Annotated in this window: 60 protein-coding genes and 2 pseudogenes (2 of these 62 only partly in view); 32 read left to right on the top strand and 30 right to left on the bottom strand. The window is 62.4% G+C overall.

The features are described 5' to 3' along the window. The 3 genes from V4T21_RS04135 to V4T21_RS04125 form a co-directional block, all read left to right on the top strand. A protein-coding gene (locus V4T21_RS04135; protein WP_332713472.1) for an FtsK/SpoIIIE family DNA translocase crosses the window boundary here: on the top strand, positions 1-353 show its final stretch. The gene continues 2227 nt to the left of window position 1, outside the view; the window shows 353 of its 2580 coding nt (coding positions 2228-2580); its start codon lies beyond the left edge, outside the window; its stop codon occupies positions 351-353. Between the two features lie 273 nt (positions 354-626). Next, positions 627-1259, top strand: coding sequence for a LolA family protein (locus tag V4T21_RS04130; protein WP_332713470.1), 633 nt, complete (start codon positions 627-629; stop codon positions 1257-1259). A 79-nt stretch (positions 1260-1338) separates the two neighbouring features. Further along, entirely contained in the window at positions 1339-2145 is an 807-nt protein-coding gene (locus V4T21_RS04125; protein ID WP_332713467.1) for an exodeoxyribonuclease III, read from the top strand. Positions 2146-2247: 102 nt separating this feature from the next. Here V4T21_RS04125 and V4T21_RS04120 read toward each other — a convergent pair whose 3' ends face one another. From V4T21_RS04120 to V4T21_RS04110, 3 genes are all read right to left on the bottom strand, one after another. Next, on the bottom strand, positions 2248-2700 hold the full coding sequence (locus tag V4T21_RS04120) for a cyclic nucleotide-binding domain-containing protein (protein ID WP_332713464.1): 453 nt from the start codon (positions 2698-2700) through the stop codon (positions 2248-2250). 221 nt (positions 2701-2921) lie between these two features. Continuing rightward, positions 2922-3605 (bottom strand): response regulator transcription factor, encoded by a 684-nt coding sequence (locus V4T21_RS04115; RefSeq protein WP_332713461.1) that lies wholly within the window; start codon positions 3603-3605, stop codon positions 2922-2924. A gap of 106 nt (positions 3606-3711) precedes the next feature. After that, a complete protein-coding gene (locus tag V4T21_RS04110) occupies positions 3712-4386 on the bottom strand; it encodes a YggS family pyridoxal phosphate-dependent enzyme (protein ID WP_332713458.1) in 675 nt (224 codons plus the stop codon). A 94-nt stretch (positions 4387-4480) separates the two neighbouring features. Here V4T21_RS04110 and leuS point away from each other — a divergent pair, with 94 nt between their 5' ends. From leuS to holA, 3 genes are read left to right on the top strand one after another with little or no spacing between them, the layout of a single operon-like run. Beyond that, positions 4481-7102: a leucine--tRNA ligase gene (leuS, locus tag V4T21_RS04105; protein WP_332713455.1), complete on the top strand. Its 2622-nt coding sequence runs from the start codon at positions 4481-4483 to the stop codon at positions 7100-7102. Between the two features lie 40 nt (positions 7103-7142). After that, a complete protein-coding gene (locus V4T21_RS04100; RefSeq protein ID WP_332713452.1) occupies positions 7143-7658 on the top strand; it encodes a hypothetical protein in 516 nt (171 codons plus the stop codon). Beyond that, positions 7655-8677, top strand: coding sequence for a DNA polymerase III subunit delta (gene holA, locus V4T21_RS04095; RefSeq protein WP_332713450.1), 1023 nt, complete (start codon positions 7655-7657; stop codon positions 8675-8677). Before V4T21_RS04100 ends, holA begins: the two co-directional genes overlap by 4 nt. A 192-nt stretch (positions 8678-8869) precedes the next feature. On the opposite strand, the gene V4T21_RS04090 is transcribed toward holA, so the two are convergent. From V4T21_RS04090 to hemE, 8 genes and pseudogenes are all read right to left on the bottom strand, one after another. Further along, positions 8870-9754: a ParB/RepB/Spo0J family partition protein gene (locus tag V4T21_RS04090; protein ID WP_332713447.1), complete on the bottom strand. Its 885-nt coding sequence runs from the start codon at positions 9752-9754 to the stop codon at positions 8870-8872. An 11-nt stretch (positions 9755-9765) separates the two neighbouring features. After that, complete coding sequence (locus tag V4T21_RS04085; RefSeq protein ID WP_332713444.1) at positions 9766-10566, bottom strand: ParA family protein; 801 nt, start codon at positions 10564-10566, stop codon at positions 9766-9768. 91 nt (positions 10567-10657) lie between these two features. Continuing rightward, entirely contained in the window at positions 10658-11266 is a 609-nt protein-coding gene (gene rsmG / locus V4T21_RS04080; RefSeq protein ID WP_502256505.1) for a 16S rRNA (guanine(527)-N(7))-methyltransferase RsmG, read from the bottom strand. Then, positions 11255-13174, bottom strand: a pseudogene (gene mnmG / locus V4T21_RS04075) (tRNA uridine-5-carboxymethylaminomethyl(34) synthesis enzyme MnmG); the annotation flags it as partial. The pseudogene mnmG and the gene rsmG, both read right to left, overlap by 12 nt. 99 nt (positions 13175-13273) lie before the next feature. Continuing rightward, on the bottom strand, positions 13274-14584 hold the full coding sequence (gene mnmE, locus V4T21_RS04070; protein ID WP_332713441.1) for a tRNA uridine-5-carboxymethylaminomethyl(34) synthesis GTPase MnmE: 1311 nt from the start codon (positions 14582-14584) through the stop codon (positions 13274-13276). Between the two features lie 57 nt (positions 14585-14641). Further along, positions 14642-15907 carry a transcription termination factor Rho gene (gene rho / locus V4T21_RS04065; RefSeq protein WP_332713438.1) on the bottom strand — a complete coding sequence of 422 codons (1266 nt, stop codon included), beginning with the start codon at positions 15905-15907 and terminating at the stop codon, positions 14642-14644. A gap of 177 nt (positions 15908-16084) precedes the next feature. Then, a complete protein-coding gene (gene hemJ / locus V4T21_RS04060) occupies positions 16085-16519 on the bottom strand; it encodes a protoporphyrinogen oxidase HemJ (protein WP_332713435.1) in 435 nt (144 codons plus the stop codon). Then, the gene (hemE, locus tag V4T21_RS04055; RefSeq protein WP_440589621.1) at positions 16516-17565 is read right to left on the bottom strand and encodes a uroporphyrinogen decarboxylase; all 1050 of its coding nucleotides are present in this window, start codon (positions 17563-17565) and stop codon (positions 16516-16518) included. The genes hemJ and hemE overlap by 4 nt, the downstream gene beginning before the upstream one ends. Positions 17566-18008: 443 nt before the next feature. On the opposite strand from hemE, the gene V4T21_RS04050 reads away from it, so the two are divergent. From V4T21_RS04050 to dnaQ, 4 genes are read left to right on the top strand one after another with little or no spacing between them, the layout of a single operon-like run. Then, positions 18009-18611 (top strand): Maf family protein, encoded by a 603-nt coding sequence (locus tag V4T21_RS04050; RefSeq protein ID WP_332713432.1) that lies wholly within the window; start codon positions 18009-18011, stop codon positions 18609-18611. After that, positions 18608-19435, top strand: a complete 828-nt coding sequence (locus tag V4T21_RS04045) for a shikimate dehydrogenase (RefSeq protein ID WP_332713428.1) — start codon at positions 18608-18610, stop codon at positions 19433-19435. Before V4T21_RS04050 ends, V4T21_RS04045 begins: the two co-directional genes overlap by 4 nt. Positions 19436-19455: 20 nt before the next feature. After that, positions 19456-20049: a dephospho-CoA kinase gene (gene coaE / locus V4T21_RS04040; RefSeq protein ID WP_332713425.1), complete on the top strand. Its 594-nt coding sequence runs from the start codon at positions 19456-19458 to the stop codon at positions 20047-20049. Between the two features lie 5 nt (positions 20050-20054). Continuing rightward, on the top strand, positions 20055-20768 hold the full coding sequence (dnaQ, locus tag V4T21_RS04035) for a DNA polymerase III subunit epsilon (protein ID WP_332714013.1): 714 nt from the start codon (positions 20055-20057) through the stop codon (positions 20766-20768). Between the two features lie 135 nt (positions 20769-20903). On the opposite strand, the gene secB is transcribed toward dnaQ, so the two are convergent. Then, a complete protein-coding gene (gene secB, locus V4T21_RS04030) occupies positions 20904-21452 on the bottom strand; it encodes a protein-export chaperone SecB (protein ID WP_332713422.1) in 549 nt (182 codons plus the stop codon). Between the two features lie 129 nt (positions 21453-21581). Continuing rightward, a complete protein-coding gene (locus V4T21_RS04025) occupies positions 21582-22010 on the bottom strand; it encodes an FxsA family protein (protein WP_332713420.1) in 429 nt (142 codons plus the stop codon). Positions 22011-22206: 196 nt separating this feature from the next. On the opposite strand from V4T21_RS04025, the gene V4T21_RS04020 reads away from it, so the two are divergent. Genes V4T21_RS04020 through V4T21_RS04010 form a run of 3 tightly spaced genes read left to right on the top strand, consistent with a single transcriptional unit; the run spans position 22207 to position 23914 of the window. Further along, complete coding sequence (locus V4T21_RS04020; RefSeq protein ID WP_332713417.1) at positions 22207-22923, top strand: Tim44/TimA family putative adaptor protein; 717 nt, start codon at positions 22207-22209, stop codon at positions 22921-22923. A gap of 20 nt (positions 22924-22943) precedes the next feature. Next, complete coding sequence (locus tag V4T21_RS04015; protein WP_332713414.1) at positions 22944-23549, top strand: Smr/MutS family protein; 606 nt, start codon at positions 22944-22946, stop codon at positions 23547-23549. Beyond that, the gene (locus V4T21_RS04010) at positions 23546-23914 is read left to right on the top strand and encodes a helix-turn-helix domain-containing protein (protein ID WP_332713411.1); all 369 of its coding nucleotides are present in this window, start codon (positions 23546-23548) and stop codon (positions 23912-23914) included. The genes V4T21_RS04015 and V4T21_RS04010 overlap by 4 nt, the downstream gene beginning before the upstream one ends. A gap of 208 nt (positions 23915-24122) precedes the next feature. Here the strand turns inward: V4T21_RS04010 and hslU are convergent, their stop codons facing one another. The 3 genes from hslU to hslV are packed head-to-tail and all read right to left on the bottom strand — an operon-like array spanning position 24123 to position 26466. Next, positions 24123-25433: an ATP-dependent protease ATPase subunit HslU gene (gene hslU, locus V4T21_RS04005; protein ID WP_332713408.1), complete on the bottom strand. Its 1311-nt coding sequence runs from the start codon at positions 25431-25433 to the stop codon at positions 24123-24125. Next, entirely contained in the window at positions 25430-25942 is a 513-nt protein-coding gene (locus V4T21_RS04000; protein WP_332713405.1) for a GNAT family N-acetyltransferase, read from the bottom strand. The genes hslU and V4T21_RS04000 overlap by 4 nt, the downstream gene beginning before the upstream one ends. Then, the gene (gene hslV / locus V4T21_RS03995) at positions 25939-26466 is read right to left on the bottom strand and encodes an ATP-dependent protease subunit HslV (protein ID WP_332713402.1); all 528 of its coding nucleotides are present in this window, start codon (positions 26464-26466) and stop codon (positions 25939-25941) included. Before hslV ends, V4T21_RS04000 begins: the two co-directional genes overlap by 4 nt. A 153-nt stretch (positions 26467-26619) precedes the next feature. On the opposite strand from hslV, the gene hisB reads away from it, so the two are divergent. From hisB to coaA, 8 genes are all read left to right on the top strand, one after another. Further along, on the top strand, positions 26620-27207 hold the full coding sequence (gene hisB / locus V4T21_RS03990; RefSeq protein ID WP_332713399.1) for an imidazoleglycerol-phosphate dehydratase HisB: 588 nt from the start codon (positions 26620-26622) through the stop codon (positions 27205-27207). A 36-nt stretch (positions 27208-27243) separates the two neighbouring features. Then, complete coding sequence (locus tag V4T21_RS03985) at positions 27244-27612, top strand: DUF2628 domain-containing protein (RefSeq protein WP_332713396.1); 369 nt, start codon at positions 27244-27246, stop codon at positions 27610-27612. Next, positions 27609-28259: an imidazole glycerol phosphate synthase subunit HisH gene (gene hisH, locus V4T21_RS03980; RefSeq protein WP_332713393.1), complete on the top strand. Its 651-nt coding sequence runs from the start codon at positions 27609-27611 to the stop codon at positions 28257-28259. Before V4T21_RS03985 ends, hisH begins: the two co-directional genes overlap by 4 nt. Then, positions 28256-28987, top strand: coding sequence for a 1-(5-phosphoribosyl)-5-[(5-phosphoribosylamino)methylideneamino]imidazole-4-carboxamide isomerase (gene hisA, locus V4T21_RS03975; RefSeq protein WP_332713390.1), 732 nt, complete (start codon positions 28256-28258; stop codon positions 28985-28987). Before hisH ends, hisA begins: the two co-directional genes overlap by 4 nt. 35 nt (positions 28988-29022) lie before the next feature. Further along, the gene (locus V4T21_RS03970) at positions 29023-29325 is read left to right on the top strand and encodes a hypothetical protein (RefSeq protein WP_332713388.1); all 303 of its coding nucleotides are present in this window, start codon (positions 29023-29025) and stop codon (positions 29323-29325) included. Then, on the top strand, positions 29322-30086 hold the full coding sequence (gene hisF, locus V4T21_RS03965) for an imidazole glycerol phosphate synthase subunit HisF (protein ID WP_332713386.1): 765 nt from the start codon (positions 29322-29324) through the stop codon (positions 30084-30086). Before V4T21_RS03970 ends, hisF begins: the two co-directional genes overlap by 4 nt. 77 nt (positions 30087-30163) lie before the next feature. Beyond that, on the top strand, positions 30164-30484 hold the full coding sequence (locus V4T21_RS03960) for a phosphoribosyl-ATP diphosphatase (RefSeq protein WP_332713383.1): 321 nt from the start codon (positions 30164-30166) through the stop codon (positions 30482-30484). Between the two features lie 2 nt (positions 30485-30486). Next, positions 30487-31434: a type I pantothenate kinase gene (gene coaA, locus V4T21_RS03955; RefSeq protein ID WP_332713380.1), complete on the top strand. Its 948-nt coding sequence runs from the start codon at positions 30487-30489 to the stop codon at positions 31432-31434. Here the strand turns inward: coaA and V4T21_RS03950 are convergent. Next, positions 31431-32432 carry an adenosine kinase gene (locus V4T21_RS03950; protein WP_332713378.1) on the bottom strand — a complete coding sequence of 334 codons (1002 nt, stop codon included), beginning with the start codon at positions 32430-32432 and terminating at the stop codon, positions 31431-31433. The genes coaA and V4T21_RS03950 overlap by 4 nt on opposite strands. 43 nt (positions 32433-32475) lie before the next feature. Further along, complete coding sequence (gene nth, locus V4T21_RS03945) at positions 32476-33165, bottom strand: endonuclease III (RefSeq protein ID WP_332713376.1); 690 nt, start codon at positions 33163-33165, stop codon at positions 32476-32478. Between the two features lie 70 nt (positions 33166-33235). Between nth and V4T21_RS03940 the strand changes: the two genes are divergently transcribed. Further along, on the top strand, positions 33236-33703 hold the full coding sequence (locus V4T21_RS03940) for a DUF2244 domain-containing protein (RefSeq protein ID WP_332713373.1): 468 nt from the start codon (positions 33236-33238) through the stop codon (positions 33701-33703). Between the two features lie 51 nt (positions 33704-33754). Then, complete coding sequence (locus V4T21_RS03935) at positions 33755-34642, top strand: methylated-DNA--[protein]-cysteine S-methyltransferase (RefSeq protein WP_332713370.1); 888 nt, start codon at positions 33755-33757, stop codon at positions 34640-34642. Positions 34643-34804: 162 nt separating this feature from the next. Here V4T21_RS03935 and V4T21_RS03930 read toward each other — a convergent pair whose 3' ends face one another. From V4T21_RS03930 to hrcA, 8 genes are all read right to left on the bottom strand, one after another. Beyond that, positions 34805-35419, bottom strand: coding sequence for a 2,3-bisphosphoglycerate-dependent phosphoglycerate mutase (locus V4T21_RS03930; RefSeq protein ID WP_332713367.1), 615 nt, complete (start codon positions 35417-35419; stop codon positions 34805-34807). A 26-nt stretch (positions 35420-35445) separates the two neighbouring features. Continuing rightward, complete coding sequence (gene dapB, locus V4T21_RS03925; protein ID WP_332713365.1) at positions 35446-36252, bottom strand: 4-hydroxy-tetrahydrodipicolinate reductase; 807 nt, start codon at positions 36250-36252, stop codon at positions 35446-35448. 11 nt (positions 36253-36263) lie between these two features. Further along, positions 36264-36950, bottom strand: coding sequence for an orotidine-5'-phosphate decarboxylase (gene pyrF / locus V4T21_RS03920; RefSeq protein WP_332713362.1), 687 nt, complete (start codon positions 36948-36950; stop codon positions 36264-36266). Between the two features lie 695 nt (positions 36951-37645). Beyond that, positions 37646-38200, bottom strand: a complete 555-nt coding sequence (locus V4T21_RS03915; RefSeq protein ID WP_332713359.1) for an NADPH-dependent FMN reductase — start codon at positions 38198-38200, stop codon at positions 37646-37648. A gap of 127 nt (positions 38201-38327) precedes the next feature. Continuing rightward, positions 38328-39452 carry a molecular chaperone DnaJ gene (gene dnaJ / locus V4T21_RS03910; RefSeq protein ID WP_332713356.1) on the bottom strand — a complete coding sequence of 375 codons (1125 nt, stop codon included), beginning with the start codon at positions 39450-39452 and terminating at the stop codon, positions 38328-38330. A 284-nt stretch (positions 39453-39736) separates the two neighbouring features. Then, positions 39737-41647, bottom strand: a complete 1911-nt coding sequence (gene dnaK / locus V4T21_RS03905; protein ID WP_332713352.1) for a molecular chaperone DnaK — start codon at positions 41645-41647, stop codon at positions 39737-39739. Positions 41648-41853: 206 nt separating this feature from the next. After that, positions 41854-42483 (bottom strand): nucleotide exchange factor GrpE, encoded by a 630-nt coding sequence (grpE, locus tag V4T21_RS03900; RefSeq protein ID WP_440589620.1) that lies wholly within the window; start codon positions 42481-42483, stop codon positions 41854-41856. 314 nt (positions 42484-42797) lie between these two features. Further along, the gene (gene hrcA / locus V4T21_RS03895; protein ID WP_332713347.1) at positions 42798-43886 is read right to left on the bottom strand and encodes a heat-inducible transcriptional repressor HrcA; all 1089 of its coding nucleotides are present in this window, start codon (positions 43884-43886) and stop codon (positions 42798-42800) included. Positions 43887-44052: 166 nt separating this feature from the next. Here hrcA and rph point away from each other — a divergent pair, with 166 nt between their 5' ends. Genes rph through hemW form a run of 3 tightly spaced genes read left to right on the top strand, consistent with a single transcriptional unit; the run spans position 44053 to position 46555 of the window. Further along, entirely contained in the window at positions 44053-44775 is a 723-nt protein-coding gene (gene rph / locus V4T21_RS03890) for a ribonuclease PH (protein WP_332713344.1), read from the top strand. Next, positions 44772-45407 (top strand): RdgB/HAM1 family non-canonical purine NTP pyrophosphatase, encoded by a 636-nt coding sequence (gene rdgB, locus V4T21_RS03885; protein WP_332713341.1) that lies wholly within the window; start codon positions 44772-44774, stop codon positions 45405-45407. Before rph ends, rdgB begins: the two co-directional genes overlap by 4 nt. Then, complete coding sequence (gene hemW, locus V4T21_RS03880) at positions 45404-46555, top strand: radical SAM family heme chaperone HemW (protein ID WP_332713338.1); 1152 nt, start codon at positions 45404-45406, stop codon at positions 46553-46555. Before rdgB ends, hemW begins: the two co-directional genes overlap by 4 nt. Positions 46556-46652: 97 nt before the next feature. Here the strand turns inward: hemW and V4T21_RS03875 are convergent, their stop codons facing one another. Further along, positions 46653-47888 carry a penicillin-binding protein activator gene (locus tag V4T21_RS03875; protein WP_332713336.1) on the bottom strand — a complete coding sequence of 412 codons (1236 nt, stop codon included), beginning with the start codon at positions 47886-47888 and terminating at the stop codon, positions 46653-46655. An 85-nt stretch (positions 47889-47973) separates the two neighbouring features. On the opposite strand from V4T21_RS03875, the gene rsmI reads away from it, so the two are divergent. From rsmI to V4T21_RS03855, 4 genes are all read left to right on the top strand, one after another. Next, entirely contained in the window at positions 47974-48858 is an 885-nt protein-coding gene (rsmI, locus tag V4T21_RS03870) for a 16S rRNA (cytidine(1402)-2'-O)-methyltransferase (RefSeq protein WP_332713333.1), read from the top strand. After that, positions 48827-49210 (top strand): YraN family protein, encoded by a 384-nt coding sequence (locus tag V4T21_RS03865; RefSeq protein ID WP_332713330.1) that lies wholly within the window; start codon positions 48827-48829, stop codon positions 49208-49210. The genes rsmI and V4T21_RS03865 overlap by 32 nt, the downstream gene beginning before the upstream one ends. Before the next feature lie 121 nt (positions 49211-49331). Then, positions 49332-50273: a glutathione synthase gene (gshB, locus tag V4T21_RS03860; RefSeq protein ID WP_332713327.1), complete on the top strand. Its 942-nt coding sequence runs from the start codon at positions 49332-49334 to the stop codon at positions 50271-50273. 78 nt (positions 50274-50351) lie between these two features. Beyond that, positions 50352-50978 carry a MarC family protein gene (locus V4T21_RS03855; protein WP_332713325.1) on the top strand — a complete coding sequence of 209 codons (627 nt, stop codon included), beginning with the start codon at positions 50352-50354 and terminating at the stop codon, positions 50976-50978. A 4-nt stretch (positions 50979-50982) separates the two neighbouring features. On the opposite strand, the gene V4T21_RS03850 is transcribed toward V4T21_RS03855, so the two are convergent. From V4T21_RS03850 to V4T21_RS03840, 3 genes are all read right to left on the bottom strand, one after another. After that, on the bottom strand, positions 50983-51372 hold the full coding sequence (locus V4T21_RS03850; protein WP_332713323.1) for a barstar family protein: 390 nt from the start codon (positions 51370-51372) through the stop codon (positions 50983-50985). Between the two features lie 8 nt (positions 51373-51380). After that, positions 51381-52235, bottom strand: coding sequence for a glycoside hydrolase family 25 protein (locus V4T21_RS03845; protein ID WP_332713320.1), 855 nt, complete (start codon positions 52233-52235; stop codon positions 51381-51383). A 136-nt stretch (positions 52236-52371) separates the two neighbouring features. Beyond that, on the bottom strand, positions 52372-52737 hold the full coding sequence (locus V4T21_RS03840) for a response regulator (RefSeq protein WP_332713318.1): 366 nt from the start codon (positions 52735-52737) through the stop codon (positions 52372-52374). Between the two features lie 302 nt (positions 52738-53039). Here V4T21_RS03840 and V4T21_RS03835 point away from each other — a divergent pair. Beyond that, positions 53040-53687 (top strand): annotated as a pseudogene (locus tag V4T21_RS03835) (magnesium chelatase domain-containing protein); the annotation flags it as partial. 55 nt (positions 53688-53742) lie between these two features. Further along, positions 53743-54953: the 5' portion of a recombinase family protein gene (locus V4T21_RS03830; RefSeq protein WP_332713315.1), read on the top strand. Its footprint extends 604 nt past the window's final position; only the first 1211 of its 1815 coding nucleotides appear in the window; its start codon is at positions 53743-53745; its stop codon lies off the right edge, out of view.

Genomic DNA, 54953 nt, shown 5'->3' with positions numbered 1-54953 from the left:
ACGGCGCGTTCGTGGCCGATGGCGAGGTCGAGGATATCGTCAGTCACCTCAAGAGCCAGGGCACGCCCGAATACCTCGAATCGATCACCGCCGAGGACGAAGACGGCCAGATGGGGGGCTTTGACGACGATGGCGGCTTCGGCGGCTCGGGCGACGAGCTCTACGACAAGGCCGTCAACATCGTGCTCTCCGACAAGAAGGCCTCGACCTCCTACATCCAGCGCCGTCTTTCGGTCGGCTACAACAAGGCCGCGACGCTGATCGAGCGCATGGAGCAGGAGGGCATCATCTCCCCCGCCAACCACGCCGGCAAGCGCGAGGTCCTGGTCGGCGACAACGCGGACGGATATTGAGCGCTTCCAGCAAAAGTGGGCACCACTTTTGCGGTTCGGAAGCGCGATGACAAAAGACTAGAACTCGAAGAAAACGAAAACGCTCCGGTGCGGAACCACAAGGACACACGGGGAGTTTATCGCCGAACCCCTCCCCGGTTCCCGCTCTTGCCGCAATTGGGTCTTACCCCGGCGCTTTGAGCGCTTCCAGCAAAAGTGGAATCCACTTTTGCGGTTCGGAAGCGTGACAAAACAAGGGGCAGACAGCCTTAAATATCGATCGGAGTTTCCGCGATGCTTCGCCTAGCCGCCGCAATGCTTACCACCGTCCTCGCCGTCCTGATGCTTTCCGTGCCGGCTTCGGCCCAGACCCGCACCCTGACGCCGGACGAGGAATTCGCGCTCCAGGAGATTTCCCAGCACAACAGCGCCGTCCGCACCATGGCTGGCCGGTTCGTCCAGATCGACAGCCAGGGCGGCCGCATCGAGGGCACGTTCTGGCTCAAGCGCCCCAATATGGTGCGCTTCCGCTACGCCCCGCCCAGCCGCGAGGAAATCATCTCCCAGGGTTCGGGCTTTTACGTCATCAACCGCCAGGACCGCACCCAATACGCCTATGCCCAGGAACACGTGCCGCTGCGCCAGTTCCTCGGCGACCAGGTGAGCCTCATCAATTCCAATCTCTCCGACGTCATCTTATCGGAAACCCATGTTTCGGTGATGATCACCGATGACAGCCCCATCGGCACGGTGCAGGTTTCCCTGATCTTCGACCGGGCGACAAATGATCTTGTGCAGTGGAGCCTGATCGAACCCTCCGGGGTCGAAACCACCTTCTCGATCACCGAGACCCAGCAGGGCATGGACATTCCCAACAATTATTTCACGATCGATCCGACCTACCGGTCGGTCTCGGCCCCCAACTGATCGTCACCGGGCCGGGGCTTTACCGCACCGGCCCGGATGGCCATAAAGGCGGCGACCCTTTCCAGCTCCCGAGTCGCCCATGCCTTCGCTTGCCACCTGGAACATCAATTCGGTGCGGTTGCGGCTGCCCATCGTCCTCGATTTCCTGTCCCAATACGCCCCCGATGTCCTGTGCCTGCAGGAGATCAAATGCACCAACGACCAGTTTCCGGCCAACGCGCTGGCCGAGGCCGGTTACGCCCATCAGGCCGTTCACGGCCAAAAGGGCTATCACGGGGTCGCCATCGTCTCCAAACACCCGCTCGACGAGATCACAACGCGCGGCTTTTGCGACATTCCCGACAGCCGGCACGTCTCGGCCCGCGTCGATATGGGCCACGGTCCCCTCACCGTGCACAATTTCTATGTGCCCGCCGGCGGCGACGAGCCGGACCCCGACATCAACCCCAAATTCCGCCACAAGCTCGATTTCCTGGCTGAAATGCAGGATTGGTTCGACGATCTGGTGTTCGACGAACGCCAGCTGATCTGCGGCGATTTCAACGTCGCCCCGCATGAAAACGACGTCTGGAACCACAAGCAGCTTTTGAAGGTGGTTTCCCACACCCCGGTCGAAACCGAAGCGCTCAACCGCCTGCTCTCGCGCCGCAATTGGGTCGATCTGGTGCGCCAGCACATCCCCATCGAGGAAAAGATCTATTCCTGGTGGAGCTACCGCGCCCGCGATTGGGAGATTTCCGACCGGGGTCGGCGCCTCGATCACATCTGGGCCACGCACGACATCGCGGAACGCACCCGCGCCGCCCATATCCTGCGCCCGGCCCGCGGGTGGTCGGACAAGCCCTCCGATCACGTGCCGGTTCTTGTCGAATTCGAAGCGCTCTAGAGTGCGATCAGGAAAAGTTGCAGACTTTTCCGGTTCGATCGCACGACCAAACAAATACTTAGAGCCCCAGGCCGATTCAATCGGGCTGGATCAGGCTCTAGCTCAGCCGGTAAATCGGCCGCCGAGCTGGGCGATGGAATCGAGATAGCGCACAAGCTCGGCCCGCAGCGTCTGGGCCACGTCCTCGGCAAGCTCGGGATGATTGCGCAAAAGCTTGAGGAACGGCTCGCGGGGGACGAACAGCGCGACGCTCGAGCGCGTCGCCTTGATGGTCGAGGCGCGCGGCCGGGTGAGCATCAGCCCCAATTCACCCACCAGCGCCACCGGCTCGACGCGGAACCTTCCGCCGCCCTGAGCCTCGGGATCGCTGGCTTCGAGCGCGCCCGACGTCAGAACATAGGCCCCGTCGGCGGCGTCTCCCGCCGAATAGAGCGTATCCCCCGGCCGCAGCGCCACCTCTTCGGCAACGAAGGCCAGAAGGCGAAGCTGATCGTCCGAAAAGGCCGCAAAGATGTCGAGTTCACCGAACGCGGACACCGCCGCCGCTTCGTCCATACCTGCCCCCAAGCCAAGCTTCGAGCGTGTCCGGACACGCAACCCAACTGAACCGAGGCCCTATGATTGCCATATATTGCCGCCCACGCAAAGGCTTAGGCCATTTGGCGTAAAAAACCCGCCCGCCTTTGTGGCAATGGCGTCATCCCAAGCCCCACCCTGTCCTTTATTCCCGGAATCCAGCACAGCACCGGCAAGAAACACAAAATTATCGGGTTTCCTCACGGCACGAGGCGATAGCCCCCTTCCTCGGTGACTAGCAGCCGCGCATTGGACGGATCGCGCTCGATCTTCTGGCGCAGCCTGTAGATATGGGTTTCCAGCGTATGGGTGGTCACCCGGTTGTTGTACCCCCAGACCTCGGCCAGCAGAACGTCGCGTGAAATGGTTTTCGACCCCTGGCGGTAGAGGAATTTGAGGATCGATGTTTCCTTGTCGGTCAGCCGGATCTTGTTGCCGTCCCCGTTTTCGAGCAGCCTCGCCGCCGGCTGGAAGCTGTAGGGCCCGATGGAAAACACAACGTCCTCGCTCTGGTCGTGCTGGCGCAGGGCGGCGCGCATGCGGGCCAGCAGCACCGAAAAGCGGAAGGGCTTGGTGACATAGTCATTGGCCCCGCTTTCGAGCCCCAGCACCTCGTCGGCCTCGCTGTCCTGCCCGGTCAGCATGATCACCGGGGCGCGGAACCCCTCATTGCGCATGATCTTGAGCGCCTCGCGCCCATCCATGTCCGGAAGCCCCACATCGAGCAGCATGAGATCGAAATTGCCCGATTTGGTTTTCTGCCGCGCCGCGGCCACCGTATCGGCCTCGGTGATTTCGAATTCATCATAGCTCTCGAGCTGCCCGATCAGCGCGGCCCTCAAATCGGCATCGTCATCGACAACCAGCAAACGGCGCTTGATCATGGCAAATCTCCGATTCCTCTCGGCCGGTGGCCTATATGCCCCGACACTTTAAAATTCTCACGTTCCAATCTAGGTTTGGACCTTGGCGGCGCCAATCACATGCGCGTTATCGCGCACCGAACAGCGCCGAGCCGACCCGAACCTGGGTGGCACCCATGACGATCGCCGTCTCGAAATCCGCGCTCATGCCCATGGAGAGCTGATCGAGCCCGGCCTGGCTGGCAAGATTGGCCAGTTGCGCGAAATAGGGGCCCGGCGGCGCATCGAGAGGCGGGATGCACATCAATCCAACGATATCGAGCCCATATTGATCCTTGCAGCGGGCGACGAATTGGACGGTTTCTCCAATCTCGACACCAGCCTTCTGGGCTTCGCCCCCGATATTGACCTGCACGAAGCACGGCAGGCGGCGGCCCTGCTTTTCCATCTCGGCGGCAAGGATCTTGGCCAGTTTGTCGCGGTCGACGCTTTCGATGACGTCGAAAAGCGCCACCGCATCGGCCGCCTTGTTGGTCTGGAGCGGGCCGATCAGGTGCAGCACCAGGTCGGGCTGGGCCGCCTTGAGCGCCGGCCATTTGCCCTGCGCCTCCTGCACCCGGTTCTCCCCGAAGTGGCGCTGGCCCGCACCAATCAGCGGCACGACATCGTCTGCGGAAAACGTCTTGGACACGGCGACCAGCTCGACCGGCCCCGACCCGGCAATGCGCGCTGCGGCGCGGTCGATCCGCTTCCTGATCTCGGCAAGCCTCGAAATGGCGGTTTCCGGGACGTTCTGGCTCATGGCAAATGGTTGACCTTCCGGCGCTTTTCTGGTGATGGTCGCCTACCCAATTTCTCGTCTCTTCTCAAGTCTAGGGCCCCGACCGGTACTTTCTATGGCAAACGCTTCCGAGCGCTACAATCCGCGCGAACAAGAACCATTCTGGCAAAAAGTCTGGGCCGACAAGAACACCTTCGTCACCGACAATGACGATCCGCGTCCTCCCTATTATGTTCTTGAGATGTTCCCATATCCCTCGGGCCGCATCCACATGGGCCACGTGCGCAACTACACGATGGGCGACGTCGTCGCCCGTTTCCAGCGCGCCAAGGGCAGGAACGTGCTCCATCCCATGGGCTGGGACGCCTTCGGCATGCCCGCCGAAAACGCGGCGATGGCCAACAAGGTCCATCCGCGCGACTGGACCTATGACAACATCGCGTCCATGCGCAAGCAATTGCAATCCATGGGCTTTTCGCTCGACTGGAGCCGCGAGTTCGCAACCTGCGACGAAGAATATTACCACCGCCAGCAGATGCTGTTCATCGACATGCTCGACGCCGGGCTCGTTACGCGCAAGACCTCCAAGGTCAATTGGGACCCCGTCGACCAGACCGTCCTTGCCAACGAACAGGTGATCGACGGGCGCGGCTGGCGTTCCGGTGCGCTGGTCGAACAGCGCGAGCTGACCCAGTGGTTCTTCAAGATTTCCGATTTCGCCGAGGAACTGCTCGAAGCCATCGATACGCTGGACGACTGGCCCGACAAGGTGCGCACCATGCAGCGCAACTGGATCGGGCGCTCCGAAGGCCTGCGCGTGCTCTTCGAGATCAATGGTGCCGATGAGGACCACAAGACCGTCGAGATCTTCACCACCCGCCCCGACACCCTGTTCGGCGCCTCCTTCGTCGCTCTCTCGCCCGACCACCCGCTGACCGCCCATCTGGCCAAATCCGACCCGGCGCTGGCCGAGTTCGTCGCCGAATGCCGCCGCATGGGCACCTCGGTCGAAGCGATCGAAACCGCCGAAAAGAAGGGCTACTGCACCCCGCTCACCGTGAAACACCCGGTGATCGAAGGAGCGACGCTGCCCGTCTACGTCGCAAATTTCGTTTTGATGGATTACGGCACCGGCGCTATCTTCGGCTGCCCCGCCCACGACCAGCGCGACCTCGATTTCGCCCGCAAATACGATCTGCCCGTGATCCCCGTCGTCCTGCCGCCCCAGACCGAGGCCGCAGGCTTTGCCATCGGCACCGAGGCCTATACCGGCCCGGGCGTTGCGTTCAATTCGGACTTTCTCGACGGCCTCGATATCGACGCCGCCAAGGCGGCCATCGCCGAGCACCTGGAAAAAATCAAGATCGACGGTAAGCCCCAGGGCGTGCGCCAGGTCAATTACCGCCTGCGCGACTGGGGCATTTCCCGCCAGCGCTATTGGGGCTGCCCCATCCCGGTGATCCATTGCGACAATTGCGGCATCGTGGCCGTGCCCAGGGACCAGCTGCCCGTCCGCCTGCCCGAGGACGTCGAGTTCGACACCCCCGGCAACCCGCTCGACCGGCACCCAACCTTCAAGCACGTCGATTGCCCCAATTGCGGCGCCAAGGGCCGGCGTGAAACCGATACCATGGATACCTTCGTCGATTCCTCCTGGTATTACGCCCGCTTCACCGCCCCCCGCGCCGAAACGCCGACCATCCCCGAAATGGCCGACAAATGGCTGCCCGTCGACCAGTATATCGGCGGCATCGAGCACGCCATCCTGCACCTGCTCTATTCGCGGTTCTTCACCCGCGCCATGAGCAAGACCGGTCATATGGACGTCACCGAGCCCTTCAAGGGCCTCTTCACCCAGGGCATGGTCACCCACGAGACCTATAAGGACGCCGCCGGCCAGTGGGTGCCCCCGTCCGATGTCGCGATCGAGACCCATGACGGCGAGCGCGTCGCTCGCTCGACCGCCGATGGCGCCAAAATCACCATCGGCTCGGTCGAAAAGATGAGCAAATCCAAGCGCAACGTCGTCGACCCCGACGACATGATCGCCACCTATGGCGCTGACACCGCGCGCTGGTTCGTGCTCTCCGATTCCCCTCCCGAGCGCGACGTCCAGTGGACCGAGGCTGGCATCGAGGGCGCCTGGCGCTTCGTCCAGCGCATCCATAAGCTGGTCGGCGAAGCGGGCGAAGTGCTCGCAAGCGAGCCTGTAACCATGGACAGCGAGGACCCGCGCGTCCTCGACATCCTCAAAGCCGCCCACAAGGCGACCGCCCAGATCGAAGCCGATCTCGCCGGCCTGCGCTTCAACCGCGCCGTGGCCCAGATCTACGAATTGGCCAACGCCATCCAGCGCTTCATGGCCCAGACGAGCCAATCTCCCTCGCTCCCGAGCCTTGCGGCCCTGCGCGTGGCGATCGAGCGCCTGATCCAGTTCACCGCCCCCATGATGCCCCATCTTGCCGAAAGCTGCTGGCAGACCTTGGGCCATGAGACGATGGTCTGCGACACGCCCTGGCCTGAGGCCGATCCGGCCTATCTCGTCGACGATACCGTGGTCATCGCCGTGCAGGTCAACGGCAAGCGGCGCGGCGAAATCGAAATGCCCAAGGATGCCCCCAACGCCCAGGTCGAGGCAGCGGCCTTGTCTCTGGAGGCGGTTGCGCGCATCCTCGATGGCAATCCTCCAAGGAAAGTCATCGTCGTGCCCAACAGAATCGTCAACATCGTTTGCTAATACAGCAGGAAAACCGCCAGAGAACGAGGATTTCGAGCAAATGCAGCGAGTCGAGAAAAAGCGCAACCACTCCAGCATTCTCCGCGCCGCCGCCTTTGCCCTGGCCGTCTCGGCCCCTCTCGTTCTGGCCGGGTGCACGCTGACCCCGGTTTATGGCGATGCGGCAGCGGCACGATCCGAACTGGCGCTCAACTATGCCGAGCCCTCCAGCCGGCTCGAGCAGATCGTCTATCAGACGCTCGCGGCCCGGCTGCGGCCCGGCGACACAGACGCCCCGACGCTTTCGGCCACGGTCTCCTCGCGTTCAAGCAACGCCGGGCTTTCCGATGTGGCAAGCCCGATGACCGATCGCCAGATGACCGTCACCATCAACTATAGCGTCACCCGGAACGGAACGGTGGTCACCAGCGGCCGCCGCGACGCCAGCGTCGGCTACCAGACCAGCGGCCAGTACCTTGCCGACGATTCCGCGCGTGCCGGCGCCCAGGAACAGGCGGCCCGCGCCGCCGCCGAAAACGTCCGGCTGGCGCTGATCGCGGCCCTCGCCTCCCAATGACGGCGCTCAAGGGCCGCGATATCGATAAATTCCTGGCCCAGCCCGATCTTGCCTCCGGCCTGGTGCTCGTTTACGGCCCCGACATGGGGCTGGTGAGCGAAAATGCCGGCCGCCTGGTGCGAAAATTTGCCGGCGATCCGCCCGATCCGGAAAGCCTTTCCCAGCTCCATATGAGCGAGATCGACGCCGATCCCCAGCGGCTCGGCATCCTGGCACGCAGCCCTTCGCTGTTCGGCGGCGGAACGACGATCCGCATCCGCGGCGCGGCCAACAAGCTCGGCCCCACCTTGACCGAACTGCTCGATGAAGGCGCCCAGGCCGTGTTCATCGTCGAAGGCGGCGATCTCAAGCCCTCCGACGGCCTGCGCAAACTGGCCGAGAGCCGCAAGGACGCCCGCGCCCTGCCCTGCTACGCCGATTCCGGGCAGACCATCGACGCACTGATCCGTGAAACCTTCGCGACGGCAAATATTTCGCTCGAAGCCGATCTGGTGCCCATGTTGCGCGAAATGCTCGGCAATGACCGCCAGATCACTCGCCGCGAACTGGAAAAACTGGTTCTTTTCGCCGGCGAAGACGGCAAGCTCACCCGCGACGACGTCAATCGCCTGTGCGGCGACAACGCCGCATTGGCCATCGATGCCGTCGTCGATGCCATCGCCACAGGCCACGCCCGGCGCTTCGATGAAGCCATGACACGCGCCACCAGCGCCGGCACCGACGCCCAGCGCCTGCTGATCGTTTCCATGCAGCATTTCTCACGTCTGCGGGCCATGCGCGCCGAAATGGACGCCGGCACCAATCTCGATCAGGTCGTCAGCCGGGCAGTTCCGCGCATCCACTTTACGCGAAGGTCAAGCGTCGAACAGCAATTGCGCCTCTGGTCCGACGATGCCCTCGGTTCGGCCTGCAACCGTCTCGCGACGGCAATCGCCGATAGCCGCAAAAACGGCCCGCTCGCCGTTTCGATCGGCCGCCAGGCAATGCTCGCCGTGTGCATGGCTGCAGCAAGACGCTAATGAATTCAAAAGCTTGGCACGATGTTTCACGTGCAACGCGAGAGCGCTTCCAGCAATAAATCCTAGGGTGACGGGGCTTGGGTGTGGGCAGGGTGTTGCCTAAAACTCAGATTGTCATTCCGGGATTTATTCCCGGAATCCAGAGCAGCACGAGCCAAGGCCACCTGAATGTCGATCCAGCCCAGGCTTGACTCAATACGTCAACAACCGCGTACAAACCCCGTCGAGCTGTTCCAGCGTCTTGTAGCGGATTTCCAACTTACCGCCGCGATCGCGATGTTCCAGCGTCACCGACAATCCCAGCGCATCGGAAAGCTGCTTTTCCAGAGCCAGCGTATCGGCATCCTTTGACGAAGGACGCTTTTCGCCCGTCCCGGCCGGGGCCCGGCGCACTTCGCTATCCTTTTGGTGCAATGCTTCCGCCTCGCGCACCGAAAGCCCCGCATCGACGATGCGGCGCGCCAACCCCAGCGGATCATCCGACGTGATCAGCGTCCGCGCGTGGCCGGCGGTCAATTCCCCGCGACCCAGCATGTCCTGCACTTCGCTCGGCAATCGCAACAGGCGCAGGGTGTTGGCAACATGGGAGCGGGATTTGCCGATCACCTGGGCCAGATCGTTCTGGGTATAGTCGAACTGCTCGATGAGCTGGCCATAGCCCTGCGCCTCTTCGAGCGGGTTGAGATCGGCGCGCTGAACGTTCTCGATGATCGCCAGCTCCAGCGCTTCCTTGTCATCGACCTCGCGGATGATAACCGGCACTTCATGCAGGCCGGCCCGTTGCGCCGCGCGCCAGCGGCGTTCGCCGGCGATGATCTCATAGACATCAGGGCCCTGCTCGCTCGGGCGCACTAGAAGTGGCTGCATCACGCCCTTTTCGCGGATCGAATTGGTCAGATCCTCGAGCAATTCGGGATCGAAATCCTTGCGCGGGTTGGAACGGCTGGCGATGATGAATTCGACGGGAAGCCGGCGCGTGCCGGTGCTCGATTCAGCCTGTCGGGGCGCATCGATGGGCTGCATGTCTCCGATGAGAGCGGCAAGGCCGCGGCCGAGACGAGTGGGTTTGTCGTTCATGGTCTTCTCCATCAGGCCGCCCGCAATTGGCGCTCGCGCTTGATCACTTCGGTGGCCAACCGAAGATAGGCTTGGCTTCCCGCGCATTTGAGATCGTAAAGCAGCGCCGGCTTGCCATAGGACGGCGCCTCGGACAGCCGGACGTTGCGCGGGATGACCGTATCGTAAACCAGCGTGCCCATATGTTCGCGAACGTCGCTGAGCACCTGTTCGGAAAGGTTATTGCGCTTGTCGAACATCGTCATCACCACGCCCTGGATCGAAAGGCGCGGATTGAGCGTTGAGCGAATCTGCTCGATGGTCTGCAGCAATTGGCTCAGCCCCTCGAGCGCGAAGAATTCGCACTGCAAGGGCACGACCACGGCATCGGCGGCGGTCAGGGCGTTGATGGTCAAAAGGTTGAGCGAAGGCGGGCAATCGATCAGCACATAGGTGATGGGCTTGTTGTCGATCGTCACCTCGCCCACATTGTCCAGCGCCGATTTAAGGCGAAACGCCCGATCGCGCTCGGCGGCGATGGTCAGCTCGACCCCGAGAAGATCCATAGTCGAAGGGACGATGGCGACATTGGGCACCGATGTCAGTACCGCGGCTTCCTTGACCGTCGCTTCATTGAGCAGCAGATCGAAGGACGAACGCTCGCGCTGCTGGCGCCCCAGCCCCAGGCCGGTCGAGGCATTGCCCTGCGGATCGAGGTCGATGATCAGAACCCGCTCGCCGATAGCGGCCAGGGCCGTGGCAAGATTGATGGCCGTCGTCGTCTTGCCGACGCCGCCCTTCTGATTGGCGAGTGTGAGGATACGAGGATGCATCTGACCTCCGAAACCATATCGGTTTCAAACACCTGAACGCCTTGGGCAAAAGTGAAAACCCGCTTTTGCGGCTTACAAGGCGCGAAATGACCTAGCGCTTCGGACGCAGATTGCTGATCTCGAGGATCACGCCATCCCTGTCCGTAACGCTTCGATGGTTTAACACATCGTAAAGCCAATCTGAATCCGCTGATTTGAGTTCTTCCCCGAATTCGCGCCCCTTATGCAGTACGGCGCGGCTCTCGGGCCGCCAGAACCTATGCAGATACCCCAGCAACAGCGGCATGGGCGCCAGCGCCCTTGAGGTGAAAACATCAACCGATCCAATGGATTGCGGATCGATAGCTTCGATTCGCGCCGTATGGACGGTGATCGGCAGGTCGAATTCACGCGCCGCGGCCCGCAGAAATGCACATTTGCGCGAGTTGGATTCGATCAACTGCATCGAAAACGGCCTGCCCTTGAGGGCGATGGCCAGCGGAAGGGCCGGAAATCCGCCGCCGCTGCCGATATCGACGATATTCAGATTCTCGGTCGAACCATCGATCAGCGGCAGAATCTGGAGCGAATCAAGGATATGGCGATGCCACAGATCGCCCGGTGTTTCACGTGAAACGAGATTCTGGACCTTCTGCCAACGCTGCACGAGTTGCATGAAGGCGTTGAGATCGGCGAATATGCGCGTAACGCTCCGGCCCAAATGACGTTCATAGGCAGCAATGTGCGATTCGGCCGCCGTTTGCTCCGACGCCTTGCGCTCCATCCGACCACGCCGGATCACCGCGAGAATCAGCGTCAACGCCGCCGGCGTCACGCCCTCGATGCGCTGCGCCTGGGCGATGGTCTGCGGTTGAGCAGCAATGAGTTTCTGCTTCATCTCATTGGAGAGGCCGGGCAATTGGGCGTAGTCGAACCAATCGGGAATGGCCCGCGATTCGTCGCGTCGCACGGCTTCCACATCCGCCTTTTGACGTTCGAGATAGACGGCATATTGCGCATCGATGGCGATCTGATCATAAATCGCTGAATTCATTGACGAAATTTCGGGCCAAACGCTTTCGATGTCCTGACGCTCGGTGGTTGGATAGCTCATCAGCTCGAAGGCGGTGCGGCGCACCCCGTCGGCGTTGACGTTGACCCCTGCCTTGCGCGCTTCGGTCGGCGTCGCCGACAGCGATTGAAGCCGGGACCGTGCTGTATCGAGCGCGGACATGCGCCGCTCGTGGTAGGCCCGACGCTTTTCGCCGACCAGCCCGATATCGATGCCGAGTTGGGTCAGCCGCTGATCGGCATTGTCGACGCGAAGCTGCAGGCGGAATTCTGCCCGCGAGGTGAACATGCGATAAGGCTCGGTGACGCCGCGCGAGATGAGGTCGTCGATCATCACCCCGAGATAGGAATTGGTACGCGAGAGAATCAACGGGTCCCGGCCCTTGACGGCGAGCGCCGCATTGGCCCCGGCCAGAAGGCCCTGGGCCGCCGCCTCTTCATAGCCAGTGGTGCCATTGATCTGCCCGGCGAGATACAGGCCCGGCAAGGCACGCAGCATCAGGCTAGGGGAAAGTTCGCGCGGATCGACATGATCATATTCGATGGCATAGCCGGGACGCTTGATCACCACATTCTCAAGTCCCGGCATCGCCTGGAGAAAAGCAAGCTGAACATCGGCAGGCAGCGAGGTCGAAACACCATTGGGATAGATCGTCGTATCATCCAGGCCCTCGGGTTCGAGAAACACCAGATGGCTGTCCTTGTCGGCGAACCGAACCACCTTGTCCTCAATCGAGGGGCAATAGCGCGGGCCGCGCGACTGGATGCGCCCGGAATACATCGCCGATCGGGAAAGGTTCTCGGTGATGATCCGATGCGCTTCGGCGGTCGTGCGGGTTTCAAAGCACGAAATCTGCGGCGTGGTGATCTCGCCGGTCAGCGCCGAAAAGGGCTCCGGCGGCGTATCTCCATGCTGCTCGGCAAGCACCGAGAAATCGATGGATGTGGCGTCGAGTCGGGCCGGCGTACCGGTCTTGAGGCGTCCCAATTGCAGCCCAAGCGCTTCGAGACGCACGGACAGGCCGAGCACCGGCTTTTCCCCTGCCCGTCCGGCCGGGATGGTTTCCTCACCGCGATGGATCAACCCGCGCAGGAACGTGCCCGTGGTCAGCACCACCGCCCTGGCGCCGATCCGCCGCCCATCGAGCATCACAACGCCGGCGATCACTCCATCGGTAACGATGAGATCGTCGACCTCGCCCTCGATGATTTCGAGATTGGGCGTAGCGGAGAGCTCTGCCTGCATCGCCTCGCGATAAAGCTTGCGATCTTCCTGCGCCCGGGGTCCACGCACCGCCGGCCCCTTGCGTCGGTTGAGGACGCGGAACTGGATTCCCCCCTTATCGGCGATACGGCCCATGATGCCATCGAGAGCATCGATCTCGCGCACCAGATGGCCCTTGCCCAGTCCCCCGATCGCCGGGTTGCAGCTCATCTCGCCGATGGTCGCAAACTTGTGCGTGACCAGCGCCGTCGGCACGCCCAGACGCGCCGAAGCGGCCGCCGCTTCCGCGCCGGCATGGCCGCCGCCAACAATGATCACACCGAAATCGCTCATGCCATCCTCAAAGGTGTTTCACGTGAATCCAGCAAGAATTCAACATCGACGTTTCACGTGAATCAACACCACCAACCTTAGGGTCATGTTTCACGTGAATCACTTGCCGATGCAGAAGCCCGCAAACAGCCGATCGAGCACGGCTTCATTGTCCATCAGCCCGATCAAAGCGGCCAGGGAATCGGCGGCACGCCGTAAATCCTCGGCGCAAAGCTCGGGTTGCTCGATCCTGATCAACGCCGATTCGATATGCTCGATCGCCGCGCTCAAGGCCGTCTTGTCGCGCATATGGCTCACAAGACTGGGCTCGACGCCGCTCAATCGGCTCTCAATATGGCCTTCCAGCCGCGCAATCAAGAGGGATATACCCTCCCCAGTAACCGTCGAGAACGCCAGATCGGGGGCGAAGTCTGGCGCGGCAAGGTCGATCTTGCTGGCCGCCGTCCAAACCGGGACGTCCAGATCGCCGATCTCGGGCGTTTCGATGCCGGGAGCCGTGATGACGATGACCAGATCGGCCCGCTCCATGGCGAGCCGGGCCCGCCGAATACCCTCGCCCTCCGCCAGGCTCTCGGTATCGCGCAGACCCGCCGTGTCGGTGAGCGTGACGAGCTGGCCGCCCAGATCGATCGAAACGTCCTTGGTATCGCGCGTTGTACCGGCCTCGGCTGTCACGATGGCCAGATCGGACCCCGCCAAGGCATTTAAAAGGCTCGATTTTCCGACATTAGGCGCACCGGCCAGCACAACGCGAAACCCTTCGCGGACGATGCGGCCACGATCATAACCGGCCAACGCCTCGGCCAGCGCGGCTTTGAGCGTTTCAAGATCATGGGTGAAGTGCGCGGGAAGCTCGAACGGAACGTCGTCCTCGTCAGAAAAATCGAGCCGCGCTTCGATTTCGGCGCGGGAATCGAGCAGCAGGCTGCGCCAGATGACGATCCGTTCGCTCAAACCGCCTTCGAGGCGGGCCAGGGCCTGGCGACGCTGGGTTTCCGTTTCGGCTGCCAGCAGATCGCCCAAACCTTCGATCGCGGTGAGGTCGAGCTTGCCGTTTTCAAAGGCCCGGCGGGTAAAATCGCCCGGGCCGGCCAGGACAATGCCGGGTATCGACGTCAATGCGGCGAGAATGGCTTTCACCCCGGCGGGGGAGCCGTGAACCTGAAGTTCGGCGCAATCCTCGCCGGTAAACGAATTGGGGGCGGGAAAGATCGCGACAAGGCCCTGATCGAGGGCTTCGCCGGTATCGGGATGATGCAAGGTGCGCAACGAGAGATGGCGAGGCCGAGGCAGGGAACCGGCGACGGCCTGGACCGCCGTGAGGGTCGCGGGGCCGGAAAGGCGGATCACGGCGACGCCGGAGGGAAGGCTGCCGGAGGAAAGGGCGACAATGGTCTCGGCTTGCGTCACGGCGTTTCTGGGTCCGGAAGATGTCCCGCAACGACAAACCGTCGCGGGACATGCCGATCAGGTATTCATCGATTCGAAAAATTCGCCATTGGTCTTGGTCTGGCGCAGCTTGTCGAGCAGGAATTCCATGGCATCGACGGTGCCCATCGGGTTGAGGATGCGGCGCAGGACATACATCTTGCGCAGGATATCGGGCTCGACCAGCAGCTCTTCCTTGCGGGTGCCGGACTTGGTGACATCGATCGCCGGGAAGACACGCTTGTCGGAAACCTTGCGGTCGAGGACGATTTCCGAATTGCCGGTGCCCTTGAACTCTTCGAAGATCACTTCATCCATGCGCGATCCGGTATCGATCAGCGCCGTCGAGATGATGGTGAGCGAGCCGCCATCCTCGATATTGCGGGCAGCGCCGAAAAAGCGCTTGGGGCGCTGCAGGGCGTTGGCGTCCACACCACCGGTCAAGACCTTGCCTGAGGACGGCACCACTGTGTTGTAGGCGCGGCCCAGGCGGGTGATCGAATCGAGAAGGATCACCACATCGCGCTTGTGCTCGACGAGGCGCTTGGCCTTTTCGATAACCATTTCAGCCACTTGCACGTGACGTGAGGCCGGCTCGTCGAAGGTCGAGGAGATGACCTCGCCCTTGACCGAACGCTGCATGTCGGTGACTTCCTCGGGCCGCTCGTCGATCAGCAGAACGATAAGATAGCATTCGGGGTGATTGGTCGCGATCGATTGTGCAATATTTTGCAACAATACGGTTTTACCGGTACGCGGCGGCGCAACGATCAACGCGCGCTGGCCCTTGCCGAGCGGAGCGACAAGATCGATGACCCGTGCCGAGCGATCCTTGGTGGTGGGATCGGCCAGCTCCATATTAAGCCGCTCGTCGGGATAGAGCGGGGTGAGGTTATCGAAATTGATCTTGTGGCGGACCCGTTCGGGATCCTCGAAATTGATGGTGTTGACCTTCAAAAGCGCGAAATAGCGCTCGCCTTCCTTGGGAGAGCGGATCTGGCCTTCGACGGTGTCGCCGGTCCTCAGCCCAAAGCGGCGGATCTGGGAAGGGCTGACATAGATATCGTCAGGGCCCGGAAGGTAGTTCGCATCAGGAGAACGCAGAAACCCGAAGCCATCGGGAAGAACTTCGACGACGCCTTCCCCGGTGATATCGACGTCCCGGGTCGCCAATTGCTTCAATATGGCAAACATCAGCTCCTGCTTGCGCAGGGTATTGGCGTTTTCGACTTCGAGCTCTTCGGCAAAGGACTGCAACTCGGCCGGAGATTTGGCCTTGAGGTCCCTGAGCTTCATGAATTCCATGATCAGCCTTCTTAAGGGAGATGGAGAGATGAGGATAAAAAAGGAAGGGAGGGAAGCGGGGCGAAGCGTCTGCCGCCCGTCTCACGGCGAATGCATGAGTTGCGCTTTATTTAGCCATTGGTCAGCTCGATTGCAAGCATAACCGTTTTCGTTTCCGCTGTCGCGTTCAACCGCACGCTAGAAGGGGCGCACGATCACCGCGACAACGATAACGATCATCAAAACGGTCGGCACCTCGTTGAGGATGCGGAAATAGCGCGCCGATCTGGTGTTCTCGTCACGCGCGAACTGCTTCTGGTGCCGGGCGAGAACCCCGTGCAGGCCCGACATCACGAAAACGGCGACCGCCTTGAGCCATGGCCAGCCCTGGGAAAAATCGACGACGCGGAAATGAAAGACCAGCGTCAGTCCGAAAATCCAGGTAGCGATCATCGCCGGCGTGGTGATGGCCCGTAAAAGCCGGCGCTCCATGATCTTGAAGGTTTCCGACTGCACCGAACCCTTTTCGGCGTCCACGTGATAGACGAACAGCCGGGGCAGATAGAACATTCCGGCCATCCATGCGATGACCGAAATGACGTGCAGTGCCAGAGTGATGGCATACCAGTTCATCGCTTGATGACCTTCAAAAGATCGGAAACATGGGCGATCGGGGTTTGGGGCACGATGCCATGGCCGAGATTGAAGATATGGGGCCGGTCCGAAAAGGCCGCAATGATTTCACGGGCCCGCGTTTCCATCTGCGCGCCGCCGGCAACGAGGCGCAGGGGATCGAGATTGCCCTGCACCGTCAGCGATTTGGGCAAGGCGCTTGAGGCGAAGGCGAGCGGGGTCGCGTAATCGAGCCCCAGGACGTTGACCCCGGTTTCGCGCGCATATTCAGCGAGCATTCCCGCCGCGCCACGCGGAAAACCGGTGATCGGCGCGTCGGGGATCGCCTGGCGCACAAGCGATACCAGCCGGCGATTGGGTTCGATCACATATTGGCGGAACGCTGTTTCGTCGAGATTGAGCGCCCAGCTTTCAAAGATCTGCACAAGATCGGCGCCGGCGCGGAACTGGGCAATCAGATATTGGGCCGAAACCTGGACCAGCATGTCGATCAACGCGGAAAAGGCTTCCGGTTGCGTGAGGGCGAAGAGCCGGGCCGCGGCTTGGTCGGGGGAGCCCTTGCCGCCGATCATATAGGTCGCAACGGTCCAGGGCGCGCCGCAAAACCCGATCAGCGTCTTATTGGAAGCAAGTTGGCCTTTGATCCGGTCGAGGGTTTCGAGCACCGGAGCGAGAGCGTCGAGAGCCTTTTCGGGCTTGAGCGTTGCAATCGAGGCTGCATCGACAGGGTCGAGCACCGGTCCTTCTCCCTGCGCGAAGCGGACCGATTGGCCCAATGCGTCGGGAATGACCAGGATGTCGGAAAAAAGGATGGCCGCGTCAAGATCGAAACGCCGCAGGGGTTGGAGGGTGACCTCGCTGGCCAGGGGCGGATTGTAGCAAAGGTCGAGAAATCCTCCGGCCTTTTCACGAACCTGCCGATATTCGGGGAGATAGCGCCCGGCTTGGCGCATAATCCAGACGGGAGGGGTTTGCTGCCTGATGCCCAGGGCTGTGTCGAGCAGGGGTTTGCCGGTGGCGTGAGGGAGAGATTGGGTATTGGTCAACGCGGCGCGCTTCTCATTCTAGATAAGACTCTAAAAAGACTCTTCTTTTTCTTTATGGCTGTGTTTTGCACCAATTGTGCGCTTCCCACAACCATGGGGGGGCAAATGGTCTTGCGGCAGTTGCGCACGGACGGGTGGCGTGAAATTTGGTCCGCAAAACTGGGAAAGTCCGGAGCCGAAAGCCGGGGCCTTAACGCTTTGTTAAGATATGTGGCCTGTGCAAAAGCTTAACGGAAAGTTAACGCGCGCCGACCATGGGCGACCAAGCTTGTTCCCGCAATTGTCCACAGGGGGTCCGAGCTGTCCCCGGTTAAGGAGCTGTTAACCCAATCGGGGACGTTGGGGATAAATCGCGGGGACCTCCCCCTTTTGGCCGATTTGACTTTAACTGTTGAAACTGGTGTGAAAAACACGACCACCTTAGAGCCCCAAAAGCCCCGGCCATGCTGATCCTTGCCTCGAAAAGCCAAACGCGAAGAACGCTTCTGAACAATGCCGGATTGCGCTTTTCGATTGCATCGGCGCCTCTCGACGAGCGTGAAATCGAAGAGCATCTCTTGACCCTCGATCCGAATCGCGCCGCACTCGCCCGGGGACTGGCGGAAGCCAAGGCCCTGGCCGTCAGCGCCGAAAATTCCGATGCGCTGGTGATCGGCGCGGACCAGACGCTCGATTTCGCGGGAAGCGGCTTCCATAAGCCTGCGGACCGCGACGAGGCCGCCGACCGCCTCATGGCGATGGCGGGGCGATCCCATAAGCTTCATTCCGGCGTCGCGCTGGCGCAAGGGGGCGCCATCGTCTGGAGCACCGTCGAAACCGCAACGCTGACCTTCAAGCGGTTTTCCCGGAAAACGCTCGATACGGTCCTTGATCTCGAAGGCGACGCCATTCTTGATTCGGTCGCCGCCTATCGGCTCGAAGGCCCCTCGATCCGGCTTTTTGCCGCCATCAACGGCGATTATTTCACAATTCTCGGTTTGCCGCTGCTGGCCCTGCTCGACGCCCTCGAACACCATGCGCCGCAAACGCTGGAGGTCGGCCTATGAAAAAGGCCTTCGTCATCGGCTATCCGATCGGCCATTCGAAATCCCCCCTGATCCATGGCACCTGGATCGCCGAGTATGGGCTCGAGGCGAGCTATGAGCCGATCGAAGTGGCGCCCGAGGCGCTTGCCGATTTCATCGCCAGGGTCCGGGACGGCGAATTCGTGGGCGGCAACGTCACAATTCCCCACAAGGAAGCAGTGATGGCGCTCAGCGACGAGGTCGATCCGCTCGCCGCAAAGATCGGGGCGGTCAATACGCTTGTGGTGCGCGACGGCCGCATCCTGGGCAGCAACACCGATTACATGGGGTTTCTCGCCAATCTCGACGCGGGCGCGCCGGGCTGGGACCGGGGGCTCGATTCCGCGATCGTTTTGGGCGCCGGGGGCGCGTCGCGGGCCATTCTCGCGGGATTGATCGACAGGGGCGTCGCCCGGATCGATCTTCTCAACCGCACATCGGCCCGCGCCGAGGCGCTGGCGGCCGACTTCGGGGCGTCGGTGCATCCCGGCGCGCTCACCGATTTCGCCGCCCGGGCCGAAAGCGCCGGGCTCGTGGTCAATACCAGCTCGGTCGGCATGGGCGGCACTGCGTTCGAGGGCATCGCGCTTTCCGCCCTTTCACCCCGCGCGGTGGTGACCGATATCGTTTATACCCCGCTCGTCACCCCCCTCCTTGCCCAAGCCGGGGAGAGAGGGTTGGCCACTGTCGATGGGCTGGGTATGCTGCTCCATCAAGCGGTGCCAGGGTTTACTGCCTGGTTCGGAAAAAAACCGGCGGTCACTGCCGAGCTGCGTCGGGCAATTCTGGCCACCACGGGCCAATAACAGGGGCTTACATTTTTCTCATGCTTCGCGTTGTGTTGACGGGCTCCATCGCCACGGGGAAATCGACGGTATTGGCGCGATTCGCCGAACGCGGCATTCCGGTCTATTCGGCGGACCAAGCGGTCCATGAGCTTTACGCCGGCGAGGGCGCCCCGCTGGTCGAGACGCTGTTTCCCGGTACGGTGAGCGAGGGGGTGGTGGATCGCGCGGCGCTGAGCGCGGCGATAGCGGCCGAACCGGGCCGAATTTCAGAACTCGAAGAAGTGATCCACCCGCTGGTGCGCGAAAAGGCCGTCGATTTTTTCGATGCCGCCGAACAGGCGGACGCCGAAATCGCGGTGATCGAAATTCCGCTTTTTTACGAATCCGGATCGCAATATTCGATCGATAGCGTCATCGTCACCCATTGCGATCCGCAAATCCAGCGTCGGCGCGTTCTCGAGCGGCCCGAAATGAGCGAGGCAAAGCTCGATCTGATCCTCTCGCGCCAATTGGCTCAGGATGAAAAACGCGCCCGCGCCGATCATCAGATCGATACGTCGGGAACCATGGCGGAAACGATTGCGGCGACCGACCAGGTCATCGACGCGCTGCGGGCGGAGAATGTGCAATGAATCTCCTGCGCGAAATCGTGCTCGATACCGAAACGACCGGCCTCTCGCCAGCCGGTGGCGACAGGCTGGTCGAAATCGGCTGCGTGGAACTGATCAATCACGTGCCGACAGGCCGGCATCACCATGTCTATATCAATCCCGAACGCGACATGCCCGAAGAGGCGTTCCGCGTGCACGGGCTTTCGGAAGAATTTTTGCGCGATAAGCCCAAATTCTCCGAGGTGGCGCAGGGTTTCGTCGATTTTATCGGCGAGGATACGCTCATCATCCATAACGCCCCCTTCGATATGGGGTTCTTGAACGCCGAACTCGAACGGAGCGGGCTGGCTCGGCTCGCCAATGAGGTGATCGACACGGTGATGCTGGCGCGCCAGATCCATCCGGGCGCCCGCGTCAGCCTCGACGCGCTGTGCAAGCATTACGGCATCGACAATTCCCGCCGCACCCTGCACGGTGCGCTGCTCGACAGCGAAATCCTGGCGGAAGTCTATCTCGAATTGATCGGCGGGCGGCAGGTGGCCCTGGCGCTTTCGGCCGAAACCGAAATCGCCATGCGCGGCGCCGGCACCAGGGCTCCGGCGCGGCCCCGGCCCGTTCCCCTGTCCTCGCGGCTGACGGTCGAGGAAAAAGCCACCCACGCCGCCTTTATTGCCCAGATGGGGGAAAGCGCGCTGTGGCTCAAATATGAGAGCGTGGAAATCGCGGTGGAAGAGCGCTAGGACCGGACCCCGGGAATAAATCCCGGGGTGACAGGAGAATGGGTGGGGCGATGATGTCGCCGCAAAATCAGCTTGTCATTTCCGCTCTCGGGAGCGGCACAGGCCCGAAACGCTGAGTGTCGATTTGATCGGCCCTTAATTGACCGTCGGCTTGGGTTCTTCGGTGTCGGCCGGAGCGCCTTCTTGCTTGGCCTTTTCGGTCGCCGCAGTCAGATTGCGGCGGTAGAGCGCGAGGAAATCGACCGGCTCGAGCAGCAGCGGGGGGAAGCCGCCGGCCTGGATGGTTGAGGCCAGAACCTGGCGCGCGAAGGGGAAAATCAGCCGCGGGGCTTCCACCATCAGCAGCGCGCCGAGCTGGTTCTCCGGAACGTTGCGGGTCCGGAACAGGCCGCCATAGACCAGTTCCACGGCATAGAGCACCTTGCTGTCGCGGTCGGTCTTGACGTTGAGGCCGATTTCGACGGCGTAGACGTCGTCGGCCTGCTTTTTGACCTGGACGTTGATGTTGACGTTGGAGGCGGGATTGCCCTGCCCGGGAACGAGCGAAGCGGGCGCGTTGGGGTTTTCAAAGCTCAAATCGCGCACATACTGGCCCACGATGCCGAAAGCGGGAGCCTGCGTCGCGTCCGGGGTGCCCTCGCCAGCGGCCGCCGGTGCGCCATTGTTCTGGGTGTCTTCAGCCATTGGCCAATCGGTCCTTCATAATCGTTTCTCGGCAGGGCGGCCCGCAAGGCCGCCAAAGCGGTGGGTTTGGCTAGCACTTTTGCGGGGCGCGAACAAGGTTGCCGAGATGGAGCCCGATCCCGATCGGGCCTAGCGGTAATCGTCGCTGTCGAGATCGATCGATTTGTAGGCCGGCCCCGGCTGGGAGGGGCGATAGGTGCTGACAACAACCATGTTGCGGCTCATCAGGTGATAGAGCCAGCCGCGCACCGGCGGGATGAGCAGCGCAAAGCCGATAAGATCGGTGGCAAAGCCGGGAATGACCAGCAATAGGCCGGCCAGCGCGATCATCATCATTTCGGCGAACTGGCGGGCCGGAACCTCGCCGCGCGCCATCATGGCGCGGCTGTCGAGCACCATGCCTAGCCCCTGCCAACGTATGATGAGCACACCGGCGACTGCGGTGAGGATGATGGCGGCGAGCGTGGGCAGGATGCCGATCTGGCCGCCCACCCAGATGAAGCCGGCGATCTCGATGAACGGCAGGGCAAGCAGCGCTAGGGCGATAAAACGGGCCACGGGCTCTTTCGATCCTTTCTCCGACCGACGGTTCGGCTTGAACCTGTGGTGCCGGTGCGGCATTGCTATCACAATAATGCCACCGCAAACTGGTTTGCGAGGGCACGTTTACATATATATAGGACCAAGTGCGCAGTTTGCGACCCGGCGACCGGCCGTGGACCCGACCCCGATTTCGGAGCGAAGAATTTCACTCATGGGCGAATTTTTGGACTTTCCCACCCTCATCGTCATCGTGGTGGCCATCGTTGTACTTTTGCGGCTGCGTTCGGTGCTCGGCACCCGTACCGGCAATGAGCGTCCGCCTTCGGCGCGTTACGAATCGATTTCCCGGACCCGGCCGGACAATGACGAGAACGTCGTCCAGATGCCGCGCCGTAATCCCCAGGACAGCGCCGAGGCCGAACGTGCCCAGCGCAAGCTCGAAGCGGAAATCGAGAAATTCTCGGCCGGCAAGCCCGAGATCGAGAATGGCCTGCGCGCCATAGCCCAGGCCGATCCGGGTTTTTCGCCCAAGCAGTTCATCGAGGGCGCCAAATCGGCCTATGAGATGATCGTCACGGCCTATGCCGCCGGCGACCGCAAGACCCTCAAATCCCTGCTCGACAAGGACGTCTATGATAGTTTCGAGGCGGCGATCGTCGAGCGCGAAGCGGCTGGGCACAAGGTGGAGTTCACCTTCGTGGGGCTCTCCAACATCGAATTCATCGAGGCCGAGCTCGACCGGCGCAATAGTGTCGTCACCATGCGGATCGATGCCGAAGTGGTGTCGATCACTCGCGACAAGGAAGGCGAGATCGTCGAAGGCACGCCTGGTCAGGTCGTGGCCATCGCCGACGAATGGACCTTCATGCGCAACACCCGCTCGCGCGATCCGAACTGGAAGCTGGTCGCCACCAACGACCTCGAATAGAGCGGACAAGGCTGTCGGCCATGGCGCGCAAGCCGCCCGGACCCAGAAAAACCGGACCGGTCCGCGATTGGCATCTGTGGAATGCGGTCGGCCATTCGGTCGACCCGCTTTTGAAACGCAAGAGCGCCGACCCCAAGGCGCTGCTCGAAGCGCTTGAAAAGGCCGGCGAGGAGCCTCAAGCGGGCAAGCCCAGGGACAATTCGCCACGGTTTGCTCGTGCCCCCCTGCCCTCGGCCCGTCCGGTGATTGCCGCTTCAAAGATCGCCGCGTCGGAAAAATCCATCGAGCCCAATTTGAAGCGTCGCCTGGCGCGCGGGTATGAGCCGATCGACGGAACGCTCGATCTCCACGGCATGACCCAGGACCAGGCGCGGGCCGCGCTCGAAGTGTTCGTCCTCTCCCGCGCGGCGCGGGGCGCCAGGACGCTGTTGGTCATCACCGGCAAGGGGATCAAGAAAACCGGCTATCTTCAGATGGAGCAAAAGGGTGTCCTGCGCGAAATGGTGCCGCTCTGGCTCAACGCTTCCGAGCTCGCTCCGCTGGTAGCGGGCGTCGACCCGGCCCATCAGAGCCATGGCGGGGGCGGTGCGCTCTATGTGCGATTGAAACGCAAGAGGCAGATGTGACACCCCTCGGCGCCAAATTGCGAAAACTGCGAGCCGAGCGCGGCATTGCGCTGAAAGACATGGCCAAGGCGCTCAACGTTTCGAGCGCCTATCTTTCGGCGCTCGAACACGGCAAGCGCGGCAAGCCCACCTGGTTCATGGTGCAGCGCATCATCGCCTATTTCAACGTGATCTGGGACGAGGCCGAGGAAATCCAGCGGCTGGCGGAAATTTCCGACCCCAGGATGACCATCGACACTCAAGGGATGGCGCCCGAAGCGACGGAACTGACCAATGTGCTGGGGCGCGAGATCGGCAGGCTCGGCCCCGAGGACTGCAAGGCGATCCGCGACGAGATTATGCGAAGGGCGGTGCGGGGGAAGTAGGTGGGGCGGTAAATCGCCGACATTGCGTTTGCCGCCGTCTCAGCGCACCCTCACCCCCGGCCCCTCTCCCTCAAGGGGGGAGGGGGGCTCTTGTCGAAGCATTTGCGGCATACTTCCCTTCTCCCCTTGAGGGAGAAGGTGGGCCGGCGAAGCCGGGTCGGATGAGGGGTGCTCAGCGCTAGCCGAAAACCCCAGCGCTGCTTTGATCTCAGAGAATATACCGGCTCAGATCGATATCGCCGGCCATCTTGCCCACGGTTTCGCGCACGCGCTCGCCGTCGATGGTGAGCGTGGTGCCGCCCTTGTCGGGCGCGTCGAACGAGATGTCTTCGACCAGTTTTTCGAGCACCGTCTGCAGACGCCGGGCACCGATGTTTTCGACGCTCGAATTGACCGACACCGCGATGTCGGCCACCGCCTCGATGGCGTCGGGCGTGAAGTCGAGGGTGACGTTTTCGGTCCCCATCAGCGCCACATATTGCCGGATCAGCGAATATTCGGTGTCCGAAAGGATGCGGATGAAATCCTCGCGGGTGAGCGCGCGCAATTCCACGCGGATCGGCAGGCGACCCTGAAGCTCGGGCAGCAGGTCGCTGGGCTTGGAAACGTGGAAGGCGCCCGAGGCGATGAACAGGATATGGTCGGTGTTGACCGGGCCGTATTTGGTCGAAACCGTCGTTCCTTCGATCAGCGGCAGCAGGTCGCGCTGCACGCCTTCGCGGGAGGGGCCGCCCGTGACGCCGCCTTCCTTGGCCGCGACCTTATCGATCTCGTCGATAAAGACGATGCCGTGGTTTTCGACGAGTTCGATGGCTTCGAGGTTGATCTTGTCCTGGTCAAGGAGCTTGTCGGCTTCCTGATTGATCAGCGGCTCATAGGCATCCTTGACCTTGACCGTGCGCTTTTGCGTGCGCCCGCCGAAGGCTTTGCCGAACATGTCGGAGAGATTGATCATGCCGATGCCCCCGCCCGGCATGCCGGGCATGTCGAACATGGGATTGCCGGCAGTGGCGGGCACTTCGATCTCGATTTCCTTGTCGTCGAGCTCGTTGGCGCGCAGCTTCTTTCTGAACGCGTCACGCGTCGAGGGCGTCGCCGACTGGCCAACAAGGGCGTCGATCACCCGTTCCTCGGCGTTAAGATGGGCCTTGGCCTTCACCTCGGCGCGCTTCTTGTCCTTGAGGATCACGATGCCGGCTTCGACAAGATCGCGGATCATCTGTTCGACGTCGCGGCCCACATAGCCCACTTCGGTGAATTTGGTCGCCTCCACCTTGACGAAAGGCGCCTGCGCCAGCCGGGCGAGGCGGCGCGAAATCTCGGTCTTGCCCACCCCGGTCGGCCCGATCATCAGGATGTTCTTGGGGCTGACCTCGCGGCGGATGTCCTCGGGGAGCTGCTGGCGGCGCCAGCGGTTGCGGAGCGCGATGGCGACGGCCCGCTTGGCGTCGGATTGACCCACGATATAGCGGTCGAGTTCAGAGACGATCTCGCGAGGGGAAAAGCTTCTGTCAGTCATTGTTGGTCTTCTTTGTCCAAAAAGAGCACCATCAGATGCTCGTCGATATCCTGGTTGCCGATGTGGAGCGCCCGGGGTTCGGTGCCGTAGGTGTTGAACCCCAGATGCTTGTAAAGATGGATCGCCGGAACGTTATAGGCGCCGACTCCCAGATGAAGCTGTCGCAGCCCACCATTGCGCGCGTGCGCGATAAGGGCGGAAAGCGTCGTCTTGCCGATCCCCTGCCCGCGCGCGTCCGGGGCAACGATCATGCCCCAGACATGGCCGCGATGGCTCATCGACGCATGCCGGGGCACGAAATAGGCGACCGCACCCATCAGGCGATCCTTGTCGAGCGCGCCGAAAACCACATTGTTTTGCAGCGTCTGGCGGTGGTCCTCGAGCGTGAGCCTGGATTCGCCCCCATAGCTGGAAGCAAAGGCCCTGGGGTCCGATTTGAGGCCGGCGAGGCGCAGGTCGCGATAAACCTGGGCGTCGCTGGGCCCCAACTGTCGGACCTCAAGGCTCAAGGCTGGGTCTCGAGCGTTTCGAGCGTCAAATCGTTATTGGTGTAGACGCAGATGTCGGCGGCGATCGCCATGGCCTTGCGGGCGATGTCCTCGGCGCTCCTGTCGCTGTCGGCCAGGGCGCGCGCCGCCGAAAGCGCATAATTGCCGCCCGAGCCGATCGCCGCGATCCCGTCTTCGGGCGAGAGCACGTCGCCCGTGCCCGTGAGGATCAGTGTATCGGATTTGTCCACCACGATCATCATGGCTTCGAGCCGGCGCAGATAGCGATCGGTGCGCCAATCCTTGGCCAGCTCCACGCAGGCGCGCATCAACTGGCCGGGATATTGTTCGAGCTTGGCTTCGAGCCGCTCGGAAAGCGTGAACGCGTCGGCTGTCGCGCCGGCAAATCCGGCCAAAACCGTGCCACCGGCCAGCCGGCGAACCTTCTTGGCGCCGTGTTTGATGACCGTCTGGCCGAGCGAAACCTGCCCGTCGCCGGCGACCACCACCTGATTGCCCTTTCGGATCGAAACGATTGTCGTCATATACCCTGACTGCCTGTTTTCGAGAAAACGATGTGTTGGTCATTATTTAGGATTGCGCGCGCTAAATGCAATGCGAGGACATGACGGGCGGGGCTTTCCCCCGGCGGTCCAAGCTGTTAGAGCAATCGCGACGTTTCCCAAGGGGGCAGTGCCATGCGCAAGGCAAAGCTCGATCGCAAGACCAATGAAACCGAGATTTCGGTCGCCATCGATCTCGGAGGCACCGGTGTGCACCAGATCGAGACCGGGGTCGGCTTTTTCGACCACATGCTCGACCAGCTTTCCCGCCATTCGCTGATCGACATGGCGATCCACGCCAGGGGGGATCTGCACATCGACGACCACCATACCGTCGAGGATGTGGGGATCGCCATCGGCCAGGCGCTCAAGACCGCGCTGGGCGACAAGAAGGGCATCGTGCGCTACGGGTCGTGCGACCTGGTCATGGACGGCACCAGATCCTCGGTGGCGCTCGACGTTTCGGGACGGGCCTTCCTTGTCTGGCGCGTGGAATTTAGCGCGCCCAAGATCGGTGATTTCGATACCGAATTGGTGCGCGAATTCTTCCAGGCGCTGGCCGTCAATGCCGGGATCACGCTGCACGCGCAAACTCATTATGGCGACAACAACCATCATATCGCCGAAAGCCTGTTCAAAGCTTTGGCGAGGGCGTTGCGCCAGGCGGTCGAAATCGATCCCCGCGCCGCCGATCAGGTGCCCTCGACCAAGGGCGTTCTTTAAATCGTTCGGGCCATTGGGCCCATCGGGACCGGTCCCATGACCCTCTATTCGATCTATGCCAAGCCCGAAAAAGGGCCAGATGCGCTATCGGTATTGCCCGAGCGGTTCATCTGGACCGCTTTTCTGTTCGCGCCGGTCTGGGCGCTTTTGGCCGGCACCTGGGCCTATCTCGCGCTCTGGATCGTAATCGTCGCGGCGCTCGTCTGGTCGGCGCCCCTGATCGGTGATGGCGCGGCGGCCTCGCTCTACGGCGTCTTCGCGCTCTGGACCGGTTTTGCTGCGTCCCAGATCGCCGCGCGGGCGCTCGAACATCGCGACTGGATCGCCGGCGGGGCATTCGCCGCGCCCGACAAGACGACGGCTGAGCGGCTGTGGCTCGAAAAGACCTATGGGACCCGGCCATGAGCCAGACGATCGCGATCATCGATTATGGGGCGGGCAATCTCAAATCGGCCCAGAATGCCTTCGAGCGGGCGGCCAGAGGCTCGGACGCCGAAATCCTCGTCACCTCCGACGCGCAGACGGTGCGCCGCGCCGACCGGATCGTCCTGCCCGGCGTAGGCGCCTTTGCCGACTGCATGGCCGGGCTCGACGGCGTGGCCGGCATGCATGAAGTGCTGACCGAAAAGGTGATCGAAGGCGGCACGCCGTTTTTGGGTGTCTGCGTCGGCATGCAATTGCTGGCCAGCGTCGGGCGCGAGAAGATCGAAACGCGCGGCCTGGGTTGGATCGATGGTGCCGTGGAAAAGATCGCGCCCACCGACCCCACGCTCAAGGTGCCGCATATGGGCTGGAACACGCTGAGCGTAAACCGGCCGCACGCATTGCTCGACGGGATCGAAACGGGCGAAAATGGGCTGCACGCCTATTTCGTTCACTCCTATCACATGAGCGTTTCCAATCTCGACGAAGTGATCGCCACCGCCGATTACGGCGGCCCGATCACCGCGATCGTCGGGCGCGACAACATCTTCGGCACCCAGTTCCACCCCGAAAAGAGCCAGACGCTGGGGCTGGCGCTCATCTCCAATTTTCTTGTGTGGCGTCCATGATTCTTTTCCCTGCCATCGATCTCAAGGACGGCCAGTGCGTGCGTTTGAAGCTCGGCGACATGGAGCAGGCGACCGTCTTCAACGACGATCCCGCCGCCCAGGCCAAAAGCTTCGAGGAACAGGGGTTTCAATATCTGCACGTCGTCGATCTCAACGGCGCCTTTGCCGGCGAGAGCGTCAATGGGGCGGCGGTGGAGGCGATTCTTGAGGCTGTCGGTTTCCCCGTCCAGCTCGGCGGCGGCATCAGGACGCTCGCCCATATCGAAAACTGGCTGGACAAGGGCCTCGCCCGCGTGATCCTGGGCACCGTCGCGGTGCGCGATCCCGAGCTCGTCAAATCCGCCTGCAAGGCGTTCCCCGGGCAGGTGGCCGTGGGAATCGACGCGCGCGGTGGTAAGGTGGCGGTGGAAGGCTGGGCCGAGACCTCCGAGCTTTCGGCGATCGAACTCGCCCAGCGTTTCGAAGGGGCCGGGGTCGCGGCGATCATCTATACCGATATCGACCGCGACGGGGTGCTCAAGGGCATCAATTGGGACTCGACACTCGAGCTTGCCAATGCCACTTCGATCCCGGTCATCGCCTCGGGTGGCTTGGCCGGCATCGAGGACATAAGGCGCATGACCGAGCCCGATGCGCAAATTCTCCAGGGGGCGATTTCGGGCCGGGCGCTTTACGACGGGCGCATTGATTCACGTGAAGCACTGACGCTTTTGAAAGCCGCCGGGTAATGAGCGCGGGCGCCCGGGCAAAACGATTTCCCGCGATGAGCTATGCGATCGTCCTCGTGGCCATCGTTTTTCTCGCGGCCCTGCCTTTGATTTCGGTCTTTGCGACCTATCTGATTGCCGACGCCAACGCCTGCACCGTCAATGAAGCCGATGTGCATCCTTGCGTGGTGATGGGCACCGATATCGGCGGCCTGCTGTATTTTATGGGCGTGATGGGCTGGTTCATGCTCGCGACTATTCCATTTGGGGCCGTGGCCGTCCTGGTCTGGCTGGTCGTGCTCATCATCCACTATCTCGCGTATCGGGCCGCCAATACCAAACCAGGACCAGACCAATGACTCTCAAGGCCCGCATTATCCCCTGTCTCGACGTCAAGGACGGCCGCGTGGTCAAGGGCGTCAACTTCGTCGATCTCGTCGATGCCGGCGACCCGGTGGAAGCCGCTATCGCCTATGACGCGGCGGGCGCCGATGAATTGTGCTTCCTCGATATCGCCGCCTCCCATGAAGGCCGCGACACCATTTTCGATGTGGTGGCGCGCACCGCCGAGCATTGTTTCATGCCGGTGACCGTGGGCGGCGGAGTGCGGAGCAATGAGGATATCCGCAAGCTTTTGCTGTCGGGCGCCGACAAGGTGTCGATCAATTCGGCGGCTGTTGCCGACCCCGATTTCGTGGCCCGCGCCGCCGACAAGTTCGGCGATCAATGCATAGTGGTTTCGGTAGATGCCAAACAGGTCGAGCCGGGCCGCTGGGAAATCTTCACCCATGGCGGCCGCAAGCCCACTGGCATCGATGCCGTGGAATTCGCCATGGGCGCCGTCGAGCGCGGGGCCGGCGAACTGCTGATCACTTCGATGGATCGCGACGGCACCAAATCGGGCTTCGATCTGGACCTGACTCGCACCATCGCCGACGCGGTGGACGTACCGGTCATCGCCTCGGGCGGTGTGGGCACGCTCGACCATCTGGTCGACGGGATCAAGAAAGGGCACGCTACCGCCGTGCTCGCCGCCTCGATCTTCCATTTCGGCACTTTCACCGTTGGAGAGGCCAAGGCGCATATGGCGGCGGCGGGCATCCCCATGCGGCTCGATTAAGATCGGTCCTGAACTTTTTCCGGCTTGAAGCGGTTGCCCCCGCCCTTTATCCAAGCTCCGCGACGAGGAGACGCCCAATGACATTGACCATCGAAGCGCTCGATGCGCGCCTTGCCGAACGGGCCAGGGCCACCCCGGAGCAATCCTATACGGCAAGGCTTCTAGCCAAGGGCACGGCCAAATGCGCGCAAAAGCTTGGCGAGGAGGCGACCGAAGCGGTGATTGCCGCCGTGACCGGCGATCGCGCCGAACTGGTCAAGGAAAGCGCCGACGTCATCTATCACCTTCTCGTGCTGCTGCGGTCCGAAGGAGTGGCGCTCTCGGAGGTGACCGAAGAGCTCGACCGGCGCACCGCGCAATCGGGGCTGGCCGAAAAGGCCGCGCGCACCGGGCAATGAGAATGGGCAAGAAGATCGGCTACGCGCCCTATCTCACATTTTCGATAGACGAATGGGCCCGCCTGCGCGCCGACGAGCCGATGACGCTCGATGCCGAGGACATCGAACATCTGCGGGCGCTCAACGATCCGATCTCGCTCGCCGAGGCCGAAATCGTCTATCTGCCGCTGACCCGGCTGCTCTCGTTTTACGTGGAAGCCATCCAGGGCATCCATCACGCCTCCACCCGCTTTCTGGGACACAATGGCGCCAAGGTGCCCTTCATCATCGGGGTGGCCGGATCGGTGGCGGTGGGGAAATCGACAACCGCCCGTATCCTGCGCGCCCTGCTCCGTCGCTGGCCGACCTCACCCAAGGTCGATCTGGTGACGACCGACGGGTTTCTCTATCCCAACGCGGTGCTCGAGGAGCGCGGGTTGATGCAGCGCAAGGGTTTCCCCGAAAGCTATGACCGCGCCGCCTTCGTCCAGTTCCTCGCCGCCATCAAATCGGGAAAGCCAAGGGTTGAGGCGCCCAATTATTCGCACCTCGTCTATGACGTCCTGCCCGGCGAGAAAATTACCGTCGAGAGCCCCGATATTCTGGTCGTGGAGGGGCTGAACATCCTCCAGCCCGGCGATCTGCCGCGCACCGGCAAGCCGATCGTCTTCGCTTCCGATTTCATCGATTTCTCGATCTATATCGATGCCGACGAGGATGTTCTGGAAAACTGGTATATCGAGCGCTTCATGAAGCTGCGCAAAACCGCTTTCCGCGACCCCAAGAGCTTCTTTAAACGCTTTTCCGAGCTCTCGGAGGTCGCAGCGGAGGGGACGGCGCGCACCATCTGGCAGAACATCAACCTGCCCAATTTGCGCGAAAACATTCTCCCCACGCGCGGACGGGCCGATCTGGTTTTAAAGAAAGGCGCCGACCACGCCATCCACGAGGTGGCATTGCGGAAAGTCTAGACCGCGATCCCCTCCCCGCGTGCCAGTTCCTTGAGATCGGCGATCGGCCGCGCGCCGTAGTGGGAAATGACTTCCGAGGCCGCGAGGCATCCCAGTTTCAGTGCCTCTTCCATGGACTGCCCGCGCGCCGTGGCGAGCAGGAATCCCGAAGCGAAGAGATCGCCTGCCCCCGTGACGTCGACGACGCTATCCACTGGAAAGGCGGGGACCGAAACGATCTCGCCGTTGCGGATCGCCATCGCACCGCGCGATCCCATGGTGATCGCGGCGATTTCCGCGTCCTCGGCCAGGTGACGCACGGCGACGTTGAGGTCGTCGGTCTCGTAAAGCGCCTTGGCCTCTTCGATATTGGCGAAGACGTAATCCATGGTTTTCGACCGGATGAGATCGAGGAATTCGACGCGGAACCGGTTGACGCAGAAGGGGTCCGACAGCGTGATCGCGGTGGGGCGCTCGGCCTTGTGGGCGTAATGGGCCGCCTTGACGAAGGCTTTTTTCGCCTCGGGGGGATCCCAGAGATAGCCTTCCATATAGGTGATGGCCGAAGCGGCGACAGTTTCCTCGACGATATCGGCTTCAGTCAGATGCTGGCAGGCGCCCAGATAGGTGTTCATGGTGCGCTCGCCATCGGGGGTGACGAGAATCATGCACCGGGCGGTGGCCGGGCCGTCGCGCAGGTAATCGGTTTCGTATCCGATGCCCTTGGTGTCGAAATCGTCCCGGAAGATCACGCCCAGCTCGTCCTCGGCGACCTTGCCCACAAAACCCGCGCGGCCCCCGAGGGCGGCGACGCCCGCTGCGGTGTTGGCCGAGCTGCCGCCGGGGAGAATGGTCTTTTCCGCCGGCATCTTGGCGTAGAGATCGGCCGAGCGCTCCGCATCGACAAGATGCATTATCGATTTGCGCAGGCCCTCGTCGACGAGGAAATTGTCCTTGATGGGGGCGATCACATCGACGATGGCGTTGCCGATGGTCAGGACGTCGAACCGCGTGGTCATCGGTACTCCGGGAGTCTTTGTAACTGAAATTCAGGCCTACCGCTTACGGCATAGGTCGCGCGGGTGCAACCGTGCGCTGTTTGCCCGGCGCGGGCGTTTTGTCGGGAAACCGGCACCATTGGGCGATGATGCAGTGATAGCATTCGGGCTTGCGCGCCTTGCAGATATAGCGCCCGTGCAGGATCAGCCAGTGATGGGCATGCAGGAGATATTGCTTGGGCACGCGCTTGAGGAGCTGGGTTTCCACCGCCAGCGGGGTCTTGCCGGGCGCCAGTCCCGTGCGGTTGCCGACGCGGAACAGATGGGTATCGACGGCGATCGTGGGATGGCCGAAGCCGATATTGAGCACCACATTGGCCGTCTTTCGCCCGACCCCCGGAAGGGCTTCGAGATCCTCGCGGCTGTCGGGAACTTCGCTGCCGTGCTTTTCGATAAGGGCCTGGCTTAAAAGGAAAACGTTCTTGGCCTTGTTGCGGTAGAGCCCGATCGTCTTGACGTAATCGCGGATTGCATCTTCGCCCAGCGCCACCATTTTTTCAGGCGTGTCGGCTATGGCAAACAGCGCCCGGGTCGCCTTGTTGACCCCGACGTCGGTCGCCTGGGCCGAAAGGACGACGGCGACCAGGAGCGTAAAGATATTGACGTATTCGAGCTCGCCCTTGGGTTCGGGATCGTGCTCGGCGAAGGCGGAAAAGATCGCTTCGATTTCGGCTTTGGTGAGAGGCTTGGGCATCGGCGAAGTGATTTGGTGTTTTTCGTCTCGATCCGTTAGACTGGGCGGAAGGGAAAAAGGCAAGCCAGCAATGACCCAAAGCCCGCTCTTTGCCGTACTGCTCACGCCGCACCGCTCGCTCTCCCCGCAAGGGATACGGTGGGTGATCGCGTTCACCGCCGTCATGGCCTCGATTCCCGGCCTGGCGTTTTTCGCCATGGGCGCCTGGCCGGTAGTGGGACTTTTGGGGCTCGATGTGGTCTTGCTCACCTGGGCGCTTACCGCCTCGTTCGCCGATAAGGACGCCTTCGAGGAGATCACGCTTTGGCCCGATGCCCTCGATATCCGGCGCGTCAACCGCAAGGGACGCGAGACGAGCCTTTCATTCAATCCGTTCCTCGTTCGGTTTTCGGCGGTGCGCGATGCCGAGGAAAGGGTGGTGGCGCTCAAGATCGAAACTCGCGAGGGGGAAGTCGAGATCGGCAAATTCCTGACCCCGGACGACAAGGCGAGTTTTGCCCAAATGTTCGCGCCAGCCCTCCATCGCGTCAAATCGTAACGATGTGAAAATCGGGTCGTTGGAGGGCGGTGAGGGAGATAGGATGAACTCATGAACGCAAATGCTCCCATTGCCACCCCCATGCTGCCGCCGATCGACGACAGCCAGACCTATGCAACGATTGCCCGGGCGATTGAATATCTTTCGACCCCCGGTCCCGAAGGCGCCGATATCGCCGGGCTCGCCAATGCCCTCTCGATGAGCGAACGCCAGCTCGTTGAAATGTTCCGCCGCTGGTGCGGGCTGACGCCGAAAAGCTTCGCCCAGGCCGTGGCGCTCGATCACGCGCGAAAACTGCTGCGCGACAATATGAGCGTGCTCGACACCACGTTCGAGGTCGGGTTGTCCGGCCCTTCCCGCCTGCACGATCTGTTCGTCACCTATGACGCGGTGCCCCCGGGCATCTATCGCGCCAAGGGCGCCGGGCTCGACGTCACCTGGGGCTATGCTCCCTCTCCTTTCGGCACCGTATGCCTGATGGTCACCCAATATGGCGTTGCGGGGATATCTTTCGCCGATCCCGGGCGGGAAACTCACGCCTTCGAGGATCTGGCCAGCCGTTGGCCCAATGCCAATTACCGCCGGGACGACGCGGCGGTGGCCGTGACCGCGGCGCGGATTTTCGATTCCGAACAATGGGACCCCGATCAGCCGGTGCGGCTGGTGATGATCGGCAGCCAGTTCGAAATCAAGGTGTGGGAAACGCTTTTGAAGGTTCCCGCCGGGCGCGCCGCCACCTATGGCGAAGTGGCCCGCGCCGTGGGCCGCCCCAACGCCGCCCGCGCCATCGGACGCGCCGTGGGGCGCAACCCGATTTCCTTCGTCGTGCCCTGCCACCGGATCGTCGGGTCGAGCGGGGCGCTTACCGGCTACCACTGGGGAATCGTGCGCAAGCGGGCGATTCTCGGGTGGGAGGCGGGGTTGGTGGCGCAGGGGTAGATCTACTTCGGAGTTCCTGGCAAGCGCTGCACTGGATTCCGGGAATAAATCCCGGAATGACAGATTGAGTTTGAGGCAACGCCATCGCCCCACCACGACCATGTCACCCCGGGATTCATTCCTAGGGTCCAGCAGCAGCACCTCCGCCATCGACAGCTTTTATTAAAGTTCCTCGGTCGAAACCCGCTTCCCGTTTGCATCGATGCCATAGACGATCGGCGCGCCGGTGGCGATTTCGCGCTTGAGGATGGCGTCTTCGTCAAGTTCCTCGAGCTTCATCACCAGAGCGCGCAGCGAATTGCCGTGGGCGGTGACCAGAACGGTTTTGCCGGCCTGCAAAAGCGGTTCGATCTCGGCTTGATAATAGGGAAGGACGCGTGCGGCGGTGTCTTTCAGACTTTCGCCGCCCGGCGGGGGAACATCATAAGAGCGGCGCCAGATATGCACCTGGTCCTCGCCCCATTTTTCCCGCGCATCGTCCTTGTTGAGGCCCGACAGATCGCCGTAATCGCGTTCGTTGAGCTTGTGGTTGCGCACGATGGTGAGATCGGTGATCGCCATTTCCTCGAGCATCAGGTCGAGCGTGCGCTGGGCGCGGGTGAGCGCCGAGGTGAAATAGGCGTCCGGCACGATGGATCTGGCCTTGAGCGCCTGCCCGGCCTTGCGGGCTTCGGCGATGCCCTGGTCGGTCAGGCCGGGATCGCGCCAGCCGGTGAACAAATTCTTCAAATTCCATTCGCTCTGGCCGTGACGGACCAGGATCAGCGTGCCGGTCATTTTCTCTCCCTAATCGTTGAGCGTTTTTAAAGGCCGAGTACGTCGGCCATGGAATAAAGACCCTCGGGCTTGTCGGCGGCCCAGAGCGCGGCGCGCAGCGCGCCATCGGCAAACAGCGAACGGTCGCGCGCCGAATGGGAAAACGTCACAGTTTCGGCCATCGAAGAAAACAGCACCGAGTGTTCACCGATGATGCCGCCGCCGCGCAACGTCGCAAAGCCGATGGAGCCGGGCTCGCGGGGGCCGGTGTGCCCGTCCCTGACGCGTACGGAATGCTGCTCCAGATCGACACCCCTGCCCTCGGCGGCAGCTTCCCCCAGAAGCAAAGCGGTGCCCGAGGGGGCGTCGACCTTGTGACGATGATGCATTTCGAGGATTTCGATGTCGAAATCGGTATCGAGCGTTGCCGCCGCCTTTTTGACCAGGGCGGCCAGGAGATTGACGCCGAGACTGAAATTGCCCGATTTGACGATCCGCGCACCCTCGGCAGCCGCCTTGGCGATCGCCGCGTCGTCCTCTGGCGAACACCCCGTGGTGCCGACGATATGGATCAGCTTGCGATCGGCGGCGCGGCGGGCAATCGCCACGGACAGTTCGGGGGCCGTGAAATCGATGACCGCGTCGATGTGGTCGAGAATGTCCAGCGGCGCATCCTGGACGATGACGCCGAGAGGGTCGCCCCCCGCGAGCGTGCCGATATCCTTGCCCAGCGCGGCCGTGCCCGAGCGGTCGGCGGCGGCGGCGATTTCCAGCGCCTCATTGCCCGCGGCGGCCCGAACCACCGCCTGCCCCATGCGCCCGCCGGCGCCGACGATCCCGATCCTGAGCGCCATCTTGCGACCTCCTAGGCCAAATTCATTTCAGAGCGGATGGCCAACGCGGCCTTGCGCGGATCGTCGGCCGCAACGATCGGGCGCGCGACGACCAGATGGCTGGCCCCGGCCTTGAGCGCCTCAGCGGGGGTCATTACCCGCTTCTGGTCGCCTTTCTCGGCGCCGGTCGGGCGGATGCCGGGGGTGACCACGGCCATATCGGGGCCCACGATCTCGCGGACCTTTTGGGCTTCGAAGGCCGAGGCGACGATGCCGCCCATGCCGGCGTCGCGCGCCTGGGTGGCGCGGCGGGCAACGAGGTCGGGGATCGACAGGCCATAGCCGGCCTCCTTGACGTCGTCCTCGTCCATGGAAGTGAGGACGGTCACGCCCAGAAGGCACAGGCCGGAGCCTTCGGCGGCCCTGACGGCGGCCTCCATGGCCTTGGGATAGGCATGGAGGGTGAGCATCGCCGCGCCCGTGGCGGCGAAGGCGGCAACGCCCTTTTCCACAGTGTTGTCGATATCGAGGAGCTTGAGGTCGAAGAACACCTTCTTGCCGGCCTTGATCAGTTCCTTGCCCACGGTCAGCCCGTCGCCGCCGTAAAACAGCTGATAGCCGATCTTGAAGTAATCGGCGCTGTCGCCGAGCCGCGAGATGATGTCTTCGGCCGCGTTGCGTGTCGATACGTCGAGCCCGACGATCAGATCCCCGGTCATGGCTGTCCCTCGCTGATTTCTGCTTGCCCCGGCTCGATGCCACGACTAGCGCCCGAGCGCAAGCGCCCGACGGCAGTGAGCCTCGGGTGATTGGGGTAGACGGCGTGGGGCGATGAGCGCCTCGTGCTGTAATTGTTAGTATGAAGCGGTCATCGCCCCATGCATTCGGGATTTTGGGCCTGGTCGTCCTCTCATGCTGGGGCCAATCCCCGCTGGCTTTCGCCAGTACACCCTCGACCGTGCCGTGGGTCGGCGCTGGGAACGTTTCTGCCTCCGCTGACGCGACCGCCAACGGACCCGAACCGATCCCGCCCAAACGTTCGTTGCGCTTGCGTCCATGAGTGCGGGGTCGTGGGCACACTATGGTGCCAGTTTTCAACGCGGGGATAAGTTTCTGACGAGGGTGTTTGGCGCAAGCTCAGCGCACCCCTCATCCGACCCGGCTTCGCCGGCCTGCCATTCGAGCATAGCTCTCATGGCCTTCTCGCCTCCAATCGTGCCACCGGCACGATTGGCCAAAGGACGGCTCGAAGTCTCCCTCAAGGGGAGAAGGGGAGCTGGGGCCGGTGCTGCAAGGTGGACGGTCTCGACGGTGGAGCGAGTGGCGAGGCTGAAGCTGGATTCCGGGAATGAACCCCGGAATGACAGGGTGGAGGAAAGGGATCGTGGCATGCTTCTAGCGGTATAGCGCCCAGTCAGATTCCGCCGCGTGAAAAATGGGTGAGTTCGCGGACGATCTGTTCCACCTTGGCCTGGATCGGCGCTTCGGCGATATCGCCGGTGTCGGTGAAGGCCGTGGCGTCGGGGCCGATGCCGAGAAGGGTGGGGACGACGAGCGCGCCGGCCTTGGTCAGCGAATCGCGCAGGTGGCTTTGGGCCCAGATGGTTCCGTATTTGCCCGAGCTCACCCCGCCGATGCCGAACACGGCATGCTTGAATGGCGAGGGGCGCTGGCGGGAGAGCCAGGCCAGCATGTTGGTGACCAGGGGCGGCACGCCGCCATTGTATTCGGGCGTGGCGATGAAGAGGATGTCGTGGCTGCGGAAGAGATCGGCCAGCCGCCTTGAGGCCTCGGGGACGTTGTCGGGTTCGAGATCGGCGTTGAAGATGGGCATCTCGAAATCGGCGAGAGAAATCGAATTGACCTCGACACCTGCCGCCCGCAGATGCGCGTCGATCACGTCCTGGAGCTTCTTGTTGACCGATCCGGTGCGGAGCGAGCCGCAAAGGGTAAGGGCGGTGCGGGGCATTGGTGTCTCCTTGCTTGCTGGCCGCAGTTAAGCGACAGCAACCCTGTCCCGCAAGTCTTGAGGCGAGGGCAAGGAAAAGGCCTCCCACACATGTGAGAGGCCTCTGAGCAAAATCCGGCTAACTACATTAGCCGAACATGTGTTTGAGCTTGTCGAAGAAGCCGTCGGCGCCGGGGGAGGTTTCGGTCGAGGAGATCGATTGGAACTCTTCGAGCAATTCGCGCTGGCGCTTGGAGAGCTTTTGCGGGGTTTCGACATCGAGCTGGACGTAGAGGTCGCCGATCTGGTTGGAACGCAGCACCGGCATGCCCTTGCCCTTGAGGCGGACGCGCTGGCCGGGCTGGGTGCCCTCGCCCACCTTGACCTTGGCGCGGGCGCCCTCCAGCGTCGGCACCTCGAACTCCCCGCCCAGCGCGGCGGTGATCATCGAGATGGGCACGCGGGCGTAAAGATCGGCGCCGTCGCGGGAAAAGAGCTGATGGGGCTTGACCGAAACGAAGATGTAGAGATCGCCGGCCGGTCCGCCGCGCAAGCCTGCTTCGCCCTCGCCGCCCAGCCGGATGCGGGTGCCGTCCTCGATGCCCTTGGGAATGTCGACCGAGAGCGTGCGGGAAGTCTGCTTGCGGCCCTTGCCGTGGCAATCGGTGCAGGGCTGGTCCATGGTTTCCCCGCGCCCGTGGCATTGGGGACAGGTCTGCTGGATGGTGAAGAACCCTTGCGCGGCGCGGACCTTGCCATGGCCGCCGCACATGCGGCAGGTGGAAAACCCGGTGCCCGGCTTGGCGCCCGACCCCTCGCAGGTGTCGCAATGGACGAGGGTCGGCACGTCGATATCGACGGTAGTGCCGCCAAAGGCGTCCTCTAAGGTGATTTCGAGATTGTAGCGCAGGTCCGAGCCGCGCTGGCGGCCGTCGCGCTGGCGCTGGCCACGGGCGCCGCCCATGAACTCGCCGAAAATATCCTCGAAGATATCGGACATCGAGGAGGAGAAATCATTGCCGAACCCGTTGGCGCCGCCATGGCCATTGGTGAAGGCGGCGTGCCCGAACCGGTCATAGGCGGCCCGCTTCTGCGGGTCCTTGAGGGTATCATAGGCCTCGGACACTTCCTTGAACCGATGCTCGGCGTCCTTGTCGCCCGGATTGCGGTCCGGGTGGTACTGCATGGCAAGCTTGCGGTAAGCGGATTTGAGCGCCGCCGCATCGCACGCCTTTTCCACCCCGAGCACTGAATAGAAATCGGCCTTGGACATTTTTCTATAAATTCCCCTTGTCGCGGCAGGGGCAAGCGCAGGACGGGTGCAAGATCATCTCTTGTGCCAAACCAACCGTTCGTATCTTTTTCAAATGCGTCCGGGAGCCCGGCATGGCCGGCTCCAGTGCACGATTAGGTAATCATCTTTGCCGCCTGTTACCATAGCCAGCGGCAAAATGGCCAGCGGGGCCAGCTGATTCACGTGAAACCGGGATACATCGCCTCTCCAAACGACAGTGCCGCCCGGAGGCGGCACTGAAATGTTGGAAAGTCCCTAAGGCCTTAGGCCGACTTCTTGTCGTCGTCGTCCTTGACCTCTTCGAAGTCGGCGTCGACCACGTCGTCGTCATCCTTGGCGTCGCTCGCGGCCTGGGCCTCGGCTTCGTCCTGGCTGGCCTTGTACATGGCTTCCCCGAGCTTCATGGAAGCCTGGGCGAGCGCTGCGGCCTTTTCCTTGATCGCTTCGGCGTCGTCGCCTTCGAGCGCGGTCTTGGTCTCGGCGATCGCGGTTTCGATTTCGGCCTTCACCTCGGGCGAAACCTTGTCGCCATGTTCCTTCAATGAGGACTCGGTGGAATGAACGAGGCTTTCGGCCTGGTTTTTGGCTTCCACGGTCTCGCGGCGCTTCTTGTCGGCTTCCGCGTTGGCTTCGGCGTCCTTGACCATCTGTTCGATATCGGCGTCCGAAAGACCGCCCGAGGCCTGGATGCGGATCTGCTGCTCCTTGCCGGTGCCCTTGTCCTTGGCCGAAACCTGGACGATGCCGTTGGCGTCGATGTCGAAGGTCACTTCGATCTGGGGCACGCCGCGGGGCGCGGTGGGGATGCCCACGAGATCGAACTGGCCGAGCATCTTGTTGTCGGCAGCCATTTCACGCTCGCCCTGGAAGACCCGGATCGTCACCGCCGACTGATTGTCTTCGGCGGTGGAGAACACCTGGCTCTTCTTGGTCGGGATCGTGGTGTTGCGGTCGATCAGCCGGGTAAAGACGCCGCCCAGCGTTTCGATGCCCAGCGAAAGCGGGGTCACGTCGAGCAGCAGGACGTCTTTGACGTCACCCTGGAGCACGCCGGCCTGGATGGCGGCGCCCATGGCGACCACTTCGTCCGGGTTGACGCCCTTGTGGGGTTCCTTGCCGAAGAAGTTCTTCACCTCTTCCTGTACCTTGGGCATGCGGGTCATGCCGCCCACCAGCACCACTTCGTCGATCTCGCCAGCCGAAATCCCGGCGTCCTTGAGCGCTGCGCGGCAGGGCTCGATGGTGCGCTTGATGAGGTCTTCGACGATCGATTCGAACTTGGCGCGGGTCAGCTTGAGCTGAAGGTGCTTGGGGCCGGAAGCATCGGCGGTGATGAACGGCAGGTTCACTTCGGTCTGGCTGGCCGAGGAAAGCTCGATCTTGGCCTTTTCGGCGGCTTCCTTGAGGCGCTGCAGGGCAAGCTTGTCGCCGCGCAGGTCGATGCCCTGCTCCTTCTTGAACTCGTCGGCGAGGTAATCGACAAGACGCATGTCGAAGTCTTCACCGCCCAGGAAGGTGTCGCCATTGGTGGATTTGACCTCGAACACGCCATCGCCGATTTCCAGGATGGAGATATCGAAGGTGCCACCGCCAAGGTCATAAACGGCGATCGTGCCCGCTTCGCGCTTTTCAAGCCCATAGGCGAGCGCGGCAGCGGTCGGTTCGTTGATGATGCGCAGCACTTCGAGCCCGGCGATCTTGCCGGCGTCCTTGGTGGCCTGGCGCTGGCTGTCGTTGAAATAGGCCGGAACCGTGATCACCGCCTGGGTGACGTTTTCACCGAGGTAGGATTCGGCGGTTTCCTTCATCTTGGTGAGGATCATGGCCGAGACTTCGGACGGCGAGGAGGCCTTGCCGTTCACTTCTACCCATGCGTCGCCATTGTCGCCCTTGACGATCTTGTAGGGGACCAGGCCCTTGTCCTTGGTCACCATCGGATCGTCGAACCGGCGCCCGATCAGGCGCTTGACGGCAAACAGCGTGCCCTCGGGATTGGTCACGGCCTGGCGCTTGGCAGGCTGGCCGACGAGGCGCTCGCCATCATTGGAGAAGGCCACCATCGAGGGCGTGGTGCGCGCGCCCTCGGCGTTTTCGATCACTTTAGGGGTCTTGCCGTCCATGACGGCAACGCACGAATTGGTCGTGCCCAGGTCGATACCGATTACTTTTCCCATTTGAAGAAAACCTCTTTTCTTAAAGCGAGTCCCTGAAATTTGGCCCTGACCCTCAACGCGCCCATTTGCGTTGCGGCATCGCGTTACTGGCCGGTGCCGGACCCCTCTGGGATGGATATTCAAAGCCCCGGTTTCCCGGGCTTGGTGGCTATATAAGCAGGGGGTCCGGCGCCTTCAAGCGCCCAAACCCCTGCTTTGGGCCTCAATCAGGCCGATTTGTCGATGTTTTCGCCCGGGTCGACTTCGAGGTCGGGGGCGGGTTTGTTGCCGCCCTTGGCGACACCGACCATGGCGGGGCGCAAAACGCGCTCGCCGATGGTGTAGCCGGCCTGGACGACCTGGACCACAGTGCCCTCGGGCACCGAAGGATCGGGCACCTCGAACATGGCCTGATGACGATGGGGGTCGAATTTCTCGCCTTCAGCGAGGATCGGGGTGACGCCGTTCTTTTGCAGCAGGCGCTGCATTTCACGTTCGGTCATCTCGATCCCTTCGATAAGGGATTTGAGCGTTCCGTCCGCCGTCTCGCGCGCCTCGGCCGGGATCACCATCAGGGCGCGCGACAGATTGTCCGTGGCCACCAGCATGTCGCGGGCAAAGCCGGAAATGGCGTAGGAGCGCGTATCGGCGATTTCGCGCTCGGTGCGCTTGCGCAGATTTTCCATTTCCGCCGCCGTGCGCAGAACCTGATCGCGCAACTGGGCCTTTTCGTCTTCGAGCTGGGCGATCCGGTCCTCGGACGTGGGCTCGGTAAAAGCCTTGTCCTCGGCCGTCTCGGCCTCGGGGTGCCGGTTGGTCTCTTCGGTCGGCTCGGGCGTCGTGTTGTCGTCGCTCATCATTGCTCTTTCACCGATTGGGGGAATTTTCGATTGCCCGCCATATCGGCCAAGGGGCGGATTTTTTCAAGTGCGGGAAATTTGTGGGTGTCATCGAAGGTGGTGATTCGAGGCCGGCTCTGCGCACCCCTCACCCCCGGCCCTGGTTCGTCTCCAATCGCTCCACCGGAGCGATTGGTGGCTGCGCCACCGCCTCCCAGTCCCTCAAGGGGAGAGGGGGGCTCCTGTGGCAGCTTTGGAGTTCTTGCCGCGACGCTGCCAAGGGCTACCCTTCTCCCCTTGAGGGAGAAGGTGAGCCTTAACGATCCCAAACCCTAAATCTCCCCCTTCCGGGAAATCAGCCGCGAGACGATATGGGCGGTGTAATCGACCACCGGCACGATCCTGGCGTAGTTCAACCGCGTCGGCCCGATGACGCCGAGCACGCCGACCACCTTGTCGTTGGCGTCCTTATAGGGCGAGAGTACCACCGAAGAACCTGAGAGCGAAAAGAGCTTGTTTTCCGAGCCGATGAAGATACGCACCCCCTGGGCGGTTTCCGCGTCGTTCAAAAGTTCGATCAACCCCTTCTTGGTCTCGATCTCGTCGAAGAGCTGGCGCACGCGGGCCAGATCGTCCGAGGCCATGGTATCGTCGATGAGATTGGCCCGGCCGCGCACGATCAGCGTCGGCGCCGAGGTATCGGCCTCGATCATCGAGGCGAGTCCGGATTCCACGAGTCTTTGCGCAATGGCGTCGAGCTCGGCGCGCTGGGTTTCGCTCTGGCGGCGGATGGAATCGCGAGCCTCGGTGAGCGTCTTGCCCACGATATGATGGGCGAGAAAATTGGAAGCCTGGGTGAGCGTGCTGGCCGTGAGCCCCGGCGGCAGGGCGATGATCCGGTTTTCCACCTGCCCGTCCTGACCCACCAGGATCGCCATGGCGCGTTCGGGGTCGAGGCGCACGAATTCGAGGTGCTTGAGCACCATGTCCGATTTCGTCGCGATCACCATGCCGGCCCCATGCGAGAGACCCGACAGCAGCACGCTGGCTTCGTTCAGAAGATCCTCGACCCGGCCCGAGCGCCCGCCTCCCGAAACGGTGCGGGCGATCTGGTCGCGCTCGGCTTCGTCCACAGCGCCCACTTCGAGCATGGCGTCGACGAAAAACCGCAACCCCTCCTGGGTGGGCGCCCGCCCTGCCGAAGTATGGGGCGCGGCGATCAGCCCCAGCTCCTCGAGATCGGCCATGACGTTGCGGACCGAGGCGGGAGAAAGCTGCATGTCGAGCATTTTGGAGATGGCGCGCGACCCCACCGGTTCGCCGGTTTCCAGATACCGCTCGACCAGCCGGCGGAAGATATCCTGGCTGCGCGCCGAAAGCGCTTCGAGAAATTCCGAGGATTGTAACGAATGGCGGTCCATGCTCACCCCAGCGGAGAGGTCGAAAAGATCGATACCCGGTTTCGCCCGGCCGATCTTAACTAAGTAGGAGAAAAGCCCCGGGACGCCAAGAGAGCGCTGTTGTTCCCCATCCCGTGAAGCGTTAAGAGGCTGGTAACCAAACCGGCAGGACAAGGATTCGGATTTTATGCGGCCAAGCGGACGGGCGTTCGATCAGATGCGCGATGTGACCTTCGAGCGGGGCATCGCGCCGCAAGCCGAAGGCTCGTGCCTTGTTGCATTCGGGCGCACGCGAGTGCTGGTGACGGCAACCGTCGAAACCACCCTGCCCCCCTGGCGGCGCGGGCAGGGCCTGGGCTGGGTCACCGCCGAATACGGCATGCTGCCGCGCGCCACCGGCAGCCGTACACGCCGCGAGGCGACCGCCGGCAAGCAATCGGGCCGCACCCAGGAAATCCAGCGCCTGATCGGGCGCTCGCTCCGCGCGGTGGTCGATATGGCCGCGCTGGGGGAAAACCAGATCATCCTCGATTGCGACGTGCTCGAAGCCGATGGCGGCACCCGCACCGCCTCGATCACCGGCGCCTTCGTCGCCATGAGCGAAGCGATCGGCTGGATGAAGGAACGCTCCCTGCTCAAGGGCAATCCCATCCGCGACCACGTCGCGGCGGTCAGTTGCGGCATCTATCGCGGCGCGCCGGTCCTCGATCTCGATTATCTCGAGGACAGCGAAGCGGAAACCGACGCCAATTTCGTCCTGACCGGCTCGGGTAAATTCGTTGAGATCCAGGGAACGGCGGAAGGCGAAGCCTTTTCCATGGGCGAGCTCACCCAATTGATCGGGCTGGCGCAGAAAGGCATCGGCGACCTCGTTGCTCTGCAGCGGGCCGTGCTGGAGGTGGCCCCATGAGCCAATTCAAACTCAAGCGCGGCGACCGGCTGGTGCTGGCCACCCACAACAAGGGCAAGCTCGCCGAATTTCAGGACATGCTGGCCGATATCGGCCTCGATATCGTTTCGGCCGGTGAACTCGGCCTGCCCGAGCCCGAGGAAACCGGAACGACCTTTGTCGAAAACGCGCGTTTGAAGGCCCATGCCGCCGCAAAGGCCACGGGTGGGATCGCGCTCAGCGACGATTCGGGGATTTCGGTCGATGCGCTCGACGGTGCGCCGGGCGTCTATACCGCCGATTGGGCCGGCGTGCCGCGCAATTTCACCAACGCCATGCAGAGGGTACAGGATTTGCTGGTCGAAAAGGGCGCGACCAAGCCCGATCAGCGCAAGGCGCAGTTCAACGCGGTCCTGTGCCTCGCCTTCCCCGACGGCACCGACATGATTTTCGAGGGCGTCGCGCCCGGCACCCTGGTCTGGCCGCCGGTCGGCGACAGCGGCCACGGCTATGATCCGATGTTCAAGCCCGATGGGTATGAAAAGACCTTCGGCCAGATGAGCGCGGCCGAAAAGCATTCCTGGGCGCCGGGCAGGGAAGGACTTTCCCACCGCGCGCGGGCTTTCGCCAAATTCGTAAAGGACGTTCTTTGAGCGCCAACACGCACTTCGGGGTCTATGTCCATTGGCCGTTCTGCGCGGCCAAATGCCCCTATTGCGACTTCAATTCCCACGTCCATCACGGCAAGTTCGACGAAGAGAGCTACGTCACCGCCTACGTCAAGGAAATCGAGACCACGGCGCGGCGCGCGCCCGAGCGGCTGGTGGAATCCATATTTTTCGGCGGTGGCACGCCCTCGCTGATGAAGCCCGCCTCGGTCGGCGCCATTCTCGATGCGATTGGAAAAAACTGGCAGGTTTCGGACTCGGTTGAAATCACCCTCGAAGCCAATCCCACCTCGGTCGAGGCCGATCGCTTCCGGGGCTATCGCGCCGCCGGGGTCAACCGGGTTTCGCTCGGCGTCCAATCGCTGCGCCCCGAGCCGCTGGCCCGGCTGGGGCGGCTGCATTCGGTCGACGACGCGGTGGCCGCCGTGAGATTGGCGCAATCGATCTTCGATCGGTCGAGCTTCGATATCATCTACGCCCGCCCCGACCAGACGCTGGACCAGTGGGAAGAAGAATTGACCGAGGCACTGGCGCTTTCGGATGGGCATCTGTCGCTCTATCAGCTCACCATCGAATCGGGGACGCGCTATTTCGACCTGTTCCAGGCCGGAAAGCTCAAGATGCCCTCCGAGGATCTTTCGGCCGACATGTTCGAGATGACCCAGGAGCTGACCGCTTCCTACGGCCTTCCCGCCTATGAGATTTCCAACCACGCCCGCCCCGGTCAGGAAAGCCGGCACAATCTCACCTATTGGCGCTATGGCGAATATGCCGGCATCGGGCCGGGGGCGCATGGGCGGCTGATCATGGGCGGCGCGCGCCACGCCACCGCCGCCGAACGCATGCCGTTCAAATGGTGGGAAAAGGTGATCGAAACCGGCGACGGGCTGGTCACCGACGATACGCTGACCTGGGACGAGGAAGGCGACGAATATCTCGTCATGGGCCTGAGATTGCGCGAGGGCATCGACCCGGCCCGGTATCAATCCCTCGCCCGCCGGGCGCTCACGGCGACCCAGATCGATTTTCTGAAAGGGATCGGCTTTATCGAAACCCTGCCCAATGGCCGGCTGCGCGTCACCGACAAGGGCTGGCCGGTGCTCGACGCGGTGGTCGCCGATCTGGCGGCTTAGTTTTCGCGGCAAGCTCATCAACTGGATTCCGGGAATAAATCCCGGAATGACGCCAGTGGGTTTGGGCAGCGCGGTCGCCTTGAACTTAGCGCGCCCGTTACCGAAACTCCGCCGCCGGCGGTATCCCCGCATCGATCCCGATCCCGCCGCTCGACGCCAGCGGCAAGCCGCCCAGCCGCGCTGCTTCGATGGTCGTCGCCCCGCCGGGGCCGATCTGCCGCATGGTCAGCCCATATTCCCCGCGTCCGTCGAAATGGAACCGGATCGGCCCGTCGCGGCCGCTAAACCCGGCAGGCGAGAGCAATCCATTGCCGAAAGGCGGGGTGGCAAGGCTGAGCGAGGGCGTGTTGGCAAGGAGCACCGCCGAATAGGCAAGCGTTGCAAATTGATGCGGCTCGGTGCCGAACCGCGCGCGATAGGCACCCGCCAATCCCGCCAGCCCGGACGGATCGATGGCCGGATAGACGGCGCCCGCGAGATAGGCCTGCGCCGAAATCTCCGCCGCGCCTTCCCAATCGGACGAGCCGATGACGATAAACCGGTCGCGCGGCACCCGCGCCGCTTCGAGCAAGATGCCGAAGCTCGGCGCGGTGGCGCTGTCGGGGAGATAGAGCGCGTCGACGAGGTTCGACCGCATGGCCGGCGCCAGCCGTTCCACCGCCCGCCGGGCCTGCGCCTCGTCGGAAAACATTTCGATCCCCACGATCTCCATGCCGGTTTCTCCCGCTGCCTGCCGCAGCGCCTCGGCCCGGGCATTGCCCAGCGGGGTATCGGGGATGATCGCCGCGACCGCGTTACGGCCCTGGGCCCGCGCAAAGCCCAAAGCGCGCATGATCTCGGCTTCCGGGAGGACGCTCAGGAGGTACACCCCGTCGGTCGCAACGCTCGATGTTGAGGAAAAGCCGATCAGCGGGGTGTCGTAGGATCGGGCGAGCGCGCCGGCCATGGCGACCGAATCGGCAGTGAGGGGCCCGATGATCAGTTCCGCCCCCTCGGCCAAGGCCTGCTGGGTGGCGTTGCGCGCCATTTCGGCGCTCGAGCCGGCATCCTTGAGCACCAGATGGATGGTGGGGCCGGGTGTCTGCTCCATCGCCAGCCGCGCGCCATTGGCCATCGATCGCCCGACCGAAGCGGCGCTGCCCGAAAGCGGCAGGATCAGCGCCACGCGCACCGGCCCGGTGCCAATGATTTCGCCCTGGGCCGGCGCCATGGAGGAAATCGGCGTCGCCGGCAGGGTCGGGCCTTGCGGCGCGACGCGGGCGGTCGGCGAGCAGGCAATGGCCGTCAGGCAAAGGACAGCGCCTAGAAAATTCTTCGCCCATCCAGACCGCAATCGCCGCTCCCTCATCTCCTGTGGGCCAAACCTCGACAATCGGGCCCCGGCTGGTAAAAGGAAAGCCAATCGAAGGGGCCTTCCGTTGAATCAGGACAAATCCTACCAGATCGCCGGACAGCGCATCGCCGCCCAGACCCCTGCCCCCGGTTTGTACCCGGTGGCGACCCCGATCGGCAATCTCCGCGATATCACCCTGCGCGCGCTCGATATCCTGGCCGGCGCCGATCTGGTGCTGTGCGAAGACACCCGCCATTCGGCGCGGCTTTTCGATGCCTATGGCATCAGGACCCCGCGCACCGCGCTCCATGAGCACAATGAACGCGCCCGGATCGAATCCATCCTCGGCCAGATCGCGGAGGGGAGGGCAATAGCGCTGATTTCCGATGCGGGAACCCCGCTCCTCTCCGATCCCGGTTTTCCGCTGGTCCGCGCGGCGCGCGAGGCCGGGCTCGATGTCTTCCCGATCCCCGGCCCCTCGGCCCTTCTCGCCGCGCTGACCGGCGCAGGCCTGCCGACCGATGCTTTCGCCTTTTTCGGCTTCCTGCCCCCCAAAACCGGCCAGCGCACCAATGCGCTCGGTCCGTTAGCTGGCCGCGCCGAAACGCTGGTGTTTTACGAATCTCCGCGCCGCCTGGGTGCTACGCTTGCCGATATGGCGCAGGTTTTCGGCCCCGACAGGCAAGCGGTCGTGGCGCTCGAACTCACCAAGCGCTTCGAGCGCTTCGAGGCGGGCACCCTCACTCAACTTGCCGAGCACTTTGCCGGCGAAACCAGGGGCGAAGCCGTGATCCTGGTTGCGGGATCGGATGGCGAAACCCCGGCGATGAACGCCGATTGGGAGACGGCCCTGGCCGAGGCAATGGCCGATATGCCCCTGCGCGCCGCCGTCGACGAGATCGCCGCCCGGTTCGGGCTCAAGCGCAAACAGGTTTACGATGCGGCGCTTGCCAAAAAAGCCGGGTCCTGACCGCCGCCGCGCCGAACGGGCCGGCCGCCGGGCGGAGACGCTGGCCGCAGTGTTCCTGCGGCTCAAGCTCTATCGGATCGTCGCCATGCGCTATAAAACGCCGGTGGGCGAAATCGATATCGTCGCCCGGCGCGGGCGGATGATCGTTCTGGTCGAGGTCAAGCAGCGGGCCGGCAGCTCGATGGTCCACGCCCAGGCGCTCGAGGCCGTCAACACGGGCCGGATTATTGCCGCCGGCGGATGGTTCCAATCGGCTCATCCCCACTATCAAGGCTTTGATTTCCGTTTCGACGTGATATCGGTTGCACCCGGGCGCTGGCCGCACCATCTGGTCAATGCCTTTTCCGCTTAGAGCGTTTTCGCTTTTCTTCGAAGCGCTCAATTGCTCTAAGTCTTTGTTTCGTCGCGCTTCCGAACCGCAAAAGTGGCATCCACTTTTGCTGGAAGCGCTCTAGCTCTCCCGAGGTTTGAAGATGCCCCTTTCCGTTGCCGTGCAGATGGACCCCATCGACACCATCAACCCGCTCGGAGATTCGAGCTTTGCGCTGATGCTCGAAGCCCAGGCGCGCGGCCATGCCCTCTCATATTACACGCCTTCATCCCTCGCCCAGCGCGGCGACCGGGTGACCGCGCGGGTGCACAAGGTGGCGGTCGACGACAAGGAAAAGGGCCTCCATTTCACGCTCGAGGACTGGCAGAAGACCGATCTCACCGAATTCGACGTGATCCTGCTGCGCCAGGACCCGCCGTTCGACATGAATTACATCACCACCACCCATATGCTCGAGCGTGTGCACCCCAAGGCGCTGGTGGTCAATCACCCCAAAGAAGTGCGCAACGCGCCCGAAAAAATCCTCGTCACCAGCTTTCCCGAGCTGATGCCCGAAACGCTCATCACCCGCGACGAGACCGAAATCCGTGCCTTCAGGGCCGAATTCGGCGATATCATCCTAAAGCCCCTGTTCGGCAATGGCGGCGCGGGGGTTTTCCGGATCACCCCCGATGACGAAAATCTCGGCTCGCTGCTCGAAATGTTCGATGCCAATTTCCGCGAACCTTTCATGGTGCAGCGTTATCTCCCCGACGTGCGCAAGGGCGACAAGCGCATCATCCTTGTCGATGGAAAGCCGGTGGCGGGGCTGAACCGGGTGCCCGCCGAGGGTGAAGCACGCTCCAACATGCACGCTGGTGGGCGTCCGGAGCTGTCCGACTTGACGGAGCGCGAGTACGAGATTTGCGAAATCATCGGCCCCGAGCTTAAAAAGCGCGATCTGATTTTCGTCGGCATCGACGTGATCGGTGGATATCTGACCGAAATCAACGTCACCTCCCCGACCGGCATCCGGGAGGTCAAGCGGTTCGGCGGGCCCGATATCGCGGTCATGGTCTGGGATGCTATCGAATCGAGGCGCTAAAACGCTTCGCGCAAAAGTGGAAACGGCTCGGTCGGTTACGCTGATTCACGTGGAACAGGGCACAAGGCAGGCAATGGGATGACAGCGAGCTTTTTCGTGGCCTTCGCCACCTTCTTTGCCACTGTGGGCGTGGCCGACATTGCCTTCATCTTTGCCGGGCTCACCCGCAATTACACGGCCCGCCAGCGCTTCGTTGCCGCGACGCGGGGCGTGCTGGTGGCAACGGGCATCCTGTTGTTCTTTTCCTTCGTCGGCAATCTCATCCTCGACGTGTTCGGCATCACCCTGCCCGCGCTCCGGGTGGCCGGCGGCATCCTGCTGTTGCTGATCGCCATCGACATGGTGTTTGCCCGCCACACCGGCGGCACGGGGACCACCACCGAGGAAGAGGCCGAGGGCATGACGCGCGAGGACATTTCGATCTTCCCCCTCGCCATGCCACTGCTGGCCGGGGCGGGTTCGATTTCGGCGGTGATCCTGTTCACCACCGGCGCGCGCTCCGATATTGAATTCTGGATGGTGGTCGCTGCCCTTGTCGCCACGCTTTTCCTGGCTTGGTTGGCGCTTCTGGTCGCCATCCCGATCCAGCGCGTTCTGGGGCTGACGGGAATGTCGGTGGTGACCCGCGTCGTGGGTATCCTGTTGACCGCGCTTGCCGTGCAATTCGTTTTCGACGGCGTGCGCGAAAGCGGCGTACTGGGTTAGCGGACTACGCCCGGATCAGCTCGACCGTGTCGTGCTCGGCGATGATTTGGAGAACGATCTCGAAATAGGTCGGCCCTTCCCCCGCTTCGAGGGCGGCCAGCGCCTTGCGCGCGATTTCGGTATCGTAGCGTTCGGGCTGGGCGAGCTTGGCCTGGTAATAGGCGCGTGTGGTGGCGAGCCCCAGCGCCTGGCGGCTTTTGTCGATATCGCGCCAGACGATGCGCACCCGCTCCTTGTCCTTGAGCGCGCCATAGCCGCCATAGAGCATGTCGTCCAGGGCATCTAGGCTTTGGCCGAGCGTCCAGCTTTCGCCGGCCATGAACACCCGGTTGAGCTCGGCGTAAAACGAGGCGATGTCGAAAATCGCGCCGCCCTCGATGGTGAATGTTTCCATCGCCTGCCCTACTTTAGCGGCGTGCAGCGCCCCTGCCCGGCCAGCCGCATATAGGTGCGCGGGTCGCAGCCGGTGATGAAGAACTGGATCCAGTCGCTTTCCGTACCGTACCAGGCGTTGCGGTCCACCTCGGTGCGCACGCCGGGCACGGTGCCGGTCTGGGTGTACTGCCAGAAGGCGAAGGGGCGGTTTTCGAAGCGCTCATGGGGCTGGGCCGCCGTCGAGCGCAGCCACATGGGATTGTCGAGCGGAACCCCTGCGAGCACGTCGCGGTGGAAATTGATGTCGGTATAGATGACCGGCACCTTGCCCGTATGGGCTTCCATGCCGGCCAGCAACACCCGCACCTTTTCCAGCACTTCGTCGCGCGTGAGGTTGTGCCGGCAGGACGAGCCATTGTTCCATTCGAGATCGAGCACTGGCGGCAGCGCATCGGGTTCGGCCGGAACATTGGCGGCGAACCAGGCCACCTGCTCATGGGCCGGACGGCACCAATAGACGAAATGATAGGCGCCGCGCGGAATGCCCGCGGCGCGCGATTCGTCCCAATTGGTGCGGAAATTGGGGTCGAGATAATCCCCGCCATCGGTCGCCTTGATATAGGCGAAGCGCGTGCCGGCCTGCGCTACCGCCCGCCAATCGATACGGCCCTGGTGGCGCGAAACGTCGATGCCGTGGATGGGCAGGGAATGGGCCCGCGCCACCCCCGGATGGGGTTTGTTGTCGCCCTTGGCCGGATAGTAATTATAGCCGCAGGCCGCCAATACGCCGATCAGCGCCAACCCCGCCGCAAGCGGCCCGATTGCGCGCGCCCATCGAGACGATGCGAGTTTGGAAAGGCGAGGCGGGCGCGGAAGAATCATGAAGCGGACAACTCGACAATTTGAATGGAATTGAGTTCAAATTGTCCTCGCTCATTTCTCCTTAACGCCGCCCTCACAAGCTTGGTTAACCAATGGTAATTGGCGCCCGGTGTGCCCTAAGGGGCGCAGGCAAAACTCAGGCGGCAAGCGCCCTTGCCTGGGAAATCACGGCCTGCGCATTATAGGGCTTGGGGAAAAAATTATCCGCGATTTCGGCGCCGGGTGCCGCCCGGCCCGAAGTGACCATCACGGGAATATGCGGCCAATCGGTTTTCACCCGGCTGGCCAGTTCCAGCCCGTCGATCTTGCCGGCAAGTTCCACATCGGTAAACACCAGCCCGATCGACCTGCGCGTTTCGAGCAGTTCGAGCGCCTGTTCGGCGTCGGGCACCTCGATCACCGAAAATCCGGCGTCGACCATGGCCAGGGTAATATCGAGCCGCACCAGCGGTTCGTCCTCGACCACCAGCACCAGGGGCGGGCTTTTCTTGCGTTTGAACATTCTTGTTCTCCAAAAATCGGCCAGACCGACAAACGGCAAAACGGGCCGGCCCTCGGCCGCGCCCTCGCTTCGCGTCGATCTGGTATAGTCTCGGTTCCAATCCGGCCCGGCTGCCCAAACGGCCTTGGGGGCGGGATGCTTCAATCGCTCAAATGCCGACAAGCGCGCTAATGTTCCCGTCTGCATCATGCGCAAAGGCGATTGCGCATATGCGATTAACGCATGTTCTATAAATGTTCTTGTTTGGGGCCGTAATTGTTGTTAGCGTCGCTTCGATTGGACGAGGTTTTGGGGGAACCGGCATGACCACGCGTATCACCACTGTGGCCTTTCTCGGGATCGAGGCGGTTCCCGTGGATGTGCAGGTGCAGGTTTCGCCGGGCCTTCCCAAGTTCAATATCGTGGGTCTCGCCGATAAGGCCGTGGGGGAAAGCCGCGAACGGGTGCGCGCGGCGCTGATCGCTTCGGGGCTGGCGCTTCCGGCCAAGCATATCACCGTCAATCTCGCGCCTGCCGATCTTCCCAAGGAAGGCAGTCATTACGATCTTCCCATCGCGCTGGGGCTGATGGCGGCGATGGGCGCCATTCCCGGCGACATGCTGGAAAAATTCATGGTGCTGGGCGAGCTGGCGCTCGACGGGCGCGTCTCCCCGGTCACCGGCATCCTGCCCGCCGCCATCGCCGCCAATGCGCGCGATCTGGGCATCATCTGCCCGGCCGCCTGCGGCGCGGAAGCGGCCTGGGCGGGCGAGGATGTCGAAATCGTCGCCGTCGATACGCTTCTGGCGCTGGTCAACCATCTGGCGGGTCGCCAGATCGCCGCCCGGCCGCAGCCGGTGCGCGCGCTTCCCAATGCGACAGGACCCGACCTCGCCGATCTGCGCGGACAGGAGGTCGCTCGACGCGCGCTCGAAATTGCTGCGGCGGGTGCACACAATTTCTTGTGTGCGTGTTACGCAGGAAATAATGGCTGATTGTTAACCGGGACGGCTTTATCGTCTTGGCATGAAAGCAGTTATCTACGCCCGTTGGTCTTCGCTGGAACAAGGCAAAGGCTCGTCGCTTGAACGTCAAATGGACTTGTGTGAGCGGTTTTGCGCTGAACAGGGCTGGGAAATTGTTGATCGCCTGCGTGACGAGGGAAAGAGCGCCTACACAGGTGCGAACCTTCAGGAGGGGCAGCTTGCTCAGTTCACCCAGCGGGTTGAACAAGGGCTGCTACGTGATGAAACGGTTCTGGTTGTCGAGCAATTGGACCGCATTTCTCGTTTGCCACCCGGCCAGGTGATCGCTTGGATACAGCGGGTCATTGGTCACGGCCTCACCATCGCCACCGCGAACGACAAGCTTGTGCTCGATAGCCGTAAGCTTGAAGTCGATCCGATCGGAATCGTCAGCACGGTATTCAACGCTTTCCGAGCTTTTCAGGAAAGCAAACACAAGAGTGACCGTATCGCGGAGAGTTGGCGTATCCGCCGGAAGGCTGCGGAACAGGGCAAGCCGATCACCAGTGTTTGTCCAGCTTGGCTTACGCTGGATCGTGATACTGGCAAGTTTGCTAAAATTCCCGAGCGTGTGGAGATCATCAAGCGCATCTTCCGCGAATACGATGAGGGCTTCGGCAAGCGCAAAATTGCATCACGGCTGAATGCGGAGGGCATCGCACCTTGGGGGCGGGGTGATAGCAAGGGTGACGGTTGGCATCCGAGCTATGTGCAGAAAATCCTCTCCAATGTTGCTGTTCTCGGCGAGTATCAGCCACATACCAGACCACGCGGTGGAAAGCGGGAACCTTCGGGCGATCCCATTCCGAACTATTTCCCGCCGATTATCGATGAAGTGTCGTTTGCGCGAGCCAACAGTGGGCGTCGGCGGCTTTCGGGGGGAGCAATCAAAGGCAACCTGTCGAACCTATTTAGCGGCTTAACACGGTGCGGCGTTTGCGGCGGTAAAATGACCTTCGTGAAAAAACAGAGCGCTGGAGCCAAAAGGAAAAACCGAGCCGGGGAATTCGTCTGGTCCGTCGCCAATGACCAAAGCTATTTGGTCTGTAGTCGTGCGATCAGGCATCTGGAGTGCGACAACCGCAATCACTTCAACTATCTCAAGGTCGAAGCGGGTGTAGTCGAGACGGTGAACCACCTCGTGCTTGATGACGAGCAGTTTGAACGGCCTGATGAAGCCCTGCAAATCGAGCAGGAAATGGTGGCGTTAGA

The organism is Pelagibacterium mangrovi, assembly GCF_036662815.1.
GTDB lineage: Bacteria > Pseudomonadota > Alphaproteobacteria > Rhizobiales > Devosiaceae > Pelagibacterium > Pelagibacterium mangrovi.
The sequence above is the reverse complement of the archived record's forward strand: the minus strand, read 5'-3'. Positions and strand labels throughout refer to the sequence as shown.

Bases quoted from the DNA above. Each gene is read 5' to 3' on its own strand.
- V4T21_RS04130 (WP_332713470.1), top strand. From the start codon at position 627: ATGCTTCGCCTAGCCGCCGCAATGCTTACCACCGTCCTCGCCGTCCTG.
- V4T21_RS04125 (WP_332713467.1), top strand. From the start codon at position 1,339: ATGCCTTCGCTTGCCACCTGGAACATCAATTCGGTGCGGTTGCGGCTG.
- V4T21_RS04120 (WP_332713464.1), bottom strand. From the start codon at position 2,700: ATGGACGAAGCGGCGGCGGTGTCCGCGTTCGGTGAACTCGACATCTTT.
- V4T21_RS04115 (WP_332713461.1), bottom strand. From the start codon at position 3,605: ATGATCAAGCGCCGTTTGCTGGTTGTCGATGACGATGCCGATTTGAGG.
- V4T21_RS04110 (WP_332713458.1), bottom strand. From the start codon at position 4,386: ATGAGCCAGAACGTCCCGGAAACCGCCATTTCGAGGCTTGCCGAGATC.
- leuS (WP_332713455.1), top strand. From the start codon at position 4,481: ATGGCAAACGCTTCCGAGCGCTACAATCCGCGCGAACAAGAACCATTC.
- V4T21_RS04100 (WP_332713452.1), top strand. From the start codon at position 7,143: ATGCAGCGAGTCGAGAAAAAGCGCAACCACTCCAGCATTCTCCGCGCC.
- holA (WP_332713450.1), top strand. From the start codon at position 7,655: ATGACGGCGCTCAAGGGCCGCGATATCGATAAATTCCTGGCCCAGCCC.
- V4T21_RS04090 (WP_332713447.1), bottom strand. From the start codon at position 9,754: ATGAACGACAAACCCACTCGTCTCGGCCGCGGCCTTGCCGCTCTCATC.
- V4T21_RS04085 (WP_332713444.1), bottom strand. From the start codon at position 10,566: ATGCATCCTCGTATCCTCACACTCGCCAATCAGAAGGGCGGCGTCGGC.
- rho (WP_332713438.1), bottom strand. From the start codon at position 15,907: ATGGAATTCATGAAGCTCAGGGACCTCAAGGCCAAATCTCCGGCCGAG.
- hemJ (WP_332713435.1), bottom strand. From the start codon at position 16,519: ATGAACTGGTATGCCATCACTCTGGCACTGCACGTCATTTCGGTCATC.
- V4T21_RS04050 (WP_332713432.1), top strand. From the start codon at position 18,009: ATGCTGATCCTTGCCTCGAAAAGCCAAACGCGAAGAACGCTTCTGAAC.
- V4T21_RS04045 (WP_332713428.1), top strand. From the start codon at position 18,608: ATGAAAAAGGCCTTCGTCATCGGCTATCCGATCGGCCATTCGAAATCC.
- coaE (WP_332713425.1), top strand. From the start codon at position 19,456: ATGCTTCGCGTTGTGTTGACGGGCTCCATCGCCACGGGGAAATCGACG.
- secB (WP_332713422.1), bottom strand. From the start codon at position 21,452: ATGGCTGAAGACACCCAGAACAATGGCGCACCGGCGGCCGCTGGCGAG.
- V4T21_RS04020 (WP_332713417.1), top strand. From the start codon at position 22,207: ATGGGCGAATTTTTGGACTTTCCCACCCTCATCGTCATCGTGGTGGCC.
- V4T21_RS04015 (WP_332713414.1), top strand. From the start codon at position 22,944: ATGGCGCGCAAGCCGCCCGGACCCAGAAAAACCGGACCGGTCCGCGAT.
- hslU (WP_332713408.1), bottom strand. From the start codon at position 25,433: ATGACTGACAGAAGCTTTTCCCCTCGCGAGATCGTCTCTGAACTCGAC.
- hslV (WP_332713402.1), bottom strand. From the start codon at position 26,466: ATGACGACAATCGTTTCGATCCGAAAGGGCAATCAGGTGGTGGTCGCC.
- hisB (WP_332713399.1), top strand. From the start codon at position 26,620: ATGCGCAAGGCAAAGCTCGATCGCAAGACCAATGAAACCGAGATTTCG.
- V4T21_RS03985 (WP_332713396.1), top strand. From the start codon at position 27,244: ATGACCCTCTATTCGATCTATGCCAAGCCCGAAAAAGGGCCAGATGCG.
- hisH (WP_332713393.1), top strand. From the start codon at position 27,609: ATGAGCCAGACGATCGCGATCATCGATTATGGGGCGGGCAATCTCAAA.
- hisA (WP_332713390.1), top strand. From the start codon at position 28,256: ATGATTCTTTTCCCTGCCATCGATCTCAAGGACGGCCAGTGCGTGCGT.
- V4T21_RS03970 (WP_332713388.1), top strand. From the start codon at position 29,023: ATGAGCTATGCGATCGTCCTCGTGGCCATCGTTTTTCTCGCGGCCCTG.
- hisF (WP_332713386.1), top strand. From the start codon at position 29,322: ATGACTCTCAAGGCCCGCATTATCCCCTGTCTCGACGTCAAGGACGGC.
- V4T21_RS03960 (WP_332713383.1), top strand. From the start codon at position 30,164: ATGACATTGACCATCGAAGCGCTCGATGCGCGCCTTGCCGAACGGGCC.
- coaA (WP_332713380.1), top strand. From the start codon at position 30,487: ATGGGCAAGAAGATCGGCTACGCGCCCTATCTCACATTTTCGATAGAC.
- V4T21_RS03950 (WP_332713378.1), bottom strand. From the start codon at position 32,432: ATGACCACGCGGTTCGACGTCCTGACCATCGGCAACGCCATCGTCGAT.
- nth (WP_332713376.1), bottom strand. From the start codon at position 33,165: ATGCCCAAGCCTCTCACCAAAGCCGAAATCGAAGCGATCTTTTCCGCC.
- V4T21_RS03940 (WP_332713373.1), top strand. From the start codon at position 33,236: ATGACCCAAAGCCCGCTCTTTGCCGTACTGCTCACGCCGCACCGCTCG.
- V4T21_RS03935 (WP_332713370.1), top strand. From the start codon at position 33,755: ATGAACGCAAATGCTCCCATTGCCACCCCCATGCTGCCGCCGATCGAC.
- V4T21_RS03930 (WP_332713367.1), bottom strand. From the start codon at position 35,419: ATGACCGGCACGCTGATCCTGGTCCGTCACGGCCAGAGCGAATGGAAT.
- dapB (WP_332713365.1), bottom strand. From the start codon at position 36,252: ATGGCGCTCAGGATCGGGATCGTCGGCGCCGGCGGGCGCATGGGGCAG.
- pyrF (WP_332713362.1), bottom strand. From the start codon at position 36,950: ATGACCGGGGATCTGATCGTCGGGCTCGACGTATCGACACGCAACGCG.
- V4T21_RS03915 (WP_332713359.1), bottom strand. From the start codon at position 38,200: ATGCCCCGCACCGCCCTTACCCTTTGCGGCTCGCTCCGCACCGGATCG.
- dnaJ (WP_332713356.1), bottom strand. From the start codon at position 39,452: ATGTCCAAGGCCGATTTCTATTCAGTGCTCGGGGTGGAAAAGGCGTGC.
- dnaK (WP_332713352.1), bottom strand. From the start codon at position 41,647: ATGGGAAAAGTAATCGGTATCGACCTGGGCACGACCAATTCGTGCGTT.
- grpE (WP_440589620.1), bottom strand. From the start codon at position 42,483: ATGAGCGACGACAACACGACGCCCGAGCCGACCGAAGAGACCAACCGG.
- hrcA (WP_332713347.1), bottom strand. From the start codon at position 43,886: ATGGACCGCCATTCGTTACAATCCTCGGAATTTCTCGAAGCGCTTTCG.
- rph (WP_332713344.1), top strand. From the start codon at position 44,053: ATGCGGCCAAGCGGACGGGCGTTCGATCAGATGCGCGATGTGACCTTC.
- rdgB (WP_332713341.1), top strand. From the start codon at position 44,772: ATGAGCCAATTCAAACTCAAGCGCGGCGACCGGCTGGTGCTGGCCACC.
- V4T21_RS03865 (WP_332713330.1), top strand. From the start codon at position 48,827: ATGCGGCGCTTGCCAAAAAAGCCGGGTCCTGACCGCCGCCGCGCCGAA.
- gshB (WP_332713327.1), top strand. From the start codon at position 49,332: ATGCCCCTTTCCGTTGCCGTGCAGATGGACCCCATCGACACCATCAAC.
- V4T21_RS03855 (WP_332713325.1), top strand. From the start codon at position 50,352: ATGACAGCGAGCTTTTTCGTGGCCTTCGCCACCTTCTTTGCCACTGTG.
- V4T21_RS03850 (WP_332713323.1), bottom strand. From the start codon at position 51,372: ATGGAAACATTCACCATCGAGGGCGGCGCGATTTTCGACATCGCCTCG.
- V4T21_RS03845 (WP_332713320.1), bottom strand. From the start codon at position 52,235: ATGATTCTTCCGCGCCCGCCTCGCCTTTCCAAACTCGCATCGTCTCGA.
- V4T21_RS03840 (WP_332713318.1), bottom strand. From the start codon at position 52,737: ATGTTCAAACGCAAGAAAAGCCCGCCCCTGGTGCTGGTGGTCGAGGAC.